The organism is Klebsiella electrica (genome assembly GCF_006711645.1).
GTDB lineage: Bacteria > Pseudomonadota > Gammaproteobacteria > Enterobacterales > Enterobacteriaceae > Klebsiella > Klebsiella electrica.
Genome location: NZ_CP041248.1, coordinates 1 through 55,974, shown reverse-complemented (window position 1 = coordinate 55,974; position 55,974 = coordinate 1). Strand labels below are relative to the sequence as shown.

65 protein-coding genes and 5 pseudogenes (1 of these 70 only partly in view) are annotated in these 55,974 nt (G+C 45.3%); 43 read left to right on the top strand and 27 right to left on the bottom strand.

Annotation, left to right across the window (positions count from 1 at the left end):
• From Electrica_RS28510 to Electrica_RS25515, 3 genes are all read left to right on the top strand, one after another.
• On the top strand, positions 1-203 hold the 3' portion of the coding sequence (locus Electrica_RS28510; RefSeq protein ID WP_154050669.1) for a hypothetical protein. 151 nt of this gene lie to the left of the window's left edge; only the last 203 of its 354 coding nucleotides appear in the window; its start codon lies beyond the left edge, outside the window; it ends in the stop codon at positions 201-203.
• Positions 204-480: 277 nt separating this feature from the next.
• Positions 481-1,161, top strand: coding sequence for a hypothetical protein (locus Electrica_RS25520; protein ID WP_007372161.1), 681 nt, complete (start codon positions 481-483; stop codon positions 1,159-1,161).
• A 27-nt stretch (positions 1,162-1,188) separates the two neighbouring features.
• Complete coding sequence (locus tag Electrica_RS25515) at positions 1,189-1,503, top strand: hypothetical protein (protein ID WP_127649449.1); 315 nt, start codon at positions 1,189-1,191, stop codon at positions 1,501-1,503.
• Positions 1,504-1,520: 17 nt separating this feature from the next.
• On the opposite strand, the gene Electrica_RS25510 is transcribed toward Electrica_RS25515, so the two are convergent.
• Positions 1,521-1,868, bottom strand: coding sequence for a hypothetical protein (locus Electrica_RS25510; protein WP_127649446.1), 348 nt, complete (start codon positions 1,866-1,868; stop codon positions 1,521-1,523).
• A 133-nt stretch (positions 1,869-2,001) separates the two neighbouring features.
• Between Electrica_RS25510 and Electrica_RS25505 the strand changes: the two genes are divergently transcribed.
• From Electrica_RS25505 to Electrica_RS25410, 20 genes are all read left to right on the top strand, one after another.
• On the top strand, positions 2,002-2,415 hold the full coding sequence (locus Electrica_RS25505) for a hypothetical protein (protein ID WP_007372162.1): 414 nt from the start codon (positions 2,002-2,004) through the stop codon (positions 2,413-2,415).
• A 62-nt stretch (positions 2,416-2,477) separates the two neighbouring features.
• Entirely contained in the window at positions 2,478-2,804 is a 327-nt protein-coding gene (locus Electrica_RS29045) for a hypothetical protein (RefSeq protein WP_223227020.1), read from the top strand.
• A complete protein-coding gene (locus Electrica_RS25495) occupies positions 2,794-3,138 on the top strand; it encodes a hypothetical protein (RefSeq protein WP_032951317.1) in 345 nt (114 codons plus the stop codon). The genes Electrica_RS29045 and Electrica_RS25495 overlap by 11 nt, the downstream gene beginning before the upstream one ends.
• Before the next feature lie 13 nt (positions 3,139-3,151).
• Positions 3,152-3,451 (top strand): hypothetical protein, encoded by a 300-nt coding sequence (locus Electrica_RS25490; protein ID WP_009653866.1) that lies wholly within the window; start codon positions 3,152-3,154, stop codon positions 3,449-3,451.
• Between the two features lie 72 nt (positions 3,452-3,523).
• Positions 3,524-4,807 (top strand): DNA polymerase III subunit beta, encoded by a 1,284-nt coding sequence (gene dnaN / locus Electrica_RS25485; protein ID WP_223226826.1) that lies wholly within the window; start codon positions 3,524-3,526, stop codon positions 4,805-4,807.
• 150 nt (positions 4,808-4,957) lie between these two features.
• On the top strand, positions 4,958-5,779 hold the full coding sequence (locus Electrica_RS25480) for a DNA adenine methylase (protein WP_007372165.1): 822 nt from the start codon (positions 4,958-4,960) through the stop codon (positions 5,777-5,779).
• On the top strand, positions 5,776-6,006 hold the full coding sequence (locus Electrica_RS25475; protein ID WP_007372166.1) for a hypothetical protein: 231 nt from the start codon (positions 5,776-5,778) through the stop codon (positions 6,004-6,006). Before Electrica_RS25480 ends, Electrica_RS25475 begins: the two co-directional genes overlap by 4 nt.
• Positions 5,993-6,976, top strand: coding sequence for a recombination-associated protein RdgC (rdgC, locus tag Electrica_RS25470; protein WP_007372167.1), 984 nt, complete (start codon positions 5,993-5,995; stop codon positions 6,974-6,976). Before Electrica_RS25475 ends, rdgC begins: the two co-directional genes overlap by 14 nt.
• 11 nt (positions 6,977-6,987) lie before the next feature.
• Positions 6,988-7,866: a hypothetical protein gene (locus Electrica_RS25465; RefSeq protein WP_009654998.1), complete on the top strand. Its 879-nt coding sequence runs from the start codon at positions 6,988-6,990 to the stop codon at positions 7,864-7,866.
• Positions 7,863-8,465, top strand: coding sequence for a hypothetical protein (locus Electrica_RS25460; RefSeq protein WP_223226832.1), 603 nt, complete (start codon positions 7,863-7,865; stop codon positions 8,463-8,465). Before Electrica_RS25465 ends, Electrica_RS25460 begins: the two co-directional genes overlap by 4 nt.
• 18 nt (positions 8,466-8,483) lie before the next feature.
• Entirely contained in the window at positions 8,484-8,912 is a 429-nt protein-coding gene (locus Electrica_RS25455) for an HNH endonuclease (protein ID WP_032951321.1), read from the top strand.
• 97 nt (positions 8,913-9,009) lie between these two features.
• Complete coding sequence (locus Electrica_RS25450) at positions 9,010-9,492, top strand: hypothetical protein (protein WP_032951323.1); 483 nt, start codon at positions 9,010-9,012, stop codon at positions 9,490-9,492.
• On the top strand, positions 9,482-9,922 hold the full coding sequence (locus Electrica_RS25445; protein ID WP_223226831.1) for a hypothetical protein: 441 nt from the start codon (positions 9,482-9,484) through the stop codon (positions 9,920-9,922). The genes Electrica_RS25450 and Electrica_RS25445 overlap by 11 nt, the downstream gene beginning before the upstream one ends.
• 51 nt (positions 9,923-9,973) lie before the next feature.
• Complete coding sequence (locus tag Electrica_RS25440; protein WP_032951326.1) at positions 9,974-10,558, top strand: hypothetical protein; 585 nt, start codon at positions 9,974-9,976, stop codon at positions 10,556-10,558.
• Positions 10,559-10,749: 191 nt separating this feature from the next.
• Entirely contained in the window at positions 10,750-12,459 is a 1,710-nt protein-coding gene (locus Electrica_RS25435; RefSeq protein ID WP_007372173.1) for a DUF4942 domain-containing protein, read from the top strand.
• 153 nt (positions 12,460-12,612) lie between these two features.
• Positions 12,613-13,368: a hypothetical protein gene (locus tag Electrica_RS25430; protein ID WP_009654999.1), complete on the top strand. Its 756-nt coding sequence runs from the start codon at positions 12,613-12,615 to the stop codon at positions 13,366-13,368.
• Positions 13,369-13,382: 14 nt separating this feature from the next.
• Positions 13,383-13,766 (top strand): hypothetical protein, encoded by a 384-nt coding sequence (locus tag Electrica_RS25425; RefSeq protein WP_142255941.1) that lies wholly within the window; start codon positions 13,383-13,385, stop codon positions 13,764-13,766.
• Positions 13,767-13,811: 45 nt separating this feature from the next.
• Positions 13,812-14,656, top strand: a protein-coding gene (locus Electrica_RS25420; RefSeq protein ID WP_141963343.1) for an IS5 family transposase whose coding sequence is annotated in 2 segments (ribosomal slippage) — positions 13,812-14,157 and positions 14,157-14,656 — 846 coding nt in all. Because the reading frame shifts where the segments join, the coding sequence is not laid out codon by codon here.
• A 77-nt stretch (positions 14,657-14,733) separates the two neighbouring features.
• On the top strand, positions 14,734-15,339 hold the full coding sequence (locus Electrica_RS25415) for a hypothetical protein (RefSeq protein ID WP_043016718.1): 606 nt from the start codon (positions 14,734-14,736) through the stop codon (positions 15,337-15,339).
• Positions 15,340-15,663: 324 nt separating this feature from the next.
• Positions 15,664-16,380, top strand: a complete 717-nt coding sequence (locus tag Electrica_RS25410) for a GntR family transcriptional regulator (RefSeq protein ID WP_080940394.1) — start codon at positions 15,664-15,666, stop codon at positions 16,378-16,380.
• A 26-nt stretch (positions 16,381-16,406) separates the two neighbouring features.
• On the opposite strand, the gene Electrica_RS25405 is transcribed toward Electrica_RS25410, so the two are convergent.
• The 11 genes from Electrica_RS25405 to Electrica_RS25350 all read right to left on the bottom strand — a co-directional run bounded on the left by Electrica_RS25405 (position 16,407) and on the right by Electrica_RS25350 (position 26,898).
• Positions 16,407-16,793, bottom strand: coding sequence for a plasmid partitioning/stability family protein (locus Electrica_RS25405; protein ID WP_009652914.1), 387 nt, complete (start codon positions 16,791-16,793; stop codon positions 16,407-16,409).
• Positions 16,794-16,806: 13 nt separating this feature from the next.
• A complete protein-coding gene (gene parM, locus Electrica_RS25400) occupies positions 16,807-17,769 on the bottom strand; it encodes a plasmid segregation protein ParM domain-containing protein (protein WP_007372199.1) in 963 nt (320 codons plus the stop codon).
• 935 nt (positions 17,770-18,704) lie between these two features.
• On the bottom strand, positions 18,705-19,637 hold the full coding sequence (locus Electrica_RS25390; RefSeq protein ID WP_045269653.1) for a hypothetical protein: 933 nt from the start codon (positions 19,635-19,637) through the stop codon (positions 18,705-18,707).
• A gap of 782 nt (positions 19,638-20,419) precedes the next feature.
• Positions 20,420-20,779, bottom strand: a complete 360-nt coding sequence (locus Electrica_RS25385) for a hypothetical protein (protein ID WP_045269654.1) — start codon at positions 20,777-20,779, stop codon at positions 20,420-20,422.
• A 16-nt stretch (positions 20,780-20,795) separates the two neighbouring features.
• The gene (locus Electrica_RS25380) at positions 20,796-21,131 is read right to left on the bottom strand and encodes a hypothetical protein (protein WP_045269657.1); all 336 of its coding nucleotides are present in this window, start codon (positions 21,129-21,131) and stop codon (positions 20,796-20,798) included.
• A complete protein-coding gene (locus tag Electrica_RS25375; RefSeq protein ID WP_045269655.1) occupies positions 21,128-21,532 on the bottom strand; it encodes a hypothetical protein in 405 nt (134 codons plus the stop codon). Before Electrica_RS25375 ends, Electrica_RS25380 begins: the two co-directional genes overlap by 4 nt.
• A gap of 365 nt (positions 21,533-21,897) precedes the next feature.
• Positions 21,898-22,704 carry a hypothetical protein gene (locus tag Electrica_RS25370; protein WP_016239971.1) on the bottom strand — a complete coding sequence of 269 codons (807 nt, stop codon included), beginning with the start codon at positions 22,702-22,704 and terminating at the stop codon, positions 21,898-21,900.
• 17 nt (positions 22,705-22,721) lie between these two features.
• The gene (locus tag Electrica_RS25365; RefSeq protein WP_016239970.1) at positions 22,722-23,162 is read right to left on the bottom strand and encodes a hypothetical protein; all 441 of its coding nucleotides are present in this window, start codon (positions 23,160-23,162) and stop codon (positions 22,722-22,724) included.
• Positions 23,163-23,314: 152 nt separating this feature from the next.
• The gene (locus Electrica_RS25360; protein WP_000482601.1) at positions 23,315-24,676 is read right to left on the bottom strand and encodes an FRG domain-containing protein; all 1,362 of its coding nucleotides are present in this window, start codon (positions 24,674-24,676) and stop codon (positions 23,315-23,317) included.
• A 13-nt stretch (positions 24,677-24,689) separates the two neighbouring features.
• Positions 24,690-25,493, bottom strand: coding sequence for a hypothetical protein (locus Electrica_RS25355; protein WP_000589340.1), 804 nt, complete (start codon positions 25,491-25,493; stop codon positions 24,690-24,692).
• Between the two features lie 58 nt (positions 25,494-25,551).
• Positions 25,552-26,898: an ISNCY-like element ISLad2 family transposase gene (locus tag Electrica_RS25350; protein ID WP_076611902.1), complete on the bottom strand. Its 1,347-nt coding sequence runs from the start codon at positions 26,896-26,898 to the stop codon at positions 25,552-25,554.
• Positions 26,899-27,125: 227 nt separating this feature from the next.
• Here Electrica_RS25350 and Electrica_RS25345 point away from each other — a divergent pair, with 227 nt between their 5' ends.
• Positions 27,126-27,758 carry a DUF6904 family protein gene (locus Electrica_RS25345; protein ID WP_001567369.1) on the top strand — a complete coding sequence of 211 codons (633 nt, stop codon included), beginning with the start codon at positions 27,126-27,128 and terminating at the stop codon, positions 27,756-27,758.
• Positions 27,759-27,786: 28 nt separating this feature from the next.
• Here the strand turns inward: Electrica_RS25345 and Electrica_RS25340 are convergent, their stop codons facing one another.
• Positions 27,787-29,190, bottom strand: coding sequence for an ISNCY-like element ISKpn21 family transposase (locus Electrica_RS25340; RefSeq protein WP_001567368.1), 1,404 nt, complete (start codon positions 29,188-29,190; stop codon positions 27,787-27,789).
• Positions 29,191-29,408: 218 nt separating this feature from the next.
• On the opposite strand from Electrica_RS25340, the gene Electrica_RS25335 reads away from it, so the two are divergent.
• The gene (locus Electrica_RS25335) at positions 29,409-30,041 is read left to right on the top strand and encodes a DUF6904 family protein (protein ID WP_001567369.1); all 633 of its coding nucleotides are present in this window, start codon (positions 29,409-29,411) and stop codon (positions 30,039-30,041) included.
• A 28-nt stretch (positions 30,042-30,069) separates the two neighbouring features.
• On the opposite strand, the gene Electrica_RS25330 is transcribed toward Electrica_RS25335, so the two are convergent.
• Positions 30,070-31,473: an ISNCY-like element ISKpn21 family transposase gene (locus Electrica_RS25330; RefSeq protein ID WP_001567368.1), complete on the bottom strand. Its 1,404-nt coding sequence runs from the start codon at positions 31,471-31,473 to the stop codon at positions 30,070-30,072.
• A 214-nt stretch (positions 31,474-31,687) separates the two neighbouring features.
• Between Electrica_RS25330 and Electrica_RS25325 the strand changes: the two genes are divergently transcribed.
• From Electrica_RS25325 to Electrica_RS25315, 3 genes are all read left to right on the top strand, one after another.
• Positions 31,688-32,002 (top strand): hypothetical protein, encoded by a 315-nt coding sequence (locus Electrica_RS25325; RefSeq protein WP_009652923.1) that lies wholly within the window; start codon positions 31,688-31,690, stop codon positions 32,000-32,002.
• 133 nt (positions 32,003-32,135) lie between these two features.
• On the top strand, positions 32,136-32,564 hold the full coding sequence (locus Electrica_RS29040) for a hypothetical protein (protein ID WP_032155219.1): 429 nt from the start codon (positions 32,136-32,138) through the stop codon (positions 32,562-32,564).
• A gap of 13 nt (positions 32,565-32,577) precedes the next feature.
• Positions 32,578-33,003 carry a hypothetical protein gene (locus tag Electrica_RS25315; RefSeq protein WP_016241518.1) on the top strand — a complete coding sequence of 142 codons (426 nt, stop codon included), beginning with the start codon at positions 32,578-32,580 and terminating at the stop codon, positions 33,001-33,003.
• A 152-nt stretch (positions 33,004-33,155) separates the two neighbouring features.
• Here Electrica_RS25315 and Electrica_RS25310 read toward each other — a convergent pair.
• The 4 genes and pseudogenes from Electrica_RS25310 to Electrica_RS25295 form a co-directional block, all read right to left on the bottom strand.
• Positions 33,156-34,049 (bottom strand): annotated as a pseudogene (locus Electrica_RS25310) (IS3 family transposase); the annotation flags it as partial.
• Positions 34,050-34,061: 12 nt separating this feature from the next.
• Complete coding sequence (locus Electrica_RS25305; RefSeq protein WP_001254932.1) at positions 34,062-35,213, bottom strand: IS30-like element IS30 family transposase; 1,152 nt, start codon at positions 35,211-35,213, stop codon at positions 34,062-34,064.
• A 64-nt stretch (positions 35,214-35,277) separates the two neighbouring features.
• Positions 35,278-35,526, bottom strand: a pseudogene (locus Electrica_RS25300) (transposase); the annotation flags it as partial.
• A 468-nt stretch (positions 35,527-35,994) separates the two neighbouring features.
• Positions 35,995-36,501 carry a hypothetical protein gene (locus Electrica_RS25295; RefSeq protein WP_007372203.1) on the bottom strand — a complete coding sequence of 169 codons (507 nt, stop codon included), beginning with the start codon at positions 36,499-36,501 and terminating at the stop codon, positions 35,995-35,997.
• Positions 36,502-36,661: 160 nt separating this feature from the next.
• On the opposite strand from Electrica_RS25295, the gene Electrica_RS25290 reads away from it, so the two are divergent.
• The 12 genes and pseudogenes from Electrica_RS25290 to Electrica_RS25235 form a co-directional block, all read left to right on the top strand.
• Complete coding sequence (locus tag Electrica_RS25290; RefSeq protein WP_016241897.1) at positions 36,662-37,060, top strand: hypothetical protein; 399 nt, start codon at positions 36,662-36,664, stop codon at positions 37,058-37,060.
• Positions 37,061-37,172: 112 nt separating this feature from the next.
• Positions 37,173-38,363 carry a hypothetical protein gene (locus Electrica_RS25285; RefSeq protein WP_009652915.1) on the top strand — a complete coding sequence of 397 codons (1,191 nt, stop codon included), beginning with the start codon at positions 37,173-37,175 and terminating at the stop codon, positions 38,361-38,363.
• 35 nt (positions 38,364-38,398) lie between these two features.
• Entirely contained in the window at positions 38,399-38,587 is a 189-nt protein-coding gene (locus Electrica_RS25280; RefSeq protein WP_007372207.1) for a hypothetical protein, read from the top strand.
• A gap of 151 nt (positions 38,588-38,738) precedes the next feature.
• A complete protein-coding gene (gene gmtY / locus Electrica_RS25275) occupies positions 38,739-40,196 on the top strand; it encodes a gamma-mobile-trio recombinase GmtY (RefSeq protein WP_016807536.1) in 1,458 nt (485 codons plus the stop codon).
• Positions 40,196-42,223, top strand: coding sequence for a gamma-mobile-trio integrase GmtZ (gmtZ, locus tag Electrica_RS25270; RefSeq protein ID WP_048242292.1), 2,028 nt, complete (start codon positions 40,196-40,198; stop codon positions 42,221-42,223). Before gmtY ends, gmtZ begins: the two co-directional genes overlap by 1 nt.
• Positions 42,224-42,302: 79 nt before the next feature.
• Positions 42,303-42,686 carry an IS66-like element accessory protein TnpA gene (gene tnpA / locus Electrica_RS25265; protein ID WP_001201739.1) on the top strand — a complete coding sequence of 128 codons (384 nt, stop codon included), beginning with the start codon at positions 42,303-42,305 and terminating at the stop codon, positions 42,684-42,686.
• Positions 42,683-43,030 carry an IS66 family insertion sequence element accessory protein TnpB gene (tnpB, locus tag Electrica_RS25260; RefSeq protein ID WP_000609174.1) on the top strand — a complete coding sequence of 116 codons (348 nt, stop codon included), beginning with the start codon at positions 42,683-42,685 and terminating at the stop codon, positions 43,028-43,030. Before tnpA ends, tnpB begins: the two co-directional genes overlap by 4 nt.
• Before the next feature lie 49 nt (positions 43,031-43,079).
• On the top strand, positions 43,080-44,615 hold the full coding sequence (gene tnpC / locus Electrica_RS25255) for an IS66 family transposase (RefSeq protein WP_001000409.1): 1,536 nt from the start codon (positions 43,080-43,082) through the stop codon (positions 44,613-44,615).
• 41 nt (positions 44,616-44,656) lie between these two features.
• A pseudogene (locus Electrica_RS25250) lies at positions 44,657-45,301 on the top strand (gamma-mobile-trio integrase GmtZ); the annotation flags it as partial.
• Positions 45,301-45,978 carry a gamma-mobile-trio protein GmtX gene (gene gmtX, locus Electrica_RS25245; protein ID WP_016807538.1) on the top strand — a complete coding sequence of 226 codons (678 nt, stop codon included), beginning with the start codon at positions 45,301-45,303 and terminating at the stop codon, positions 45,976-45,978. The pseudogene Electrica_RS25250 and the gene gmtX, both read left to right, overlap by 1 nt.
• Positions 45,978-46,415, top strand: a complete 438-nt coding sequence (locus Electrica_RS25240; protein WP_016807539.1) for a VPA1267 family protein — start codon at positions 45,978-45,980, stop codon at positions 46,413-46,415. The genes gmtX and Electrica_RS25240 overlap by 1 nt, the downstream gene beginning before the upstream one ends.
• Positions 46,412-46,801, top strand: a pseudogene (locus Electrica_RS25235) (AAA family ATPase); the annotation flags it as partial. The gene Electrica_RS25240 and the pseudogene Electrica_RS25235, both read left to right, overlap by 4 nt.
• 142 nt (positions 46,802-46,943) lie before the next feature.
• On the opposite strand, the gene Electrica_RS25230 reads toward Electrica_RS25235, so the two are convergent.
• The gene (locus Electrica_RS25230) at positions 46,944-47,924 is read right to left on the bottom strand and encodes an IS5-like element ISKpn26 family transposase (protein ID WP_009310076.1); all 981 of its coding nucleotides are present in this window, start codon (positions 47,922-47,924) and stop codon (positions 46,944-46,946) included.
• 68 nt (positions 47,925-47,992) lie between these two features.
• On the opposite strand from Electrica_RS25230, the pseudogene Electrica_RS25225 reads away from it, so the two are divergent.
• Positions 47,993-49,117: pseudogene (locus tag Electrica_RS25225) on the top strand (AAA family ATPase); the annotation flags it as partial.
• A gap of 11 nt (positions 49,118-49,128) precedes the next feature.
• Positions 49,129-49,833 carry an IS6-like element IS26 family transposase gene (locus tag Electrica_RS25220; protein WP_001067855.1) on the top strand — a complete coding sequence of 235 codons (705 nt, stop codon included), beginning with the start codon at positions 49,129-49,131 and terminating at the stop codon, positions 49,831-49,833.
• 546 nt (positions 49,834-50,379) lie between these two features.
• Here Electrica_RS25220 and Electrica_RS25210 read toward each other — a convergent pair.
• Positions 50,380-50,616, bottom strand: a complete 237-nt coding sequence (locus tag Electrica_RS25210; protein WP_071602877.1) for a hypothetical protein — start codon at positions 50,614-50,616, stop codon at positions 50,380-50,382.
• 260 nt (positions 50,617-50,876) lie between these two features.
• Complete coding sequence (locus Electrica_RS25205) at positions 50,877-51,095, bottom strand: hypothetical protein (RefSeq protein ID WP_007372345.1); 219 nt, start codon at positions 51,093-51,095, stop codon at positions 50,877-50,879.
• 282 nt (positions 51,096-51,377) lie between these two features.
• Between Electrica_RS25205 and Electrica_RS25200 the strand changes: the two genes are divergently transcribed.
• Positions 51,378-51,701, top strand: a complete 324-nt coding sequence (locus tag Electrica_RS25200; RefSeq protein ID WP_007372343.1) for a hypothetical protein — start codon at positions 51,378-51,380, stop codon at positions 51,699-51,701.
• A gap of 35 nt (positions 51,702-51,736) precedes the next feature.
• On the opposite strand, the gene Electrica_RS25195 is transcribed toward Electrica_RS25200, so the two are convergent.
• The 6 genes from Electrica_RS25195 to Electrica_RS28675 all read right to left on the bottom strand — a co-directional run bounded on the left by Electrica_RS25195 (position 51,737) and on the right by Electrica_RS28675 (position 55,974).
• Positions 51,737-52,660: a hypothetical protein gene (locus tag Electrica_RS25195; protein WP_007372342.1), complete on the bottom strand. Its 924-nt coding sequence runs from the start codon at positions 52,658-52,660 to the stop codon at positions 51,737-51,739.
• A 180-nt stretch (positions 52,661-52,840) separates the two neighbouring features.
• Positions 52,841-53,215 (bottom strand): hypothetical protein, encoded by a 375-nt coding sequence (locus tag Electrica_RS29035; protein ID WP_223226822.1) that lies wholly within the window; start codon positions 53,213-53,215, stop codon positions 52,841-52,843.
• Positions 53,216-53,386: 171 nt separating this feature from the next.
• Entirely contained in the window at positions 53,387-53,785 is a 399-nt protein-coding gene (locus tag Electrica_RS25185) for a hypothetical protein (RefSeq protein WP_016241545.1), read from the bottom strand.
• A 21-nt stretch (positions 53,786-53,806) separates the two neighbouring features.
• A complete protein-coding gene (locus tag Electrica_RS25180; RefSeq protein WP_009651680.1) occupies positions 53,807-54,124 on the bottom strand; it encodes a hypothetical protein in 318 nt (105 codons plus the stop codon).
• Positions 54,125-54,211: 87 nt separating this feature from the next.
• On the bottom strand, positions 54,212-54,697 hold the full coding sequence (locus Electrica_RS25175; RefSeq protein WP_007372340.1) for a hypothetical protein: 486 nt from the start codon (positions 54,695-54,697) through the stop codon (positions 54,212-54,214).
• A 410-nt stretch (positions 54,698-55,107) separates the two neighbouring features.
• Entirely contained in the window at positions 55,108-55,974 is an 867-nt protein-coding gene (locus tag Electrica_RS28675) for a RepB family plasmid replication initiator protein (protein ID WP_008786567.1), read from the bottom strand.

Genomic DNA, 55,974 nt, shown 5'->3' with positions numbered 1-55,974 from the left:
TCTCAGGCTTTTATCTGTTCAGTCTCAACACTCCAGACAGTACACTGGCGTATACTGCTGCTGCCTCAGACCGTCTCATCGAGCAGGTTAAAGCTGTCGGTGGATGCGCCACTAGACACATTGAGGATGCGCAAACTCTGGGTATCATCATAAAAAATGGCGATGTTATCGAGATAGCAAAGCAGTGCGGTATTATAAAATAATAACCGTAGCATATTATGATTGATGAATGCCTGAATGGTAATCTGCTCGCGGATTACCATTATTTTTTGAGATGTCTTATAGAACTTATCTAAAATTACATACGACTGTCATGACAGTATAAGGTCTTTATGAAAAACGTCGTCAAAACTTTACTACCCTCAGTGAACACTGGTGATCAAGACGAAAGCGTAAAATCGGATACGCTGACTGGCACTACTAAACCCTGCGACCACGGACTGGTTCATAATCATCTTTTAGGGCAGGAGGCCTGTTACTATGCCAAACACTAACGACTCGCTGACAGGACTCAACGTCGAGCTCGTTGGTGCATCGAAACAAGAGTTTACTCTCCTCACTGAAAACCATCTGATGCGCCGCATCATAGTGGCTTTATCTGAGTTAATGCGTAACGCGGAAGGCGTGATGATTGATTCTCATGTTTACCCGTGGGATCAAGTTCTCCCTGCTGCGATGGACATTCCATCATCCAACGCTTCTGATGAAGAGATACAGAACTGGATGATCAGTGCCTGTAAGGAGTGGCAGTGCGAATACAATCGCCGGGTTCAGTCGTTTACCGCATCAGAAGTAAAAAGCAAAAGCGACACCGAGAACGATAACCTATTCCTGCTGAATATCACCAACCTAGCCCATATGCTGATTGACCGGTTACTGCCGTTTGTCAGTATCGAGGAGATTAATCATGAGGATCCAGATTTACTCCCCCAAGTTATTGATATCGTGAATTATATGGTTGGTGTTATAAATGGTACAACCAGCACACAACAAGTCAGACAAGAATTGTTTACTGCCGGTGCTGATGACGCAGTATTTGCACTCAAACTAAAGCACAAAGAGCTAACCAGCCGGGGTGAAGATGCTGGATGGCTTGAAGAGGCAATGAAGATAATCGAAGAAAACAAACGCCAATCCATCGACTTTATGCAGCGCAGCTAATCGTTCCCATAATAAAAGGGTAATGCTATGAGTAAACATCTGTACTGTATTAAGGGTGTTTTAAAACCCAGGAAATTTTCTGTAAGTCTGATAAGAAATAAACTTAGCTCATTTGGTTTAAGGGGAAGTACTCTTCGTAGCGAAACCGCTCGCATTCTTGCCGGGCCAATAGATGGTATTAAGGGTACGTATCCCTTCGGCTGGTCAGAAGAACATTTTGACCGCAGGATGAAACGCATATTCATTCGCGCCGGTAATGCTTCCAGACTTTCTGATAATCGTCCATTTGCATTAAAACGACGCAGCGCTTTAACTATCAGTAAAAAGTATCTTTCTGTGTAACCACCAGCAGACGAGTTTTACTCGTCTGCCTGGCCCCATGCCTCTAATCTTCGCACCCGAAATGAAGTTGCCTGGAGTTCTCCTGATGAAGTTAACTCAAATGAAACTGTAAGATCGTTTTTGTTCCGGTACTTCCATACATAGCCATTTTGCTGCAATGTTTTGAGTGACTTACGTAGGTTGGGCTCAGCTACATCCTGGCTGTCTGGAACAGAGTTAATAAACCCCAGCAACCTGGTGAATGGCACTATCGCAGTGCCTTTTTCTTTGCACAAAAGAAGAAGTACCAACGCATCCTTCTGAATACGGGAAAAGCGCTCCAGGCGATGTTCAGTACCATCTCCCTGCATATTGGCATTGTTCATAATCAACCTAATCATATGGGATATGATTAAGGTTAAAAAACACCCCCCGTTTTGTCACCCTTTTTTTTTCTTACTCACCACTTAAAGCAGTAAGCTCAGTTCGATAAATCTGAATTAAATAAGGCGAGGTTATATGAAAACGAAATTATTGCTGGCGCTAATTGCGGGATCGACTTTCTGCATCAATATTGCTGAAGCCAATATTCCTCTTAGAGCAGATGGAAGTCCAGCAGCGGGGCAGACACCAACTCAGTTCATTCAGCTTAAAAATGAATGTCCTGAATGCGTCATGGTCGCAACTGATGTAGTAAAGATGCGTAGCGATAGCTGTAAACAGCAGGCATCCATCGATTCTACAATCCTACAGGATCCTGTTTACGCATATCTCAACAGTATCCGTCTGGTAGTTGCCGGGAATGGTGGTTATGCAAGTCCAATCTATACATCCGCCCGTCAGGTCGTAGCGTCAAACATCAATTGCAGTGATGCAAACGACTGGGTAGCGAGAAGTAAAACGGTAATGGATAACACCTTCAAAACGCCGTAAACAATCCCTGAATATTTCGTTGCAGTAATGCTATCCCGTAGTATGACGTTAAAGGCGGAGCTTTGAATCGGGAAAAAATAACTACTGCACTTAGAGGTATTTATATGGGTCGTCACTTTACTGGTCTGATTGATAGTTCGCAGCAAAATTTTACAATGCCAATCCGTCCGTATGGACGGAGCCGCATGGCTGCAAAATTAAAAGGAATCTCCCGATTGAAAAAATCTGAAAAGCATGACGATGAATATCCTGATGAACTCTGGAAATTTATGAGTCCTTCAGAGAAAGCTAAATTTCTGGTCGCGGATGTATTTTCACGCAGTAGTAAAGACTCTTCCGCCATTCAACCGGGAGAACATAAGCAAAAGGAGCATGATAATGAGCACTGATAATTTACTAGCAGAACTCACTTCAAAAACAGGCCTGACAGAAACGGAACTTAATCGGCAGGCATTGATTATCGGTTTGATGGCATTGTGCCACCCGGATGCTATTGCCGGTGATTTGGTGAGCGCGGCACTTACGGGGTCATACTCAGATAGTACTGATAAACTACTTACCCGTGGTGATAACGCATCAGACAGTGTGTTGATGTCCATGCGTATCTTACTTCACCGGTTGAGTAAGTATGAAGGGTCTGATGGCAAAGTAGGTCAGATCAATAAAATGATGCACCGACTCGGCTACTTTAAGGCATCCGATGTGTTACGCGAGGCTCAATAAAGAGGCTCAATTTATGTTCACCATGACGAATTTCGCGTCCAATATTCTTGACATGGTTTTTCTATCAGAAATGGAAGGGGAACTCATTTATATAAAAGCGCTTAGCGGCGTTACTGGTTACGTTCCTCAGATCCATCTTTTCCGCCTCCAGCTTATCGCATTTGATATAGGTTGGTACTACGAGTACAGATTGAATTCAGGCAACCTCATTATAAAGGAAATTGTTGAGGCCATCACATCTCTTGGATGTGCTTTAAATGAATACCAATGGCAGTTCGCGTTTGAATTAGGTTATCGCCGTCACCACAAATAAACTTCATTTTTTCATAATTTGCTATTCGTCACTTGATTGACCGGGGGTACGATTAATTTAACACGGATAATTATGGGAGACAGTAAAATGACAGACGCATCTACAATAGACGCAGTTCAACCAAAGGCAAGACGCTTATCATTTAAAGAGCTTCCAGGGTTTGATATTTCTGCTGAAGCACTTCTCAAAATTATCGAAATGCCGTGTATGGTTATTCGCCGGTCTCCTGCAATGAAAGTACTGGAGATGATCACGCTGCGGTTACGTGGGGATTGTCTTTCTGCCCTTGGCATTGACTTAAACTCTGCCCAAATTACCAGTAAAGGGACGGTATCGGGGGGCAATGGTGATATGGACGTATCAGTACCTGCAACACAACTCTTTTCTTTAATCCGCAACATGCGCGGCGAAGATGAAATTAACGTCCGCTTCCATGCGGCAAAAAACCATCTTGTCATTCGCACCGACAAAAACTCCTATAACATCCCGGTTTGCTTAGACCATATACCCGAAATTCAGGCTGAGACGCTGGAACATAATTACAGCGTTTACTTTCCAACGCAGATGCTGAGTCAGATTATCAAGCGTGTCAGCCACGCTGCGGCTCAGAACGATGTCCGCTTTTATATGAATGGGGTCTACCTCGGTATCGATAATGGCCAATTTATTGCTGTAGCCACTGATGGACATCGTATGGCCGTCAGTTCTCATGATATCGACTTCAGCGATGACGTGGGCGATGAGATTCAATCTCCGACAGCTCCTACCTCTATCAGTAACACGAATGCAGGTGTGATTTTACCCAACGGGGTTTTCCCCGTGCTCCATAAAATCCTGAGCGGTAGCCAGGGTCAATTCAAAATTGACTACAGCAACCGTAACCTGACATTTACGCTCGGAAGCCATACAGTCATTTCAAATCTTGTCGATGGCCGTTACCCGGACTGGAAGCGCGTGGCCAGCACGGTAGCCAAAAATACTGAACTGTTTAAGGTTGATCCTTCTGAACTCACCACCGCACTAAAACGCGCAACCCCATTGCTTAAAGAGGGCTCGCCAAACAACACCAGTGTTTGTGTGATGTCATTCAAAGACAACGCCCTACAGCTTAAGTCGCCCGGCTCAAATGCAATCAGTTGCAAAGAGGTGATGGACATTGCGAAAGAGGCAGGCGAGCCCGAAACAATTGTTGATATCGGTATGAATGCCGATTACCTCCTGGAATCACTGGCAAGCCTGGGGGCGTGTTCGGAAGAAGGAGAAGCCGCACAGATTGCTTTGCGTGATACAACGACCGGCATATTGATTTCAGTAAACAAAAACAATTACGACATCATCATGCCTGTCCGTGTCTGACAAAACGCTCTCGTTTTGTCGGCCTTTTCGAAATAGCCAATTTCATGGGCGTGATAACGTTAAAACAAGCTTCCTGACGGGATGGCTATATGCCATCTCGCTCCCATTGGTCGCGATCACTGCGTCCTAATATTCTGGAGCCAGAATGAAATGAAAAGCGTTCTGAAGTGGGTAGGAGCCAAACACAACATTATGGCAAGTCTTAAGCATGTACTACCGAAAGGTGGTCGGCTTATTGAGCCCTTTGGCGGTTCAGGCGCTGTAATGATGAATACGAATTACCCAGAATACATTTTGGCCGATATTAATAGCGACCTGATCGATACATACCAGAGTATTTTTAAGTCGCCTGAAAAGGTACTTTCTGAGCTTAAACGCCTTTACTGTCTCGGGCGTTCTGAGGACGCCTATTATGAGCTGCGAAGCCAGTTCAATAATCATGATAGTGCAAGTGACACTCAAGCTGCTCTGTTTATCTATCTGAATAGGTTTGGCCATCGCGGACTATGCCGATACAACCGGAAAGGCATCTTTAACGTCCCCTGGGGTTATTACGCCAACCCCTATCTCCCAGAGACAGAGTTATACGCAATGGCTGAGAAAATGTCCTCAGCAACTTTACTTTGCGCCAGCTTCCAGACCACGCTATCAATGGCCCGCCCGGGTGATGTGGTGTATTGCGACCCACCATATGTTAATCCCGGCAGATTCACGGCTTACCATGCCAGCGGTTTTACACCCGCTATGCAGATTGAGCTTACCAAACTGCTCCAGTTGCTGCCTGAACGCGGGGTTCATGTCATCGCATCATGCCACGATGCGCCTGATATTCGTGAGCTTTATCAAGCCTTCGCTATTCATGGTGTGACTGCCCGGAGAAGCATATTTAAAGGCAGCGGGGATGGGAAAAAAGCTTCAGAAATCTTCGCGGTCAAATTAGCGGATAACTCGAAAAAGGGAGCTGCGGCATGAAACGCTTCCATTGTTCTGAAAAGCTGCATAACCCAGAGACTGAGAAATTTTGTCAGGATATCGCCGAACAATATCGGACAGCACCTGATATTGCCGTGGCGCAGTTTAAACAAGTGCTGAGCTCTAAGCCTCTAACTTACTGGGAGTGTGTCGTGATCCGCGAGCGTGTCTCTGACCTTATTAAAATTAATCAAGCAACAGCTGAGGGCCACGATGAGCCAATTTAAACCCAAAAGCCTTGTAGTCTACCGCATCCAAAAAGCTCTGGAATTAGACAAGCTGGATGAACAGTTAAGTGAGTTGAAATACACTCCCTGCGGGCCTAATGATATGGCACGGTCAGGATGGATCCCGCCATTGGGTGAAGATGTCGAGCTGTTAAAGCATGAGTCGAATAATCTCATTCTTCTGACTGTTAAGCACGAATCGAAAATACTTCCTCCCGCGACCATCAAAGAAATTGTGCGAACCCGGGTTCAGAAACTGGAGAAAGAGCAAAACCGCAGGCTAAAGAAAATGGAGATCCAGGCCGTCAACGATGCCGTGCTCGCTGAGCTCATACCAAAGGCTTTCAGCAAATACAGCACTACAAACATTTGGGTGGATACTAAATCACGTCTACTGCTTGTTGAGACCACCAGCCATAAAAAAGCAGATGATGTAACAGCTTTGCTACGTAAAACTATTGGCTCACTTCCAATTATCCCATTCACGCTGGAAACGCCGGTAGAACTGACGTTAACAGAGTGGGTCAAAACAGGAAGTCTGCCGCCTGGCCTAGCTTTATGCGACGAAGCCACGCTCAAAGATGTGCTCGAAAACGGGGGGGTCGTTACAACAAAACGCCAGGATTTGATATGTGATGAGATCGCTCATCACATCGAGGCCGGAAAGCTTGTGACAAAGGTTGCACTGGGCTGGATGAACCAGATGTTTTTCATCCTGAATGACAATTTCATCTTTTCACGACTGACCTTTACGGAAGAACTTATTGAACAGAACGATGACATTTCGCCAGAAGATCACGCCCAAAGATTTGATGCCGATTTCGTTTTGTTTACCTCTGTTGTTATGGAGGTTCTGGACACAATGATAAAAGCCCTCGGGGGTGAAAGCCCAGGACTCATCACAACGCCGTCAGACGAACAACAAGGTGTCGCGGCAGAAGCCAAACAACCAGAAAAAACCTTCCATTAAAGGGCTGAGAGATGATTACAGCTACAGAACTCCAAGAGTTATCACGCCAGGTTGAAAATGCTAACATTGCCCGAGCCCTGGCAGTTAAAGAGTTGGTTAAAGAGACAAGAGATCGTCAGTTTTCATTGTGGGCGCTATTTATTGGTCTCTTCAGAGAGACACCGGCGCGAAAAAAGCTGAACGAATGTGAATTGCATCTTAACCTGCTGCTGCCAAAATGCAGGAGCATCTTTCTTCAATACGTAGTTATGTCCTCGTTGGAAGAAATTTCGAAATCACCAGATTGTGAGATTTATCAGCATCTAGTCAACTGCTGGAAAGAAGCTCAGATAAAATATAACGAGTCAGGCAGACGACTCAAACTTGCAGAAAATGCCCGTGAACTATTAAAAACAGCAAAGGATGAATGTAATAGTGCTTCCACAACTGAATTTCTGGATATGGTTACTACCAGTAAAGCAATATCCATACTTTCAGCAATAGACACATCCTCTGCGAGTAGTTCGTTAAAGAGAGCTATGGGTGCGCTTAAGCGATTAGCAGATGAAATGCCTGCCCGGCAATCACCTATTGATTCAAATTTACCAGATGACACGCTTGATCTGTTTGTCGATCTGACTATAAATCCTGTTATCGATATTCTCTCCTGGTTAAATATTGAAAAGCTGGATAATGCCGAAGTGCAGTGCAGCAAAGCCTTAAAGAAACTTCAGACGTTATTAGGACAACTGGGTGCTGAGCATGATTTGAGAACTAAGGATTATCAATCTCAATTAGATACGCTTAAGAGAATTGAACAACCATACATCAAAAAGGTGATGCGGCATATACCCGAAAATATGAAGTTCAAGGAGCCTGAGTATCTCCAGACTATAGGAATGAACCCATGACTCTAAAATATATAATCGCTCTCGCAATATTTCTGACATTTGTGTGCTTTGCAGCTTTCATACTTATCTACGCGAGTCGAACAAAACGAGAACAACAACAAACTCAGCAACCTTTGGACGAGCATGATCAGCAGGCAGATATTAATGCCGATGCCGACGAGAACGCCGCACTTGATGGGTTGAGCGAGTACTTCATCAAAAAAAATTCGATATTGCCAAAAGTCCTGATGGATCTTTATGTGCGCTTGAGTGCGGTGTTCAATGGTCAGTACATTATCGCACCCCAGGTGCTTGCCCGGGACTTAGTAGAGCTGGAGCTCGAAGATGAACCGGTTGCCCCGGTTGACGTACTTCAGGCGCAACAGTACGCAGATGAATTCGTGTTCGATTTTGTTCTCTCCGATGCGCATACCGGGGAACTAGTGCTAGCAATGATCAATGAAGATGCTATCAGCGCTCAGCCTGAAGGAGAGTTCATTATTGCCCTTTTTAAAAGAACTCACATTCCTGTCTTTCGCTATGAAACGTTGTCAGGCTTGGACGATAACGCCCTGGCAGTCAACATCGCTGAATCAATAGACGATGGCCGATTCTCTTAGTTCCACAAGGAATTTATTATGTCTCTGTCAAAAAAACAAAGAATAGTACTGAGGGCTAAATTTGGTGGTCGATGTGCATATTGTGGCGAGGTACTGAAAGAAAAAGGTTGGCACGCTGATCACGTAGAACCTGTGCTAAGGAAATCCGTCCAGGATATGCAAGCTGCGGCCAGAGGGAAATTTAAGCTTAAGGCTACCGGTGAAGTGTTTAATGAAAGTGCCAACTGCTTAGAAAATCTTTTCCCAGCCTGTGCGCCCTGCAATCTGCTCAAAACAACATATTCACTGGAAATGTTCCGCAAACAAATAAGTTTACAGGTTGAAAGGGCACGGAAGAGTAGTATGAATTTCAGAACGGCAGAAAGATTCGGCCAGATAAGCATTGTAGAGAAACCCATTGTTTTCTGGTTTGAACAGTATTCAGAGAAAAATGGTGCTATCAAATAAACGACTAATTTAACATTATCATGGCGCGTATCGCGCACTGCTTCGTCAAATATTCAGCCGTGATAATATTGTTTAGTAGGCCCATTACGGAGCGTATATGACTAATCATACAAACTGGACTGGAGACCTGACCGAAGGCGCAACTATATTTGTAGCCACACCAGATGGCCAGCTCAGCAAATGTAGAGTCGAGTCCGTTCGAGACCGACATTTCTCGGTCGAGGGTATTGAACGTGAATTCGATAAGTTGAATGCCTGCTCAGTTGATGGGTTACTACACTCTTACCCCGACGATTTCGAGTCGAGGGAGTTATTTGGTCTGTGCCAGCAAAAAAACAGGCTCAAGTCTCTGCAAATTGATTCATTATCGTTACAGCAAGTCCAGTACATGCTGGCTGGCCTGGAACTTGCCAGGAAGAGATATGGATACCAGTACCGAGGCAGCAAAGCCGTAGATACCAATCAGAAGGGTAGACTGGCCATGAGCATTGATGATTCGCTTCACCCAATTCAGATCGCTTATATACTGGCAGGTTTAAAATTATCTCTCCTTCAAACAGAGGTGAACCATGACTGCTAACCAACGTAAACGTCCTTCGCGTAACAATCGAGCTGTCCAGTTAACGTCCGAGCAGCTGGTAGAAGCGAAGACGCTTGACCTGAAAGCCCACCATTCGTTTAAAAACCTTATGGGTCTTGCTGCAATCAGTGTCGTGGTGTTTGTCTGTCTTGGCTCCTTGATCCATAAACAACGCTCAGTAATGAACGAATGGGACCTGGGTGAAGTGATCAGAGGCGTTGATTTGAAAGCCGGAACCCTCGCAAAAAACAACTTTTTCATCACCAACAAAGGGCAGTTTGAAGCAAGTGGCGTTACAGTGTCACTTACGGGTACAAAACTGAAATTACAGCAGCATCAGGACGGAAAATATTACGTTTGTAATTCTGCAACAGGTGATTGTGTTCTGGTATCCGATGTACAAGCTGAAAAAATTCGTGACCAGCTGTAGCGAGGGGAAAATATCGGTTACTGTCACCGGTAACCGAAGGAACCTTCGTATATGTCACGACAAGAAGCCGCAACGCAGTTATTTATGTCTGCACCACCAGCAAGTATTGATGTCGTTATTGAGCAGCTGGAAAGGGACGCTCAAGCAGCCGGTATCGATATCCATACAATCTCTGTAATGGCCAGCCTGTTACGTGATCGAATAGAAGCATACAGTGACGTGCTTAAAATCGAGCCTGAGCGGGTGATACACGCACTTGAGGTACTGCGAGGTACGGAAGTGCCGTGGGCTTTTTACACTCCGTCCAGGCTACCTGAGCTTGAAGATGTTCATTGCTGGGAAACTCCTCACGATTTTGACCAAGACCTAGGTGAACACCAGCTGCGGCGCTATATTTGCCCTAAATGCGAGCATGAATCAACCGACCCAATGCGCTGCACGGCTGGCCATGCTCCTGGAGTTAACCAGTATCCTGAAAGCTGTGATGCCACTATCTGGAATTCGCCCGATTCTTGGGATAGTATTAACCCTATAATAAAATTAATTATCAAATCTACGTTCCTGGCTGACCTGACTGTTCATACAATCTTCTATCCGAAAGGGTTGAAGCTTCCTGAAATTCAGGACGTTGAGTAGTCTGCTTCGGGCTCTGTGATCTGATAGTTATATATACCTCATTTAAGACCCCTTACTGGGGTCTCTTTTTTTGGACTTCCGCCGTGCTATGTACTTCACGGTATCCCCAAATATCCCGGCTTATGTAGTTCGTCGATTTGCTTCGTCACCTGCCATACCTGTCTCATAATTTCTCTATTTGGAGAAATCTGATGAACCTACCGACAGCTGTATTAGCGAATAACGATGAAAATGAATCAGACGTCCTCAGCCTTTATGCTAATCCCGTAGACAGTCAAAGTGGCCTCATTGAACATGACGGCTTTCAAAAACTAAATGCCATGCGCGATCTGCTGGTGGAATACAACACAACACTGAAGCACATGCAGGCCATGTATGATGCAGTGATGCGGAACCGGCATGATGAAGCATGGCGCATGTTCTGTGATTCTTGTGACAATTCCATCAAATATACGCTGGCTGTAGAAAATTTGTTCTGTATAGAACGGGCCCGCTGTGCTCTCGATGAAAAGTACTGGCAAAAGCTGCTCGATCTGACCGGCGTAAAACCATTTATGCCCACCGAAAGATACGATGACTGGAACGAAGGATTAAGGGCATGGCGAAAATCATCAGAATCAAATTTTGAGAAGCTTAAGCCTGTACCCTTCAACGAAGAAAGTATCTTTTCTACCGCATTCGCATTGAATGAAGAGAAAAAAGACTACTTCGCCCAGATGGTTCATGGTGTGTTTGAAAAGCTCTCCGCTCTGCATAAGACTAACCGTGCCCAGGGCTTCAGCAACAAACTCATCATAGCCAGCTGCTTACCAAGTAGAGATAACCGCAGATCCTATGACTATCTCAACTATTTTAATGACCTTCGTAAGGTTATTGGACTGATGTATGGACGAAGCGGTGCTGAGGATGTGAATTCGGCTGCGGTCAAAGAGTACATGATGAGTAACCCTGGCGAATGGGTAAGTATTGATAACGATAGTCTTAAAGTGAAGGGGTTTATTAACGGCAATGTGCATATCCTGATTGAGGAGGAAACTTGTGACAATCTCAATCTGGTACTATCCCATTTAATGCCAGGCTGCATTCCTCTCGATCGCCGATACACCACCGGCCATAACTCCGCAAGAACTGTAAAAACCAATGAATATCGGTCGCAGTTGATATCATTCTCTGCTGTTAACTCCTTAATATCATATGCCACTGACCATTTGAACGCGGGCAAACACCTGTCACCGGGGCCGCACACTTTTATCCTGCGGGACAACCAGTCTGTTAGTGAGAAAAAAGAACTGGTGAACATATGGGAGTCATTGGGTGCTGTCAGAAGATATAGAGAAGTATATGACTTTGACTTTAGCCCCGTTGAAGCATTCAAACTTCTGGCATTACATGGTTCTATACCTGACCGCTATACGCACCAGTTCTATGCAACGGTCGGAGAACTCCAGAAACGAGCAATTGATGAATGTATGGTGGCTTCAGGTATGCGTTTGCTGGAACCGAATATCGGTCTTGGTGCGCTACTGAAAGGGTTACCAGAGGGGGTGGATGTTACTGGTTTTGATATACACCCCGCAGCTGTTGCAATTACTGGCCTGCGCTGGAACGTCACCCTTAATGATTTTCTATTGGTCAAGCCTGAAAATACCGGCTTGTTTGAAAGAATTCTGATGAATCCTCCATTTAGTGACTCACGCTGGATTGCACATTTTCAACATGCGATGAGATTCCTGAAACCGGGAGGACGCTTGATAGCAATACTGCCAGGGAGCGCAAAGGAGCATCTTTTAACCCGAGAAGCTGGGCCCGGTTACGACATCAATATTCTGGGTTGCTATGACAACGCCTTTGAAGGAACCGCAGAATCCATAAAACTTTTCTCCGTTGATGCCCATGAATAGTGGGGAAAGGAAGAGCTGGTCGAGTTAATTTCGTCACCCGTAACTGAACAGAAAAAATGAGATAGAGAAAAAGCCGTCAGTTTGTCGATGTTAAATGCTATTCAAATTTTTCAACATGCGACAATTGAGCCAACTACATGAAGAGGAAACACAATGTCAGCATTTCTCATCAATAAATTATCTTTCGAAGATACCAAACAAATAATGTTGTCCTCCATGAAAACAATGGCATCTCTTCATGGTATTTTGGCAATATTCTTGCCGATAATTGCTGGTGGTGGACTCCTGACACTCATCATGAAAAATGTGACAATGGAGGGGCTTGCATTTTTTATCTTACAGCCAGTTGTACTCACCCTCTACCTTACGGCTATCTTATGCCGATATCAAAGCTCAGAGCTAAGATTGAATATCTGGGAAGAACTACGCAACTTTATCGTTGTGTTAGTTTATGCATTATTCCTGACCGTACTAATGATCGTAATATTGTGGTTGGTCAAATTTATGATTGCTTCAGCGGTTGCGGGTGAAACCAACCATGTTGAATATAAACAACCAACATTAACAAGCATTAGTCTGGCTTACTCCAACCTAATAGTGTATTTCAATATGTACGCCCTTGCCACTTTGAGCGTATTTATCGCTACGCCAATGCTCGTTTTATTCATACCAACAGTTACGCGGTGTAAAGGTTCTCTGCTGAAAAGTATACCAGTCATTTGTAAAAGTACTTTTATGAATATTGGGCCGTTGTTCGCATTTTCAGCTATCTCTGGTGTTGTTTTACTTTCGTGGTCATACTTTTCGCTCAGGTATGAATGGTTAATCCCGGCAGCAACTATACCTCTGGCCTACTTATCAATATTGAATTACCAGCTGTCTGAAGCAGCATTGCCTCGTAACCAATAAAAAGGAAACCTGTGATGAGAAAAATAATATTAAATGCGGTTGTTTGTTTATTTGCAATTAATGCATCAAGTTTCGCAATATCAGCGGAAAGCTCTCCATCTCGTGACGAACTGAATGACGTGATGAAAGTTCATGCTTCCGAGATTGCTGCTGTTATCGCATGTAAAGACTACCTCGAAAATGGCGAGGAACGTTTGACTGAAGCGAAATCAAAAGCTGGCCGTGTACTGGGTAAGATGGTAGGCAATCAAGCCAAGGGTAGCGAGTATGCTAGTCGGATTCTGGTAACTGTTAACGAAGCTAAGCCAGATGAGCAACTGAAGGCTGAATTCGACAAGGTCAACCTTGACCACTCAGTCCGCGTTGCAAAATGCGCTCAGCTAGGCTGTGTCCCTTAATCGTCTGAGCTATAGTAACCATCTGTTTCTACAACATATTGAACTATGGCCCGCTACGACCTTCCCGATGAAGCATGGGATATCATCCAGCCTTTACTGCCCGCTCAACCTGCAACACCACGGGCCGGACGCCCATGGGCGGAGCATCGTATGATCATCAATGGCATGTTCTGGGTGTTGTGCTCTGGTGCCCCATGGCGTGATTTACCTGAACGATACGGCCCATGGAAAACCGTATATAACCGCTTTAACCGGTGGTCTAAGTCGGGTGTGATTAATATTATTTTCAACAGGTTGCTTTCTTCTCTTGATGCTCACGGCCTCGTTGACTGGTCAGCTACTGCGCTGGATGGCAGCAATATCCGGGCACTCAGGTGCGCCGCCGGCGCGCAAAAAAACATCCCGATATCGCCGGAGATCATGGGCTGGGTCGCTCTCGCGGTGGTTTTGGCACCAAAATCCATATGGCGACGGATGCAGGCGGTCTCCCGTTAAATATCGTGCTGAGTCCCGGACAGGCTCACGAAAGCCAGTTCGCATTACGCCTTCTGGACGGAATTGGTGTTCAGCGCCAGAACGGCAGCATGAAACGTCGTGGTTATGCGGTGCTGGCTGACAAAGCCTACTCAGGACATGCGCTTCGCAATGAGCTGAAACGAAAAGGGATAAAAGTGGTTATCCCGCGGAAATCTAATGAAAAAATGGCAGCAGATGGTCGTTCACAGCTTGATCGTGATGCTTATCGTAATCGCAACGTTGTTGAGCGGTGTTTTGGCTGTCTGAAAGAATACCGTCGCATTGCCACGCGTTACGACAAAACGGCGAGGAATTATCTGGCGATGGTGAAACTGGGTTGCATTAGACTGTTTTACAAAAAATTATGCAATTAAAGGACACAGCCTAGTAGCTGGTAATGCCGCACGTGCGGACGATGCTGATATCAATTATCTGAATTAAGAGGCTAGCAATGGCGAAGATCAGGATCACTCATCGTTATGACATCAATAAAGACATGTTCTATGGCGTAGAAACTAACCAGCCATATGAAAAGGTTGTTCAGAGGTTAGCTTATCTCCAATTGATTCATTCCACGTTGCCTGATTTTCCCTACATGGCTAATTGCCTGGAACAGGCCGATGCAGTAGAACTCTATTGTCGAATCTTTGGTGGTATTCCTTTAAACACAAATCAACATTATACCGCAGAGATTGATTTATATAGGAACTGGGAAATAGATACACGCGAACTCGTTAATGACATTAATTGCCAAAATTCAATTGCCATTTCCGGCTGCGTAGAAAAAATATTTAAATACATTGTTGAAAACTCTGTTCAGATCTATCAGCTCACAAAAGAAGCTTATAAATTAGGGCAGGGCATGACTAATAATGAAAAAGAAGAAATGGCTCTTTTACTGATTTATATGGATTGGCAACTTCAAAGGATGGATCGTGTTTTAATGGGAGAAAAAATTCAAAAGGAATGGGATTGGCACGATTTTGAGGGAAGGTTGATTTCAGACATTTCGTATACACACACCGGACAACCTGACCTATACATCCACAAAGATTAATGTCATTGACGCACAAGCTGAATATATTTCGACCTTGCACAAATAGCAAACAAACACATTAGAAAGAATTAACCATGCATCTATAATGGATTCTGTTAAGCATAAAATATGGGTAGTAATAGATCCGTTATTGAAAATGTAAGACATGCTGGTAGAGTAAAACGAATGATAACCGTTTACCTTCTCTGTTCTGGCGGATGCCAGTTTATGGATGTGCATACTGGAACTATTTGAAATATGTAGGTAGAGGGATCTACTTACTATGTAGTGTGATTAAAAATATTCTGTTTTCTATGTGGTCAAAAAGTTCAGTATGAGTGATATATGATTGATGATTACAAAAGCTTCCTCAAAAACCCCGGGAATTTACCGGAACTAATTAGTTACTCTCCGTCAGGCAGACCTAGCTTAACGAGACGAGTTGAAGATCGCCTTAAATGCGCCCTTATCCTCGGCTACCTCAAGCCCGGTGATAAGTTGGTAACAAAAAACATCGCCGATGCTATGAAAATGAGCGTCACGCCCGTCCGTGAAAGCCTGATACGTCTGTCTGCCAGTAGTGCTCTTGCTTTGACTCCATCACATGCCTTTTTTGTTCCCATCATCACCAGTGAGCAGTTCAACGAGTACATGAGAATGAGGCGATTGATTGAGCCAGAACTGGCAGAAAAGGCCGTACTGAAAATGGATGCCAATGGCTTTGAAGAATGCCTGTCTTTGTGCCAAAAGCTGCGTTCCGCATATGAACGTAGGGATGTTTATCTGGCGCACCAGCTAAACCTCACTCTGCGGCTGAAGCTTTACATATACGCCGGTCTGCCTGAGTTTTTCAAAATTGTAACCCAACTGTGGATTAACCTGTGGCCAACTCTGAGTTACACGTTCGAATCTGACTCGGAGGATAAATGGCCAATATTTTTCTCGTCGCTTGAACTCGCTCTTTCAAACAGGGATGCAGGGGCAGCAGCAGATGCCATTAGAGAGTCACTGGATAAGGGGTTGCGGATCTATCTCAGCTTGTTAACCGAGCAAGGTGAGTAAACCGGCTACTAGTAGCCGGTTCGGATTCAACGTTTGAGGGTTTGCATCATCAGGGAGGGTTTAGGAATTGGTTCTTTCTGCTCAGCAGGCTTATCCGAATCAATGATGGTTGTTGCTCGGATACCTGTGGCCTGGGTTTCCACTGGTGAAGAATTCCGTTCAACGGCAATGCCCAGCGTTTGCGACAGAATGTTGCTCAGCGTTTCGGCATTAAACGATGTCGTGGTTTGTGCGGCCAGCAAATTTATTAACCGAGGGTCGAGCTCATGCAAGGCAGACGCAATTACCAGTGCCTTACGGTAAAATTCCCCCCGGGATCGGCGGGGTAAGCGCTCCATAATATCAAGAGCTTTACCGTCTTCTGGATTATTGCCGGGGCGGAGCCAGACGAGTAAACGTTTATCTTCTTCCATCACATAACCTCGTTTAGACGCTTGCCATTGCTTTGACGAGCGCGAGCTGCGCGTCAGGCGCTTTGATGACATCCAGCTTAGGGAATAGTTCGACAATATGAGAATGGATGAGCTCAGCACCGCCCCCGGCCAGTATGATTTTGTGGACGCTGTTCTGACGACGTATATCAGCTGCAACAGCTTCGGCCAGATTTTTCGACTCAGAATCGATAACGTCAATGATGGCATCAATTTTAGAGTGATCATTGACCGCAGAAGCAATCAACGCTCTATCATGACGGTTTTTAATGATGATATCCGCAATGGCATAACTACTTGGAGACTGGGCATCCTGGAGCGCAGCCATAACAGCTTTTGTCACTCGTGAAACGCCAACATCGCTGTTGCCAAAGATATCAGATATGCCCTCCATTGCCCCCTGAATGATGGCCAGGTCTAGGGTTGTTCCCCCCAGATCGACAACCAGGGTTCGTGTAAGCTGCGTGGTTGTTTTAGGATCAATCAGATATTCAGCCGCAGGTACTGATTCAGGCATTACGTTAACTTTTACAACATGAAAAGTTTCGCCATTATTCAGGGTTATTGGGCCCATAACGTTGGCCTTTTTCTTTTCAATATTAGCTTCGTTCAACTGCGCATCGCTCGTGAAGAACATGGCCACCGGCAGTGTCACTGTAAGTTCAACATCCTGTGGCTCAAGACCGGAAGTCAAAAGGGCATGATGAATTGCTACGCGACTTACAGCGTCGAACTGGAAAGAGGTATGCGTTGTTGTAATTGCAGATGTTGAACCAATGTCGTGAGTAAATTTCCGCCCATCAATGAGATAGTTGTAGATAGTTTTACCACCAAATGCGAGTGGAGTAGCCCAGCCTTCGCGGAAGGCGTTCTGCGAAACATGAGTTTTGATTTCACCATTCTCAATCCAGGCAAGTTTTACGTTCGTTGAGCCGTCATCACAAGCGATGTTCATCATGGTATATACCTCATTAAAATGTTCAAAAGTATCAAAAATCTCTGCCATTTTAGATAGTAAGCCATCCTGAAGCAAGGAATGCGCACCTGTAGCGCACGTTTAATGTCCACAAAATGACTATGAAAAGTGAATTACGAGTGAGTAAAACAGGAACGATTCTATCGGATTGAAATCTGGCGGGGTAAACGAGAAAGAGGGATGTATACGTACATGCAGAGGTCGGTAGCCCTGGAACACCAACGGAAAAAGTAACAAACCACCCGAAAAATGAACCAGTGCCACCAGACTAAATTGTGACAATCGATAGCCAATACTGCAAGAGAACCTAAGAATAAAAGGTATCGCTATATGACAGCTCAGTCGGTAAAATCGAGGAAACCATGTCGGATCACCATTGTAGTTTCTGGTTAGTTCAATAATGAGGTATCCCCAATGACATCCATTCTGCTTACTTCTGATTCTGTTGATGGGTACACTTTTTGTATTTCTACTGATGGTAATGGATGTAAGCTGTCAGTCAGGCCAGAATACCGGCGCAATGGCACACAAACTTATGATGGCTGGTTTCCCAGATACTACTCAAAGCCTCAGTATGCTAAAGCAGCGTTAACAAGGTTCCTTGGAGAATCTGTTAACTGGTCACCACGGACGGGGCTCAGTTAGTCACAGGATACGTAACAGCCTGAGTCCGAGGATACCAACAAGTCAAGAGAACCCCCTGATAAACCCTTAACAATCAACACCTTACCTTGGTGCGCTTAATGTATTGAACATGTTAAATGGCTGCATGAAGTGCAGACATTTAGCCTTCAGCGATGAACTTTCAGACAGTTAATATCGTCTCTGATGCAGCAACATCACTGAAACTCAGATTTTACAGATTGCCCTGATGTTTATTTGTTAAGTATATAGTGCAGCTATTTATAGCATTATCATCATTTTACAGCAATGCAGTTAATGAAGGGATTCCTGATTTCCCACTGAAGCCTGAGCCAGTTCAGGTAGGATACATAAATCTGTGTATCACCCTCCGTCATGTAACTGTTTCGCTGAATCTTTCTGGTCAGGGGATAGAATGCCACCGTACCATAGGGTGTTTCTGAGATAATGATTTTAGTATTCCCGTTATATGCAATTTCATAAACAATATTGTTTTTCTTAAGTTCATCCTCCGTATCCATAACTATTTCATTTCGTATTTTATTCACTTCGTGATAATGCTGGCTCAGTATCTTCATTGCTGAGCGTCGTAATGCTGCTTCCTTTGCATTCTCCATTGTACTGATGAAAGAAACTGTGTCCGGGGAATAGAAACGACGATGTGAAAAATCTTTATCCAACTCATATTCTCCGGGGTTATTTTTCCAGCGGGCATAGCCATTAAGTTTTGGAAGGTCATCGCAGAAATGCTGGAAGTTATGCCATCTTTCGCAAACCGTCACTCCCTTATATCCTTTAAAATATTGTTTCCCTTTAACTGTCATGTAGCACCTTGCCAACATATTATGCCAGAGAATGAACGCTCTTGTTCTCTGATGGCTTCGGGTGTTTTCAATTGTGGAATGCTTTCCATTTCCAATATATCCCACATCATAATAACGGGGCTTCATCAACAGTGTTATTCGTTCATCTTCTGAGGACGGGAACGCGTCACCTGAGACTGCACCTGATTTAATATGCGTACCGTAGGCCTCTTTGATTATGCCGCTGTCTTTAAATTGCACAACATAATATCCGCGTCTTGATTTATCTTCGGAGCGACCAAGAACAGAGCATTCACCATTATGCTTCGTGGTAAATACAGCACCGGGAAATAACGTGTTATGGTTGTAGTTCTGGTGGTATCTCTTGTTTCGAAAAAGCGTCATTTAATATTTCCTGAGTAAAGAATTGGAGGGAGAAAAAGAATCGGGTCGGGTCCTGTTTTTCCCCTTTAACTTCTGTCAGGCCAGCACTCCGGGTGGAGGTCAGGAATTAAATTTAAGAATCCATTCAAAAAAATAAAATTTAAAATAATACAGACAATGCAATGTGACAGGTATCGTGTCGTTCTGTCAGCAGTAATCTGAGGTTGTCACAAAGCAGGCTCAGCACCCTGCCTTATCATGCACTGGTGCGCTCAGAATGCGCTACAGGCACTGTAAATACGGGTCAGGGCAGGGTGTGCAGAGTCTGTCTGATGGCAGGATTCCGGCATATGCACCACTGTTCATTTATACAGTTAAATGAAATTAGTGCAGATTGTGACCGGAGGTTGCACTGGCGTGATTGTGGGCTGTTTCAGGGCTGAAGTATGGCTTTGCACCGACTGCATTCCCCTGATGGCCTGTAGCGCGTTATATGCTTCTGGTTATGCTGATGTGCTGTGCCGGAATCACCCGATAGGGTGGTAAAATAAAAATAAATATAATCAATTTACAGATTCAAATATCCATGCTACCATCGCCAAATCGCCAACCGGGGTTAAACCCTTATTATGATATATTTATTCTTAATCGGTTTTCTGTACTTACTCTGAACCTCTCAATATTATCCCAATATTAAGCCCTCCGCAGGAGAGCCATACGGCTTGAGTTAACAAAGAATCAGAATAAAAAAATAAGAATCTCCACCAAAATGAAGACCCTTACATGTCAGCATCAGAGAAATATCAGCAATCTACTTTATCAAAGTCTATCCTGAAATCATCTTTCATGGCATCGGCATTATTCATTTGCTTTCCATTTCTTAATAACTGAAGCTCTTTGAGTATTTCCTTCTGAATGTCCGCCTGAGTAAACAGAACTGTTTTTAGCTCATAGGATGTAATGCTTTTGATTATCCATGCAGCACAGACAACGGTGATAATGATTTTTGCCGTATCAAAGCTGATGAAAGCATACCCCTGAAGTATCGAATACCATGACGGGTTGTCAGTTCCAATAAAATAGAGCCAAATCAGTATGGTTATTGTAAGATTGATAGCGAGCGTTAATTTTGAAAGATGTTTTGTCAAAAATGAACTGTTCATTTTTTTGTATTCCTTTTTAGTTTTGTTTTCCAGTGTTGCATCCGGCGCGATATGCCTGAGTAACTTCAATATGCTCGGCTCGTTCCATTCCTCGTAAGTTTTCCGTCTGTTTATTAAATTTCTTTATTTTCTTCTCACAGACGGAATTGCGATGCTGTATTGCGTCCCTGGCTCCGGTTATACATGCGCCATAAATAACATCCGGGTTGGCAATTCTGGAAAAATTTGCGTAAGAATCACATGTAGCAGTCACTCTCATCTGCATCTGTGATTGCGTAATCGCCAGTGACTGATTTGCAAATAACAAACCGGCGATTGATATCAATAAGGGAAGGGTGGTTGAATTTTTCATTCAGCACCTCCCTGTAAAATACAATCAATTCCCATTGCATCAGTACCCCAAAGCTTGATATCCGGTTCACCACCTGATGCACCCTGAGTGCTCATATCCAGAGCAAGGATATAGAAACTGTTTTCATCAACATCAAACTCGTAGTTAACAAGTGGAGCGCCACTGGTCTGATACACCGATTGCTGAATATCCTGAATACGTTTTTGTGAGATGAGCTTGCCGTGATGCAGTAACTTTATGACGCCAGCGTCTTTCATGTAGCTCATGAATCCACTACTGGCACTACCGGTAACGTGTCGCTCAATGCTCCAGCCATCATGACAAACAATATTGTCTGCCATTGCAGTAACCGGAATGGTCATACTGGCGGCAAAGGTAAGGATTGGTATCAATCGTTTCATTCGAATCAGGTCCTAAGAAAATTATCAGGACGCCCGGTAATCTCAGTGAAGGCCGCAAGACATTTCAATCGTTATGCGCAACAGAGAGTACGGGCAACACAGCCAGCACAAGGATGACCATAAAACATCAGATTCAGCCTTTATCTACGTTTGTCAAAGCAAGTTTAAAATGTCACCTCTTTGTGCAAGATAGAAAGGGCACTTTCAGCCTATGTAATCATATTAATGTGACTGCTGCGTTATCCCACTCAACCAATTAATAAAGCAAAAGTTAAATATGAAAGACTGGAATAAAAATATAACGAAAACATCTTAATATGGAAATATCTGTGTCAACGGGATCTTTAGTTATTGAATATCTGGTTCTAAATAGGTTCTACATTCAACGGGAAGGGAAACCAAATATCTATATGTTTTTTATAAATACCATTACGTGGCAAACAACAATCTGCATATTTTTTTAAAGAATCTCCACATGGACAAATATTTTCTGGCGATAATACTCCATCATGTTCTTTCGCCTTAAATCTCCAGGTCGTAATATTGAAAATTTGATGTGGGGATTGTATGTATTTGACAACACTAATTAAAGTTGAATAGTTATAATGATCACCATCATTGGAGAAAAAAACACTACATTTGTTAACGGGATTACTAACTATGTCATAAGTAATTAATTCAAAATCGATCACTTCATCAAAGCAAAGAACTCCATTATAAAGTTTATTTTTAACATGACCACAATCATTAATAAAACTACGGGTTGTATTACATACTGAACATTTCACTTCTTTTATTATTTCACGAGAACTACCGAAGATTTTATATGGGAATAACGCCTGCCAATTACATACCATTCTCGCTAAGAAGTTAACACCATAGAAATTAACCTCAGGCAGAAACTCATTATTTTCTTTAATATGTATTAAATCTATTTCTATCCTTTCAAGTTCTACCCATGCTTCATAAAAATCACCTCTTGTAAGTAAATTAATGACTTGAATATATTTTAAATGGGCTAGTAAAATTGTTTTGTATAAAAACAATCTGTTTGATTCATTATTCAAGCTCAAGGATTGAGCTTTTTTTAACTCAGCATTAAGATAATCAAGAATAGCACTATCTTCTTGAGTAATACACATCCAACGCTTTAACTTTTCGTGAATATTCATAATATCTATATAGATTTTTATTTGATTTTGTTAATTACTTTTAAAACATCGTCTACTTTTCCAGAAACAGTGTATTTCACATGTTTTCCTGATTTATTTTTTTTAATTATAGAGACTTTAACGTCTATATCTCTAGTTCCAAAGTTATCAATTTTTTTCTGAATATAATTTGAAACAAGATTTACTAAAAAAGGTATCATTACTGATGTGGCAAAGAAAGTGCCTAACGCTAACGTTATACTGTTTAATTGCAGGTACGAAACACCATTAGAATCTCCGTACACTTTAACATTAGAATGTGATTGCTTGGTGAACTGGAAAAAATCCAGTGCATTACCTCCAGTAATTTTTGAACTATCAAAAACGATCGCAATCTCATCATCTTGAGGTTCATATGAAGAAATGATTTTTACCTCTTCATCTTCATCACTCATTTCACTCAAAGTAATGGGGTTCATTCTCAACTCCTTGTTTTATATTTTTACATTCAAATTTTACTATACGACTGGTTAATTGCTCCTGTCCAACACACACCAGAGTTCATATGCTTAGCATACAAGGGACCAATGCCAGTAGCGACAGGCTAGTGTGTCAAAAAACCACATGAAGATCAATCTCCTGCGGAAAATTTGGCCGCAATTAGTTTCATTGTCCTTTCCATGCCTTGATAAACTGTCGCATCTGTAATGTTTAACCTTGCGAGTTCCTTAAGTATTCTAGCTTTGTTTCTGATCACTATTTTTTCTACTTTAAACTCTTGCATAGCATCATCAGGGTTTGAAACTAAATCGGGATAAACAGCATTATTCCCAAATAATAAGAATGCACCTGACTGTGATGACATCCTTTCATTATTATTTCTTCCTTTAACGAAAATTAACCTTTCCAAATCTGATGGTATAATTACATCTTTAAAATAAGGTTTTTCATCTTTAATGTAATGTATGAGTTTTTGACAAGCTTCAGTTTTATTGAAAGCCTCCTTGTCCATTTTACAATCCAGCTGATCTTTCAGTGTTTGACTTAGCATTGATATATTTGATATGCAACTTACTGTATCAGAGTCAAAGAATTTTATACGATCCCTTTTTGTTTTGAAAATAATAACATGTCCATCAACCTCATTTGTATTTTCATTATTACTAATGTCGCAACAAGCGAAATACAGAGCGATTAGTGGATTTGATGTTATATCCAACAAACGAGTTGGTAGTCCGTAGTGTTGCATCCTTACTAACTTGTCTAGCATTGTTTTATCATCAACAAACTCAGTTGGCCTTGCTGTTAGGGCTTCACGGACTAAATTTGATTCACTGTGCAAATGCTTGAAGTTACCTTTTTTGTTTTTCCTGAAAACTGATGGAGCCAACTCGTAAGATACATCAGAATGTCCACGATAAAATATTTCTGCATCTTCTTCATGATCTTGTTCTAAAACACGCGCCATGAAACTTTGAACATTATCTATTATTGGGTAGTTATCAACTTCATCAGGAAGTGCTTCAGTAGGAGGAAGTGGTGTACTTCTTGTCGTTATATTTAGAAGTGCTAATGTTTGATTTAAATCACGTGCTTTTATTCCCCAGTGAGTCCGTTTCAGCCCATATGCACCTAATTCTAAAGCTGTTTGATATAACTCTTTGTTTATCACTACGACATCATCTTGTGAGTGAGTGATTCTGAAATCAAACTCAACATTTTTGTTAACTGTTCGTAGATTTGAAATTACACCAAGTCGCAAAGTAATGTATTCAACATTGTCTCGGGAATAAAGTTCTGACATAAAAAGCGTAGGTAATTTCTCAATATAAGATAATGCTTTATCATTCAAAGGCGTTAACTTCAACCGGATGTCATCAGAGGTGCCTTCTAACATACGTGATATAGGAAAATCACAACTCCCACTAACCCGTTCATACATGGGCCAATGTTCAAAATAGTCAGGTTCTCCGCCCATAATTAGATTAAACATTAAAACTAAATCCTTATATTTTACTTAATGAATTATTTACAATCCAATCAATTGCGCCAGAGGTGCGAATCCAAGGCTTTATATTATGATTCACATAATAAATGGCTTCATCCATTCCACCTAACGTGATATATCCACTGTTAGACTTGATCTGTAATCTGCACTTCGATAACAAGCCGGGGATGTGTCTATTAGAATCAATCGCAGCTTTAGCGATATCATCGGCATCCGGGGATGACTGTCGGTAGGCGAGTAGGGCGCGTGTATACTGAAAAAACGAACGCATATCCCCAGGATAATCGTCCAGTAGCAAGGCCAGATCATCCACCATTTCAAGCTCAAGGTAATAGTTCGCTAATAAATGACGAATCCCCTGGTTATCGTTCGGGTTGAGCTTCAGCATTTCGCGGCTATGAGCCATAGCCGGATAAAAATTACCAGACTCCCATAAGGCCTCAGCCAAAGCTGCTTTTGCTCTCATATATGGACGTGTTTCGACAAATCCCCAGAAACGTCCTGCGAACTCCTGAAAATCCTCGCCAAGTGCAATGCTGGCTGCGTACAAAGCAGTCTCCAGCTTCCCGATTTTTGACTCAGGAGGTTCTTGAGATATCTCGCAGTAGAATGAGTATGCGTCAGCACAGAGCGGGGATTTCTTGATAGCTTTTCTGATGAGTTTCAGCACAACTTCCAGGTCATCATTTTCCCAGGCATCGAACATGAACTCCTGAGCCGCAACCAGATCTAGATGTAATTGCTCAGAGCTGACAGCAGTTTTATACAAATCAACGCGCTTTGTAGTCGGGAATTTAATCATCTCAAGTATCCTTTTGGGGACTCACTGTTCCGGTACTTTGCAGCACTGATGGTCGATTCTATCGCTTTGAACTTGCCACAAACAAGCTCGGGTCTGCCAGAACGGGATTGATAGCCCGGAGCTGTTCCTGGATGCGCACCTGAGCCTTACGGCTGGGCGATTTTTTGCTTCGTTCCCGTTTGCCTTCGCTTTCCCGCTCATCCTGTTTTACCTGAGCCAGTCGGAGTACAGTCCCGAGACGTTTGTTATCAACAATCTGCCCCTGGTCGACACAGGCCAGCTTATCAAATGCCTGGCACTTAAGGCTCCGGTGCCCATAGAGGAAGGCGAGGGTGCCATCGGGATAATCCAGTACTTTAATTTTTTCACCGGCAAGACGGCTATTTTCTTCTGTGGTGTCCATGAGATAAAGGATCTTATCGTACTGGAAGGTCAGTGATTTCGACACGGTACGAACATCATGCCAGGCAAAGATGTCTCTTAATTCATCGGGGCTTTCCTGCACCGGACGATGCAAATCTTTGGGGAACTTAGCCGGTCGTGAAAACCGGCTGTTAAAGTCAGCGATGAAAGTGGCAAGCCAGGCATTTGCGGCCTCAATGCCGGTTATACCTTCCAGACGCATTTCTTTGATCAGCCGATCCTGAAGTGTCTGATTCGCACGTTCCACGCGGCCTTTAGCTTCAGAGCTGTTGGCACAAATAAGCTCGATTGCCAGGTCATAAAGCACACGTCCGAACTGGGTAACGGTGGTATTGCGTTTCTCCGGACCACTGACGCGAAATATTGCGTGTTTGTCACTGTACAGCGATACCGGCTTCCCATGCTGCTCGATGTATTCCCGGGTTGCCAGCATGTAGTCAAAGGCTGTTTCTGACTCGCTGAACCGCAAATGCATCAGACGCCCGGTGGCATCATCGATAAAGACCAGCAGGCAGCATTTTGGCGCACGGCCTTCAAACCAGTCATGGTGGGAGCCGTCGATCTGGATAAGTTCACCCAGACAATCACGCCGATGTCGGGGTTGATAAACCCGTGACTTACGGCGAGCATGCGGGACCCAGAGTCCGTCAGACGTCATCCAGTTGCGGACGGTCTCGATTGAAAGCCGGATATTATGGCGCTCTCTGAGTTTTTCTGCGGCCAGTGTGGGCCCAAAGTCACTGTAGTTTTCACGTATCAGCGTGAGTACTCGTAGTTTGAGAGATTCGGTCAACCGGCGGTTGCTGGGCTGGCCGCGTTTGCGGCTGACAAGTCCTTCAGCACCAGAAACTCGGTAACGATTGATAAGTCGTTGCGCCTGACGTTCTGAAATGCCAAGCTGTGATGCTGCATCACGACGGCGTAGACGCTTTTCACAAACTGCCTGTATCACCGGTAGGCGGTGGATCTCTTTATCTGACATGGTCACCAACATGCGTTGAGCCCCTTAGAATTGCATTCAGTTTAGCTTACTCTAAGGTGACGTTTCTATCTGGATAAAAAGTGACATTACTAAATGGTTCTAACAATCTAATGTCAAGGCTCAATTGAAATGTCCGTTATCCAGCTCAATTAAAATGACCACTTTGATCTCTCATTCTCTTTACTGATAGACTTTCCTCCGACTGAAACAACAGGATGATTGAGCCCATGCTTCGATACGAGTTAACGCCGAACAATGCAGGTTTTATACTGTGGGGAGATTCAGAAGCCCTGAATGAATTACATGAACTCATTCATTACATCGTGGATGAAAGCCCACTGATTAAAGTTAAAGACGGATTTATGTTATCCCTTGCCTATGATATTCGTAAAGCACGGGAAGGTAATCGTCGTGTTGAGCAACATCAGTATGATCAACATGATACATATAAGCTTTATGGTGTTGAGCTTTTATGGCCTCTGGTCCTGGTACAGTCCTCAATACTCAGAAACTCAATGGGTTATATTCAGACAGACAAAAACCAGCTGTCTGTCATGTATGCCTTTGAATACCTGATAGAATCAGCATTAACAGAGTCTGAGAGAACAACGTCGAATGATATTATGCTAACAGTAAAATATGCATCAGACTCTGATTTTAATTTCATTGAGGATAATATTGACAGCAGGTGCTGCTATTTTATCAGCCTATCTCCGGAGCAAAGAAAAAAGCAGTTAATCAGTATTGTTCGTTCTTTTCATTCATTATGGGGTAAGTATGCCCGTGAAAAGCAGGACATAAAGATGCTGAACGAAATGAATAATACATCATGGGTCTGGCCGGACAATATCAACTGGTGAGCAACCACTGTCCGGCCAGTGAGTACCATCAGCGGGCTCTTTTACCAAAAATGTCCTCTGAACGTGACTGAAGCTGTTTGAGTGCTTCGAGCATGTCATCATTATCCAGTGAGCGCTGGGATTTCTTCCCTTCCTGCTTTGGCCGTCGTCGGGAAGGGCCATCTCCAGCGGGAATTGACTGAGAGCGCGTGTTATCCCGCTTGCTCTGCACCAGACTGATAAACTCCAGGGTTCGGCCAAGACGCTTGTTATCGACAATCGCGCCCTGGTCGATTTCTGACAGTCGGTCGTAGGTAGAGTAGGGAAGTAGCGTACCGTTCAGGCGCAGCTCTTTTCTGCCATCAGGATAGTGATACACATCGATATATTTACCTATTGCACGGCGACTCAGTTCGCTGTCTTCAATCAGGTACAACATTTTATCATATTGTATCGTCAACGATTTTGAGACTTTACGTTTTTCACGAACAGTGAAAATAAGCCCCAGGTCCTCATCATGTTCTACAGCACGGTGTACGTCAAAATCATGTCGCGGTACTTTGCCAAAACGGCGGTTATAGTCAGCCATATAGGCCTCAGCGAAGTCATTTGCAGCCTCCATTGAACAAATGCCCTGTAACCGCAGCTCTTTGACCAGACGATCCTGTAAAGTGAGGTGAGCTCGTTCTACACGCCCTTTGGCGGGACTGGTTTCTGCACAGATAGTCTGGATGTTCAGTTCATGCATGGCTCGCCCAAACTGAGTATGCCCGTCTCCGCCTGTGGCGTGTTTATTGTTAACACGAAAAACACCGGCTTTATCGCTGTACAGTGCCAGCGGTTTACCATGCTTATCGATATAGCGCCGCGTGGCTTCGAAGTAAGAAAACGTGGACTCCGATTTAACAAACAACAGTTCCATCAGTTTGCTGGTTGCATCATCAACATAGACCAGCGCGGTGCAGGCCGGGCCACGGCCTTCAAACCAGTCGTGATCACAGCCATCTATTTGTATCAGCTCACCAGTACACGGACGCCGGTACCGTGGTTGAGGGATCCTTGCGGCACGTTGTTTACGGGGAACCCATAAGCCAGCCCGCACCATGATGCGCCGGACAGTTTCTTTGCCAAGAAACAGTCCGTGGAGTTCTTCGAGCTTTTCACGCGCCAGAGTCGGACCGAAATCAGCATAACGCGTCTTGATCAGTTCCAGAGCCTGATCTGCGAGCCCGGGTGGCAACTGGCGGTTACCACGCATGCCACATCGTCTGCTGGCCATACCAAGCGGTCCGCCTTCACGGTAACGGGCAAGAAGTCTGCGGCATTGCCTGTCGCTGATACCGAGGTGCTCGGCCGCACGGCGCGTTGTGATGCGACGTTCAATGACGTCCTGTATAATCTTGATCCGGTTGATCTCTTTCAAAGTAAACACTCCTGAGCTTTCTGCGCTCATGATATGCCTCCCGGTAGTTTAAACGGACCAGTGAAGCTTACCATAGCGCGGACATCTGAATTGAGCCACAGGCGGACATTACTATTGAGCCATTACAATCTATGTCAAGGCTCAATTGAAATGTCCGTTATCCAGCTCAATTAAAATGACCACTTTGATCTCTCATTCTCTTTACTGATAGACTTTCCTCCGACTGAAACAACAGGATGATTGAGCCCATGCTTCGATACGAGTTAACGCCGAACAATGCAGGTTTTATACTGTGGGGAGATTCAGAAGCCCTGAATGAATTACATGAACTCATTCATTACATCGTGGATGAAAGCCCACTGATTAAAGTTAAAGACGGATTTATGTTATCCCTTGCCTATGATATTCGTAAAGCACGGGAAGGTAATCGTCGTGTTGAGCAACATCAGTATGATCAACATGATACATATAAGCTTTATGGTGTTGAGCTTTTATGGCCTCTGGTCCTGGTACAGTCCTCAATACTCAGAAACTCAATGGGTTATATTCAGACAGACAAAAACCAGCTGTCTGTCATGTATGCCTTTGAATACCTGATAGAATCAGCATTAACAGAGTCTGAGAGAACAACGTCGAATGATATTATGCTAACAGTAAAATATGCATCAGACTCTGATTTTAATTTCATTGAGGATAATATTGACAGCAGGTGCTGCTATTTTATCAGCCTATCTCCGGAGCAAAGAAAAAAGCAGTTAATCAGTATTGTTCGTTCTTTTCATTCATTATGGGGTAAGTATGCCCGTGAAAAGCAGGACATAAAGATGCTGAACGAAATGAATAATACATCATGGGTCTGGCCGGACAATATCAACTGGTGAGCAACCACTGTCCGGCCAGTGAGTACCATCAGCGGGCTCTTTTACCAAAAATGTCCTCTGAACGTGACTGAAGCTGTTTGAGTGCTTCGAGCATGTCATCATTATCCAGTGAGCGCTGGGATTTCTTCCCTTCCTGCTTTGGCCGTCGTCGGGAAGGGCCATCTCCAGCGGGAATTGACTGAGAGCGCGTGTTATCCCGCTTGCTCTGCACCAGACTGATAAACTCCAGGGTTCGGCCAAGACGCTTGTTATCGACAATCGCGCCCTGGTCGATTTCTGACAGTCGGTCGTAGGTAGAGTAGGGAAGTAGCGTACCGTTCAGGCGCAGCTCTTTTCTGCCATCAGGATAGTGATACACATCGATATATTTACCTATTGCACGGCGACTCAGTTCGCTGTCTTCAATCAGGTACAACATTTTATCATATTGTATCGTCAACGATTTTGAGACTTTACGTTTTTCACGAACAGTGAAAATAAGCCCCAGGTCCTCATCATGTTCTACAGCACGGTGTACGTCAAAATCATGTCGCGGTACTTTGCCAAAACGGCGGTTATAGTCAGCCATATAGGCCTCAGCGAAGTCATTTGCAGCCTCCATTGAACAAATGCCCTGTAACCGCAGCTCTTTGACCAGACGATCCTGTAAAGTGAGGTGAGCTCGTTCTACACGCCCTTTGGCGGGACTGGTTTCTGCACAGATAGTCTGGATGTTCAGTTCATGCATGGCTCGCCCAAACTGAGTATGCCCGTCTCCGCCTGTGGCGTGTTTATTGTTAACACGAAAAACACCGGCTTTATCGCTGTACAGTGCCAGCGGTTTACCATGCTTATCGATATAGCGCCGCGTGGCTTCGAAGTAAGAAAACGTGGACTCCGATTTAACAAACAACAGTTCCATCAGTTTGCTGGTTGCATCATCAACATAGACCAGCGCGGTGCAGGCCGGGCCACGGCCTTCAAACCAGTCGTGATCACAGCCATCTATTTGTATCAGCTCACCAGTACACGGACGCCGGTACCGTGGTTGAGGGATCCTTGCGGCACGTTGTTTACGGGGAACCCATAAGCCAGCCCGCACCATGATGCGCCGGACAGTTTCTTTGCCAAGAAACAGTCCGTGGAGTTCTTCGAGCTTTTCACGCGCCAGAGTCGGACCGAAATCAGCATAACGCGTCTTGATCAGTTCCAGAGCCTGATCTGCGAGCCCGGGTGGCAACTGGCGGTTACCACGCATGCCACATCGTCTGCTGGCCATACCAAGCGGTCCGCCTTCACGGTAACGGGCAAGAAGTCTGCGGCATTGCCTGTCGCTGATACCGAGGTGCTCGGCCGCACGGCGCGTTGTGATGCGACGTTCAATGACGTCCTGTATAATCTTGATCCGGTTGATCTCTTTCAAAGTAAACACTCCTGAGCTTTCTGCGCTCATGATATGCCTCCCGGTAGTTTAAACGGACCAGTGAAGCTTACCATAGCGCGGACATCTGAATTGAGCCACAGGCGGACATTACTATTGAGCCATTACAATCTAAGTGCGCATAATGAACCTTATGTTGAATTATGGTTAAGTAGTCGATTTTATGGTTGGAAGTGCCTGTTTGCAGTAAAATGCAGTTCATTACCTTTAACCACTGGAACTAGACATGGCTAATGAAGATCTCCCCTCTGGGTGCAAACGCTGTAAAGGATGCAATCAGGTTAAACCCTTCGAAGAATTCGGTAAGGAACTTAAGGGTAAGTTTGGCCTTAAAAGTAAATGCAAGTTGTGCATTAGCGATAAAAACAGAAATTATGCTGCCGGTTCCGGTGCAGGTGTAAAACTCCAAAACAATAAAAAATACCAGACCGAGCATAAGAGTGAACTGGCAGAAAAGATGAGAGTAAGACGGGCAAAGAAAAAATTTGGAGATAACTATGAAGCATATCTAGCATCTTTAGAAAGGATTAAAAACCTCTGATAATTACATAACAACCTTAGTCAATAAGACACAAAGATTATGTATTGTTGCTTTTATTTCAAAGCATCAACTTTATTGAAAAGTTACGCTATACACTGTGCAATTTATTATGCTGATTTAATTTGGTGATTATATGAGTTGTCATGACAGAGACATCAATAAGATCCTTCAATCATTCACTCACTTAATGGTTGAAGCAAAAAAAAGCATCTTTCATTCAAAATCAATGAAGGTTCAAGGTCTTCAGTTAGTAGATGAGTTATACATCCGTGCCCGGACGGGAAAAATGTCATACCTCGGTTCGTCGGTACTGGTAGTCGCAACCATTTCAGTGAAGACCCCAGGCAAAGGATTTTTCAGACAGTTACTCTCGAAATTAAAAGAAGCAGCTGAGACAAATAACTACATCTTAAAGGTTGAGAATGTCATCAGCACCGAACTTAGGGAGTTTCTTATCAGAGAGGGTTTTTCATTTCCTGGTGAACGGTGGATGTGCGGTTCCGGCTACTGGGCTCCATCATCACTTAGGCTTAATGACCAATTAAGCACCCTCCCCGTCTAATATGAGGCCGTAAATGTTCATAACCCCTGAAGTTGCTTATGTCTGCGAGCTGTTACATAAATATGATGTACTTCCACTCGAATGTGATGGTCATACTATGGTTGTAAGTTGCCTGCTAGATAGATTCTGTATACCGCACCAGCGCATCGTTGGAGAAGTAACGTTGGCTGGAACTGGCCAGATAATTCGACCTCATCTGTGGATAGAGTATGACGAATACATAATAGATTACCGCCTCCGCATGTGGGCAAGGAAAACCGAAGATAATGTTAGTCTAGTGCCTCATGGCATCTTTATCGAAGATAAAAGTCAGGCAATTTACACTGCTCAAAGAATTGCAAATAAAGCCATGATATCAGACTCGATAATTGATTTTATGACAGATGGGTTATGGACTAAGATTCTCCTAGAAATCCCTGGTAAAAAAAGAATTACATAAAGCAGGAGGATTAAGTTTGTTCATAAAGTTTTTCTTCACTGACACTCAAAGCAAAGATGTCTTTTTCCAAGCACCAATCTTAGAAAATATTTGCTTTTCTACTGACTCAAGTTGGTTCATTAAAAGATGATAGTTGAATCGCCACGGATAATCTAGACACTTCCGAGCCGTTGATAATACTGGTTTTCATATTCTGTCGGTGAAATCTGATCGCTAGAACCATGCCGACGCTTACTGTTATAAAACATTTCGATGTAATCAAAAATATCGCTGCGGGCTTCTTCCCGCGTTCCGTAGATCTTTTTCTTTATCCGTTCGCGTTTCAACAATTGGAAAAAGCTTTCTGCAACCGCATTATCATGGCAGTTACCGCGACGGCTCATGCTGCCCTCCAGGCCGTGTGATTTCAGGAACGACTGCCACTCATGGCTTGTGTACTGACTGCCCTGATCCGAATGAACCAGCACCTGTTTTTGGGGATTACGCCGCCATACAGCCATCAGCAGTGCGTTCAGGACAATGTCCTTTGCCATCCGGGATTGCATGGACCAGCCGATAATTTTGCGTGAGAACAGATCAACAACCACGGCAAGATACAGCCAGCCTTCGTGGGTTCTGATGTAGGTTATATCCGTTACCCAACGCTCATTCGGAGCATCCGGATTGAACTGTCGCTGGAGCCTGTTGGGCGACACGATACTGGCCTCGCCTTTACGTGCCCGCGGGCTCCGGTATCCGACCTGAGCCTTTATCCCGACACGTTTCATCAGTCGCCAGACTCTGTTCACTCCGCACTGTTGCCCGCTGTCCCGCAGATCCAGATGGATTTTACGATAACCATAGACGCATCCCGATTCCAGCCAGAACTGTTTAATCTGTCCTGTCAGTCTCAGGTCTGCCTGATGGCGTTGTGAATGCGGCTGCTGAAGCCAGGCGTAAAAACCACTGGGATGAACATCCAGCACCCGACAGAGCAGGCGAACAGGCCAGCAACAGGTGTTGTCACGGATAAAGGCGTACCTCAGTCGGACAGCTTTGCGAAGTACGCCGCTGTAGATTCAATCTGTCAATGCAACACCCCTTTCAATTATCTCTTTCGGTGTTTTGAACTTCAGTGTCTTTCTCGGTCTGTTGTTTAGCTGAGCAGCAACCAGATCTAGTTCATGTTGAGTATATTGGGCAAGACATGTCTTTTTAGGAAAGTACTGCCGAATTAGCCCATTTGTGTTCTCATTTGTTCCCCGCTGCCAAGGACTCTGAGGATCGCAGAAGTAAACTTTAACGCCGGTGCTGACAGTAAATTCTAGATGTCTGGCCAGTTCCATTCCTCTGTCCCATGTCAGTGATTTTCTGAGTTCTGACGGTAAACTCAGGAATTTGTCGGTAAGAGCCTGATTTACTGAGACAGAATCTTTGCCCCTGAGTCTAAGGATGATCGTATAACGTGATTTTCGGTCTACAAGTGTGGCTATATGAGAGTTTTTTGTACCTGAGACTAAATCGCCCTCCCAATGCCCCAGAGAGCGTCTGTTATCGATATTTCGGGAACGTTCGTGAATTGGTGTTCCGTTCACTATGTTAATCGTACCTCTTTCGCCTTTGCGGGTATGACGCCTGCCATGGCGAAGGCTATGCGACCGTCGCAGATGCTGTATATTCAGGTGGTGTAGCGCTTCACGGCTACGAAAGTACAGCGTTTTATAAATTGTCTCAGGTGATATTCGCAGCGTTTTTTGACGTGGTTTTGTTCGCCTTAACCATCCTGATATTTGCTCTGGAGACCATTTCATCTCCAGCTTTTCCAGAACAAGCTTTCGCAATGGTAAATTTTGATCCAGTAAGCACGGTTTTGGCCTTTTCGCCATTCTGTTGGCTCGGTTATTAGCATCAACAGCTTTGTAATAGCGTCTGCCCCGATTACGCTGAACTTCACGTGAGATCGTCGAAGGACTGCGATTCAGCGCAGTAGCTATCGCACGAATGCTCATTTTGGCTGACAAACCAGCTCGTATCTCCTCGCGCTCAGACAGTGTCAGGTGAGCTACAGCCCGCTTACGCTCATGGGGTTTTATGCCGCCAGTATCCCTTAACATAGTGAAGATCGTTCCGGGTTTTGAACCCAGGATATTCGCTATTTCACTGAAGCCTGTTCCGTTCTTCCATAGTTCAAAAACAGAGGCTTTTTCCTCTGCTGTAAATGTTCGTCTCATTCAAAAAACCTCCGCAACCCCATGTTTTCACATAACTGTTGCGTTGACCAATTGAATCTACAGCGGCTTTTTTTAATATGTCCCGTTCGTCGGTAACCCGTTTCAGCTCTTTCTGGAGACGGCGGATCTCGGCCTGAACATCTGACTGTTCTTTATTAGTGGAAGAATCCGGACCGTACTTCTTTATCCAGGCGTAAAGGCTGTGGGTGGTGATATCGAGACGTGTTGCAACGCTGGCAACAGAATAACCGCGATCAACAACCTGTTTGACTGCTTCAATTTTAAACTCTTCGGGATAACGCTTACTGCTCATGGGCACCTCTCTTTAAGCCATCTTAAATGACTCTGAGGTGTCTGTTAAACCCGTGGCGATTCAAGTCAGGAGTCTCAGCTCCAATGTTCCCTTCCCACTTTAGAATCAATTCACTTACCTTCCCTTTTAATGTTGCAAGGAGAACAAGCTGTTTCTTCGCGAATACAATCTCTTCCTGATGTATGTTTTTCTTTGCCATTGTAGTGTAGGTTCCATATCCATGTTGATTTATGTTAAGGATTACATTTTATTAACAATATTTTTATTGATTGTAAACACAAATCTCAATGGAATAGCATGAATTAAAGTCATCACGACCATTTTACCTAGTAGTATCAGCATGATAGTAAGTGAAATCAGATTATAAAAAGCAGATAGTCATATCGAACAAAAAGATAATTGAAATAAAACAAAAAACCATCACTGTTAAGTGATGGTTAATGATTTCAATATGGAATTATTTAGTAATCAAACAAAATAACCAGGATTATTAATCAGATCACTTTGTTGAGTACTATGTGCCATTTCAACAAATTCAGACACGCTTGTAATTTCATTGAGTGTGGTGATTGCGAATAATCGAAAAGAAAACTCTTTATTACCTTTTCTTGGGTAGATGTTCAGGAAAAAATTCAACTTTTGACCAACCGGACACATACTTGAAACCGCAGCATAAGATTGTGTCTGTCTGAGGTACTGAGTGAGGAATTGAGCAAGATCAACACCCTCATCAGACGTTAACGACCTGGATGTCTGAACCTTTAATAACCTTACAAGGTTATCTATGGCGGTCTGAATAGGAAGAAGTTCTATCTGAGGAACCTTCAAAAAATCAGCTATGATAATACCAAGTAACTGGCTCTGATCGTTCATGAAATTATGGATATAAAGAAAGTGTGAGTCACCGAATCTTTCAGCAGAATCATACTTAAAATTCCATTCATTCAATACTGCACTGTACTTCATTTTATTCATGGTTAGCTCCTCTTTATATAAAAAAAGATTAACGCAACATTCATCGGTGACGAAATTCTAAGACCCGTTAATTTCGCCCCCTATTGGGGTCATAAAAAATTGTCACGCTACGGCCTGTCTGGCAGAATCCCCTGAAACCGATTTGCGATAAGTAACCCTGATGAAAAACCTCATTAATGATGTTGCGACTGAAGCACGGGCATTACTGAACGGTATCCTCGCTGACTGTGATACCGATGACACAACGGGCACATGCCTATTTGCCAGTCTGCTATTAGCTCGTCTGGCACATAGCAAAGGGTTATCAGCTGTGATTAGAGGTGGCGATGGGAAATCTGACGGCGGGTTATTCACTATGTATGGCGGGTTCGGTCATTACTGGTGTGAGATCTCCAACAACGATGAATTCCATATTGTTGATATATCGGCAGATCAATTTGGCTTCGAAGGAGTTATCGTTAAGAACATCAAAGAGGTAGAAGGCTGGCCACGTTACATCCCTGGAAACCAGGATGTCGTAAATGCTGGAGTTGAGGAGCTCTTCAACCACGGATACTAAATGGTCGAGTCTAAGTGCGATTTATACACCTCAAAACGCCCCCATTCTCGATTCAAGAATTATTGATTTACAAGTAATATCAGAAATATTTAGTTCACTCTAAGGCAAGTGAATGAAGAAGAAATTACCGTCATGGTCACCAGCTGAAGATCTGAAGCTTATAAAAGGGCTTAAGGATGGTTACTCATTTGCAGCGCTTACGTCCATTCTTGGATACAATGAAAGGATAATCCAGTTAAGATGTATCGAGTTGGATTTATACCTTCTCATAAGAGAAAATCTCTCCGAGCCTAACGAAATTACCCTCAAGCCTAACTCTTCAATCAGAGTGCCACCGGCTGAACCAGCTTCAGGTATAACTCTTAAAACCCTGCTAGATAATGGATGGGTAGCACACTGCATAAATGGTGAAAATGTTCTGTACTCTCCAGAATGGTGGCGAACAAGAAACACAAGCCTGTTAGTACCCGAAGATGAGGATACTGATCAGCTACATAAGAAAACATCTTCACACCTCATTACCGGTAAACCGTGGACTCCTGACGATACTCGGGTCTTACTTAAGGCGATACAACATGGTATCAGTAAAACGGCACTTGCCGAGCTTACCTTAAGAAGCCATCAATCCACTCTTCAGCAACTTATAGAGCTTGGAATGATTACCGTGGGCGCTGAAGACGATTCATCTAGTACGGTTATATGGTTAAATAAAAAAATAAGTTCTGCGAAATTATCAAAAAAACGTTTTCTTGATGTCCTGCCACTAATCGAATTCGGCTGGCACATTGATGGATTCGACCTTACCGCCCCAGATTGGTGGAGCAAGCATATAGTGCTTAATGAAATTATCTATGAAACCGTACCAGATAAAACCATTTCAAATTACCCGGCCAGAACTGACATTGATTGTGATAGTGAAAAACCACAACAAATTAAGGAAAGATCAGTGCCTGAACGGAACCAAAGAGAACCACAAAAACCAGCCAAATGGGTATGTGGAAACTATAAGTTTTTAATTACACTTCTATCTGAGCATCGTTCAATAGAAGTGATTGCCAAGAAAATGAATAGGACAGATGGCGCGATTAGGTCACGTCTACAGCATATCGGTATAACGCGTTACGAGAAACCAACAAAACCTGGTGAAAAAGGAAGTGTCATTAAAGCTACATCAATTTCTACAGATATCTTCAGAAACCAGCCATTTTTTGTGAAGAGATTACTCATAGATGCCGGATGGTCTGAAAAAAACAATGAATTGCATTGCCCGGTCTGGTGGAGCAATTATCCACACAACGTTTAACGGGCTTAGTCACGAACTCTACCCTGGAGAACTATATGTTTGATTATTTTAACAGACCATTTGACACTTTCGACTGGGCGCTGATTATAGGATGCGGAATCCTTTTTGTCGGGCACTTTATCTGGAAAATCTTCTTCAGCGATGAAGGCCGTAGGAAAATTGATAATGAAGCGCCGCCTCCAATCATGACTCAGAAAGTAGATGATGAAACGGATGGTAAATAAGCACACAAAAATAAAACGCCCTTAAGTTATATATAGTACCTTGAACTATGTATATTGTGTATTAAGGCAGAGAAATCTGCCTTTTTATTTGACAATAAACTCTTTAGAATTATAGTGTATTGTATGTTTAACGTGTATAAAGGAATGAACCTTGTCATCGGTTAAAGTCAAAGCAACTATCGTAGAAGATAATACTGGCATTAAAAGTCAGCTCCCCATCTTGATCACCGAACAAGGTGAAGTTGGTTCAGTTACCGATTACTTGCTAAAGATGGAAGCTGATGGTGCTAGTAATGCTTTAATGAATGGTTTTATACAAGCCACTTCTTTGCTCTTGGATTACATGGAAGCCAACAAAGGATTATTTGAAGATCCTAAAATGCTATTCCAAACCTTTGCTAAGCGTCTTTACACAGGCACCATCGGTGAAGATGGTTTAGATCCCTCTGGCTTGTACTGGGTGCCAAGCTCAACTGATAACGTCAATAAACATATTCATCGATTAACGGCATTTACTGATTGGCTGGCTAACAAGCATGGCGCAGAGCCAATGAACCCTTTGCGAGATGCCACACCTCATGAGCAACGCCTTAATTACGCTGCTTGGTATCGAAAAAACCAAAATGACTTCCTTGGACATATTGAAGATAAAACCGTTAACAAAACCATCCGTAAAGCTCGCACAATGAAAGGACGTACTCCATTGACGAAAGCCGAAGACGATGCTTTAGCATTCCCAGATAAGCATTGGGAATCATTCTATAAAGATGGTATTGGCGGAGCAAAAGATCCACGAGTTGCGTTGAGAGATAAGCTTATGCTGCTCTTGATGCACGGTGGCGGTTTGCGTGAAAGCGAAGCTATTATGCTGTGGGTGACTGATGTACTTGAAGATCCGTATGACCCTGAAAAAGCGATAGTTCGAATTTACAACGAAGTCGATGGTAAAGCACCCGAAGGTTGGCGTAGTCGCTCAGGGACAAAAACCAGAGAAGCCTATTTACAAGAAAAATACGCTCGTATACCACGCAAACGAATGAAAGGCACGGCATACGTTGGCTGGAAAACAAGAGTTGTAGACCATCGAGATAACTACATACAAGTTCAGTGGTTTCCAACGGATTATGGCAAGGTTTTTATGTCACTGTGGAAGAGATACCAAAAATATCGAGCCAGTATTGACTGCCATCACACCTATGCGTTCATTTCATTCCATCACAGCGCCCTTGGAAACCCATACACTTTGAATGCGTTTCACCAAAGCTATGCGGCGGGATTAAGGCGCATTGGCTTAGAGCCAAACAAATCGGAAGGGTTCGACCCGCACGGTCATCGTCATAGTTATGGCAGACGCTTAGAGCGTTCAGGACTTAACCCGTTGGTGATACGACGATGTATGCACCATAAATCACTGGAGTCTCAAGTTCCCTACACAGGTAAAGGGCAGCAGGAAATTTCCGATGAACTCAACAAGGCCACGCTACAACTGGCAAATCCTGAGTCCAAAGTAAAATCGCTAGATTGGAAAGAGTTGGTCGAGCACGGTTTTGACGATATTGACCCGCAAGGCTATTTCACAGGCAAGCATCCGAAATTACGAGGTAAATAATGGCAAAAAAAGTCAAGAAACATGACGGGCGTACATCGGACTTAACGTTTAAATGGATGCTCACCACCCTTGGCCCTGAGTGGGAGCAATGGCAGGAATTAGCCGCTGAGTGGATGGCGACACAGCATGTGGGGGTTGACCACAAGCTTTCCGCGTTGAGCCGTTTTTTTGAGTCCTACCTGTTGGAGTGCGCTCCCTATGCAACTGATATTGGTCTGTTTTTCAAGGGCTACAATGGCCATATCTGCTCCACTGAAGAGCTAGAAGCTACTGTGAGAAAAACTATTAACGACCCCGTCAAAGTATCAAAATCTATCAACCACCTCGGTGACTTCATTAATTACGTCATTGAGCATCATCTATCTGAAGAAGATGATAGCGGCAACTTAATGCCACTGGTTCGCAATCCGCTGAGCAAAATTAAGAGGCAACAATCACACACTGAAACCGTGCGTAACCCACTTCCGTATCGTTACATCCAAGACCTGCGCCAAATTCTGTGTCCATTGCCAGATAAAGCGGAACTGACGGTGATTGAGCAAAACCTACCACAAGGCGAGTCGTTACTGCCTAGCTATCACTACCGACATTTCAAGCATTGGACATGGGCACAAGAGCAGGCAGGGCAAAGGAAATCAGGTGGCGATTGGTTTGAAGTTGAGCCTGACTTGATTGACAAATCTGACCCCGATTGTGTGTGGCGTACCAAAGAGGTGACTAGAGATAATAAAAGAATCACCCTCCACCAAATCTGGTCACCTGTCAAAGCGATGGTTATATTTATGAAGCTGCATCTGCCACTGCGCACCTATCAAGTGCGTATGTTAGACAGTGGTGAAGCGGATACGTGGCGTTATGAAAGCGGTCGTTGGAAGCTCAATGACAAGCATGACTTTGCGCTCGGTAGCGAAAAACGCCCTTTTGGTAAAGGCATCATTCGCCGTATCCATGACACCATGACAGGCCAGTATTCCACAGGTTTATATATCAACACCAACAAAACCGCTGACCAAAATAAAGACGAACTTGAGCGGGGCTACATCATCCCTTGGCAGAATGAGGAAGTATTATATTGGCTGGAAAAACTGCGTAACTGGCAGGAAAAATACAACCCTATAGTGAAACCGACAGACTGCACCACGCTGTTAACTAAACATATTGGCAAACATAAGTCACAAACCCAGTTAGAAAGCATGGGTGAAATCGCCTTTCTGTTTCGGGATGCGTCAGCGAAAGGAGAAGATAAATACAAACCAATTTGTGGGGCTGCGAATATAGCACCTTTCTGGTATCAATTGTTACTGGAATTGGAAAACCAGCTCGCTGAGCAAGGTAATACGCTTGATAATGGAGAGCGACTTAAACTGGTTGTGGATTACCCAGAAGACACTCCAGAAAACGCTAAGGTTGCCACAAATTTCCCCCTGCACAGCTTGCGTGTATCGCTGATAACTGCCTACACGATGGATACCCAATTGCCACTACCGGTCATATCCAAACTACTGGCAGGGCACTCACGTATCCTAATGACCATCTACTACAACAAAATTACCCCGTCCGTGATGGCGGAAAAAATGAGTGAAGCCGAGGGGGAGCTTGAGGGTAAAGCCAAGCAATCAGTGCGCAACTTCCTCAAAGATGCCTCACTAGCGCAAATTCAATGCAAAATGGTCTATCACAAAGAAGATAGCATTCAGGCGGCATTAGTTAACCGTAATCCCATCGGCTGGGAGGAGCGTTCAGCTGGCTTATGTTTGGTCGGAGGCAACACCGTAAAATCCGATGAAGTCAGTACGCTGGGCGGGTGCTGGAACGGTGGTGAGTTGATTAGAGATGCAAGTGCTGCCGTTAATCGCATCTATGGCAGCGTACCGCATGGCCCTGAAAACTGCATTCGTTGCCGTTGGTTTATTACTGAGGCGCGATACCTGCCAGCGCTTAACGCTCAGTTTAATCAACTTAGTTACAAGGCGCACCAAGCGGCTAACCTATCGGTTGAAATCGAGGGTGAGCTAGAAGCACTGTAAGCGTCGTCTGAGTACCGTCTGGTCCCGAATCCAGGATCCTGTAACTTAAGCACCCACTTATTTTGCAGGTGGACACCTCATGCGCGCTAAAGAAAGACTTCCCCGGAAACACTATTCCCCTGAATTCAAAATGGAACTGGTCAGGCTGGCTCTTGAAGAAGAAGGCAGTATTGCCGCACTGGCCCGGAAACATGACGTCAATGATAACCTGCTCTTTAAATGGATAAGGCTCTGGCAGCGTGAAGGGCGGGTCTGTCGGCCCCGAAAAAACTCATCGTCGCTTCCTGCCCTGATACCCGTGCAGCTTCAGGCGGGCTCTTCTCTCCCAACCTTCGAACTACCATCCTGCTCTCCTCCCGCTACCTGCCACATAAAATGTCGGGGAGGAGAAATAACACTGACTCATCCCTCTGCTGAACTCATGAGCACTGTCCTGCGCGAACTGATGCGGGGGCCGGTATGATAAATCTTCCCGCAGGCACAAAAATCTGGCTGGTTGCCGGTATCACCGATATGCGCAACGGCTTCAATGGCCTCGCCGCAAAGGTGCAGACCGCGCTGAAAGATGACCCGATGTCCGGCCACGTCTTCATCTTCCGGGGACGCAGCGGCAGTCAGGTAAAACTGCTCTGGTCCACCGGCGATGGTCTGTGCCTGCTGACAAAGCGACTGGAACGTGGTCGCTTCGCCTGGCCCTCAGCCCGCGATGGCAAAGTGTTCCTGACGCCGGCGCAACTGGCGATGCTGATGGAAGGTATCGACTGGCGACAGCCAAAGCGGTTACTGACATCCCTGACCATGTTGTAGCGCTCTTTATCCTGGTTGTCGCAGAATAAGCCTGGTAAAATACAGGCTTATGAACGATACCTCTTCTGACGACATCCTTCTGCTGAAACAGCGCCTGGCCGAACAGGAAGCGTTGATCCACGCCCTGCAGGAAAAGCTGAGCAACCGGGAACGCGAAATAGACCATCTGCAGGCGCAACTGGATAAGCTGCGCCGGATGAACTTCGGCAGTCGTTCCGAAAAGGTATCCCGCCGTATCGCGCAAATGGAAGCTGACCTGAACCTGCTGCAGCAGGAAAGCGATACGCTGACCGGCCGGGTGGATGACCCGGCAGTGCAGCGCCCGCTGCGTCAGACCCGCACCCGCAAACCGTTCCCTGAGTCACTCCCACGGGATGAGAAGCGGCTGCTGCCGACTGAGCCGTGTTGCCCGGAGTGCGGTGGTTCGCTGAGTTACCTGGGTGAGGATGCCGCCGAACAGCTGGAGCTGATGCGCAGCGCCTTCCGGGTTATCCGGACAGTCCGTGAAAAGCATGCCTGCCGTCGGTGCGATCGCATCGTTCAGGCCCCGGCTCCTTCGCGCCCCATCGAACGGGGGATCGCCGGACCGGGGCTGCTGGCCCGAGTGCTGACCTCAAAGTATGCAGAGCACACACCGCTGTATCGCCAGTCGGAGATCTATGCCCGCCAGGGTGTAGTGTTGAGTCGTTCTGTACTGTCGGGCTGGGTGGATGCGTGTTGTCGTCTGCTGGCACCGCTGGATGAAGCCCTTCAGCACTATGTCCTGACCGACGGCAAACTCCATGCTGACGATACGCCTGTCCCGGTGCTGTTGCCGGGCAATAAGAAGACGAAGACCGGGCGCTTATGGACGTACGTTCGAGACGACCGCAACGCCGGATCAGCGCTGGCCCCCGCAGTGTGGTTCGCTTACAGCCCGGACAGAAAAGGTATCCACCCTCAGACCCATCTTGCAGGCTTCAGTGGCGTACTGCAGGCTGATGCCTACGCCGGGTTCAACGAGCTCTACCGCGACGGCCATATAAAGGAAGCCGCGTGCTGGGCCCATGCCCGCCGAAAAATCCACGATGTTCACGTCCGTACCCCGTCAGTCCTGACGGAGGAGGCGCTGAAACGGATCGGCGAGCTGTATGCCATCGAGTCGGAGATCAGAGGTAAAAGAGCAGAGGAACGGCAGGCAGTCCGGCACCAAAAAGTGCTGCCGCTGCTGGCGTCACTGGAGGGGTGGCTGCGGGAGAAACAGAAAACCCTCTCAAGGCACTCAGAACTGGCGAAGGCGTTCGGGTATGCGCTGAACCAGTGGCCGGCGCTGATCCGCTATGCAGAAGATGGCTGGGTGGAGGTGGATAATAACATTGCCGAAAACGCCCTACGACGGGTCAGTCTGGGGAGAAAAAACTGGCTGTTCTTCGGCTCGGATCATGGTGGTGAGCGCGGTGCGTCACTGTACAGTCTTATCGGGACGTGCAAATTAAACGGCGTGGATCCGGAACGCTATCTGCATTATGTACTTGATGTCATCGCCGACTGGCCTGTGAACCGGGTGGGTGCTCTGCTCCCGTGGCGGGTTACTCTGCCTGCCTGACCAGCTTCACTTCGTCAATACGGTTCTCACTGCACGCTTACGAAGCACTCAAAGACGAGCAGTTCTTCTGTGAAGAGCAAGGTGCGCCTTTTACCAAACATAATGACATGCAGGTTCTACAGCGCCGCTATGAAAAGCAACAAGTAGAAGCCGATGAATACACCAAAGACTGGATAGCGTGCTTCGAGCTAATCAGCAAAATCATTCACGTCGAGGAAGCCCGAAACGATGACGACACCAAAGATAAATTGATTGCAGTAGGGAATGAACAAGATATTAGCCATGCCTTGAAATTCGTTGAAACAGAGTCTGAGTTACTGCACTTATCCCTTCTATGTGACGATGCCGAATTCTTCCCTGACTTGCAGGATGAATTGCGTAAGACGCCTGCTATTGAAAAGCGCTCCCGCCAACTTAGTCGTGCTCTGATGAAGAAAGGCTTTGAGCCTATCTTTATGGAAATGGATGAAAAACAGCAGCTAATCGCTGGTAATGCCATGCTACGCCAAATGGCAAAGATAGCCGACCCTGACGATAAAATGGAAGGCTACCGTAAAGTGGCTAATTACATCGAAGCGGGTGAATACCTGTCTAATCACAAGCTATTTAACGCTGGCATGAATGCACTGTCGGATAAAGCCTTACGCTTAGAAAATCTCACCCAACCTGCGCTATTGGAGGGTTAATGGACATTAATATTGATATCATCTTGGCTGACTTAAAAGACGACAAAGTGCCAAGAACCCAAAAAAACCTAGATAAGCTTAACGACATCCTGAAAGCCTATGCAGGATCGGGGCAGCGTGATTTCTCCATTGCACAAATGGGGCGAGTATCAGCAGCAGAGGGTGGCCCAGGTTACGAAGCGTTACGAGCAACCAAAAACAAGCACTACCGCACCTTGATTGAAGCATGGGCAGCAAAGTGCAAAACAACCACCAAAAAGCCGTTATCGCCAACCTCACGCTCTAAGTCTGTTCCACAGGATAACAAGCTACTTGAGCGTATTCCAGACCCTGCGGTACGGGCTTTGTTTGGTCAGATTATTGCCGAGCGCAACCGTTATCGCAAAGAGGTTAATCTGCTAAAACAGCACGCGAATATTACCATTGATAAGCGTCCTGTACGTCAGTTTGATGCAAGCGCAGAGCCGAGTGTTGAAGTCTTGCCTTCACTATCTGGCATCTTGACCGAATCTGAGAAGAACGCCTTAGCCTACGCTATCTCTGACGAATGTATGGAAAAACATAACTGGCAAACCACACAAGCAGGCCAAGTAAAAGACATGGAATACAACACAGAAATATTCCCTAGAGGCTTTGCGACAGGTCTACGCAAGTTGTTAGGTGAGGTAGATGATTAATGGCGAACGGTCAGCAAAGAGCGCAGCAAAACCTCGAAGCATTTGAAGTATGGCAAGCCACTCAAACTGATGATGACTTTAAGCAAATCGCCTTTAAAGGCAAGCTCAACCGCATCGAAGTAGCAAAAGGGGTTGGTTGCGGTAAGTCTGCCCTTAACCAAAATCCTACGCTTAGAAAAGCGCTCAAGGCATTAGAAGACAAACTGCGTGATAAAGGTATACTCCCGCCACTGACCGAATCTGCAAGGAACAATACCGACAAACCAAAGCAATACGACAACACGGCTAATCGCAAGCTGCTCGACTCAAAACGAGTATCGACCTTAGAAGCTGAAAACATTGAGCTAAAAGCCAAAGTTAAAGAGCTGGAAGGTAAACTGGAGCGGTTTGGCGAACTGAATGAAACCTTGTCAGAAATGGGGTTTATGCCACGATGAAATTTACACTCCATCAAGACCAAATGCGTGTCACGAGCATTCCGTACAGCTCTACCAAAATGGTGATATTCAGTGGCGTGCCACTGAAAAAAAACTCACACAAAACCAATAGCGGCAAGTATTACGTCACCATCAAAGCTGATCCAGATGCCATCCCCGTTCAACCAGCCCTCGGCCAGCACTGGTCAGTGAAGGGAACTCGTTTGGTAGAGGAAGTAGAAACAGGTGATTTCGTGATGCAGCAGCATACCTATGAATCACCAGAGCACATCGAATGCAGCCTGCCAGAAACGGGTGAACAGCTTATTCGCTTTATTGCCAGAGAAAGTGATTTCAAAGGTATCGGTGAAAGTAAAGCTAGAGCACTTTGGGAACTGTTAGGGAAGGTGCGAATAAGCAGGTCATTTCTTCCCAAGCTGACTCGCTGATTAAAATTTCGCGGATCTGGGCCGATTTTTTTCCCGCAAACACATCGAATCAGCCTATTTAGGCTATTTTTTCCACCATTTCTGGCGTTATTTCCGGTTTTTACTGAGATCTCTCCCACTGACGTATCATTTGGTCCACCCGAAACAGGTTGGCCAGGGTGAATAACATCGCCAGTTGGTTATCGTTTTTCAGCAGCCCCCTGTATCTGGCTTTCACGAAGCCGAACTGCCGCTTGATGATGCGAAACGGGTGCTCCACCTTGGCACGGATGCTGGCTTTCATGTATTCGATGTTGATGGCCGTTTTGTTCTTGCGCGGATGCTGCTTCAAGGTTTTTACCCTGCCGGGACGCTCGGCGATCAGCCAGTCCACATCCACCTCGGCCAGCTCCTCGCGCTGTGGCGCTCCTTGGTAGCCGGCATCGGCTGAGACAAATTGCTCCTCTCCATGAAGCAGATTACCCAGCTGATTGAGGTCATGCTCGTTGGCCGCGGTGGTGACTAGGCTGTGGGTCAGGCCACTCTTGGCATCGACACCAATGTGGGCCTTCATGCCAAAGTGCCACTGATTGCCTTTCTTGGTCTGATGCATCTCCGGATCGCGTTGCTGCTCTTTGTTCTTGGTAGAGCTGGGTGCCTCAATGATGGTGGCATCCACCAAAGTGCCTTGGGTCATCATGACGCCTGCTTCGGCCAGCCAGCGATTGATGGTCTTGAACAATTGACGGGCCAGTTGATGCTGCTCGAGCAGGTGGCGGAAATTCATGATGGTGGTGCGATCCGGCAGGGCGCTATCCAGGGATAATCGGGCAAACAGGCGCATGGAGGCGATTTCGTACAGGGCATCTTCCATGGCACCGTCGCTCAGGTTGTACCAATGCTGCATGCAGTGAATACGCAGCATGGTCTCCAGCGGATAGGGCCGTCGGCCATTGCCCGCCTTGGGATAAAACGGCTCGATGACAGCGGTCATATTCTGCCATGGCAGAATCTGCTCCATGCGGGAGAGGAAAATCTCTTTTCGGGTCTGACGGCGCTTAGTGCTGAATTCACTATCGGCGAAGGTGAGTTGATGGCTCATGATGTCCCTCTGGGATGCGCTCCGGATGAATATGATGATCTCATATCAGGAACTTGTTCGCACCTTCCTTAGGAAAGGATTTTCACCCAACGGTTAGAAAAGACACTCATGAATCAAGAGAGCGCCTTAGAAGTGTCCTGAGTGAAGATTCTATCAATGCGTTATTTGAGGGTTACGCCAAATATAAGAATCTGGCCTACTGCAACTGGATGACCGAACACAAGATACCAGCAAGTATTCAGCAGCGCTTATTGAAGCATCATGGAGAAGAGTCCATTGAGGCTATTAAACAAAATCCGTATGTCCTTATTGGGTTTGGAATGTCGTTTACGGATGTCGATAAACTGGTTAATTTTGACCAGTTTAAGATCACAGTTTGTGATCACCGCAGACTAAGTGCCGCACTTGAAACCGCGATTCGAAAAGAGATTGAGAAAGGCCACACCTATACAACTCAAGCGTGTTTACGCCCATACCTAACCAAATTGCTCAAAGATAAGGAACTGGTGACGGAAGCGTTTAAAGCAGGTCACAACAAAGCGCAATACATCCTAAACCCTGACACTGGCTCTTATCATCCAACCGCCCAGTTGTTGATGGAAAATGTCGTTGCCAAACGACTTAAAGCACTAGCTAATCAAAACAACCTTTATGACGAAGTTGCAAATTCTGCATATTGCTCTTCGGTTGATGAATTACCATACGAGCTAACCAAGAAACAGATTGAAGCAGTGACAACGTGTTTGGATAACGCCGTGAGCTGTATTACGGGCGGAGCTGGCACAGGTAAAACCACAGTCCTTAGAACCGCACTTCGAGCCTACCATCAAATGGGATTTGAAATACATGCAGTAGCACTGAGTGGCCGAGCTGCTATGCGCTTGCATGAGTCAATTGGCTTTATCACCTCAACTATCGCTAAGTTATTACGTAGAGAACCTATTGAGCCAAGTTCAGACCAGCCAAAGCATTTACTGGTAATAGATGAAGCCAGTATGATTGACTTGCCAACCATGTATCGCCTGGTCAACCATATTCACCCATCGGTTCGTATTATCTTTACTGGCGACCCTGACCAGTTACCACCTATAGGGTGCGGCAAGGTTTTGGCTGATATCGTTCTATCAAAAGCCATTGCTAAGGCACTGTTGCAAATAGTCGGTGGTGATAAACTTATCATCCCCTTTTGCTGATGGAGCTGCACATGAACCCATTCAAAGGCCGGCATTTTCAGCGTGACATCATTCTGTGGGCCGTACGCTGGTACTGCAAATACGGCATCAGTTACCGTGAGCTGCAGGAGATGCTGGCTGAACGCGGAGTGAATGTCGATCACTCCACGATTTACCGCTGGGTTCAGCGTTATGCGCCTGAAATGGAAAAACGGCTGCGCTGGTACTGGCGTAACCCTTCCGATCTTTGCCCGTGGCACATGGATGAAACCTACGTGAAGGTCAATGGCCGCTGGGCGTATCTGTACCGGGCCGTCGACAGCCGGGGCCGCACTGTCGATTTTTATCTCTCCTCCCGTCGTAACAGCAAAGCTGCATACCGGTTTCTGGGTAAAATCCTCAACAACGTGAAGAAGTGGCAGATCCCGCGATTCATCAACACGGATAAAGCGCCCGCCTATGGTCGCGCGCTTGCTCTGCTCAAACGCGAAGGCCGGTGCCCGTCTGACGTTGAACACCGACAGATTAAGTACCGGAACAACGTGATTGAATGCGATCATGGCAAACTGAAACGGATAATCGGCGCCACGCTGGGATTTAAATCCATGAAGACGGCTTACGCCACCATCAAAGGTATTGAGGTGATGCGTGCACTACGCAAAGGCCAGGCCTCAGCATTTTATTATGGTGATCCCCTGGGCGAAATGCGCCTGGTAAGCAGAGTTTTTGAAATGTAAGGCCTTTGAATAAGACAAAAGGCTGCCTCATCGCTAACTTTGCAACAGTGCCTCCCCCGCCGCTGGCCGCACATTTGATGGCGAGAGTATACCTGCTCTGTCGGCAGCGCGTCTTTTCTTGTCTTCATATATGCAAAATTAGTCCAACATACAAATGCGATCAGGGTCAACACCCCCGCGTCCACCCTGCAAAGCGCCCTTGACCTTTATACCCACTGAAACCCTCGCGCCCCCGGCCCCTCTTTTTTTTCTCTTTTTTTCTCTCTTTTTCTCATATTTTCTCGCATGGCTCATCCAGCGACCGGAGTCCCTATGTGGGGTTTGCAGGAACCGGACGGAAAGACCGGCACGGCCCGGTTGCCGCAGGCGGGGGAAATGGCCAGACCGGGCACGGCGGTTTCTTTTTAAAATGGTGGGCCCGGGCAGAATGGTTACCCCGGGCACGGGCCCGATCCTGAAAACGACACGGAGGTTTCAGGTACGGCTCCCCTTTCTGCCCCAAGCGAAGCGCAGGGGCAGAAAGGGGAAGTTTATTTGTATGTTGGACTAATAGAGGGTGATGTACGTGAATTCTGCCCGGGTTTTCCCGGCGATTATCCCGGAATCCATCACCGATATTCTTCCCTTTATCCTAATACCGGTGATGGCCACCGGCACAAAATGCAGGGTGTTCCGGCCCGGCGAAGATGCGGCCGCAAACCAGCACGAAAGTGTCGGTCGGAAAAAGGTGAAGCCAATGCTGGTGGCCGCACGGAATTCAGGCGGGCACTCGACGTTACTCACCCACGACTCCGGGTTAACGGTTCGACTCCGGGTAGCCTGGCCCGGGTGAAGCCCGGGGCAGGCTACCCTGTTTTTGTATGTTGGACTATTTTGACGGGTACTGGAGCAAACCACTCTGCCACACGATATGGCATTTAGTTACCGCTCTTGCGGTTCATGGATGAAATAGTCGGTTCTGTCAGGAGGGAGTCAGGGAAATGTGAAGAACCGAAATGGCCACGCTGAAAGATCATGTAGCCAGTTCAGATAAGCAAATTGAGTTAACGCCCTCGCTCATACCGCACCAGCTCTTCAGGTTTAGACAACCACTCTGTAATCTGGTGATCATGCATTGACGTATCGTATTCAAAGTCTGGCGGATAATACATATCGCCAACAAACCACTCTTCCTGCTTTAATTCATCCTCATCTATATCACAACCGCTATCAAGCCAGTCCCATCGGCCTCTTTTGTTAAAAATCACTCTCCCATTCGGCATAAAAGCTCCTTATTCAGTCAGATGGTTACGGTCTCGATATCTCGATGCCAGGTTAACATCGTTCACCAGTTTTACCACGGCTGGACGTTCGGCTTCAGTCCAGGAATCAGGCTGATAGTACACCCGCAGCGATTATCATCAAACTACTTCGCCTCTCAATCCCGCGCTCTCAAATTTCTGTTATGCATCATGCCAGAGTACAATATGAGGACACTATCGCCGGAATATTACCGACCGCCCCGACGATTAACGTTACCGGCCTAAGCTGAGGAAAATGGTTCTATGAAGTCATTTCTGATCAAAATGTCAAACGCGCATAACGAACACATCCGGGAAGTCGCTTCCGTGGATGAAGCTATTCGTATCGCATCCGAAAGAGCAAATGAAGGTTTCTGGCTTCCACCCAGCCGGGTCTGCGAAATGAGCAAGGAACATGAAGGCCGGTATACAGTCGGTGATGATGGCTGGTTCCGCCCCATCGAGCTGGCGGTTCCAGTCGAAATAGAAGAAGTGAAGTCGTCCTACGGGAACGGTGGTTACGACATGATTTCCGTAGGCAAATGGATCCAGACTCAATCAGGCTGGCAACCGTCACCGGCTGTCTGACTCTCCTTTTGTTTCGGTGGGGCTAGAGTGCCCCACTATTCTTCCGCTTTACGCTCGCGTTTTTCTTTGTCGCACTTCACTTTTTCATAAGCCTTGCCAAACCACTTAGGCTCTTTTCCCATCCCCGAATAAGATAGTCCTTCCGGCAGACTCTTCCAGAACACCGTTATCGCCTCGGCAAATTCTCTAAACTGTTCCTCGGAAACTTCAAGTTCTTCGTGGCGAGCTGGTCTCTCTTGCGGATAACCTTCGCATTGCCATACTGAGTAGTACTCCGGGTGAGCATTAACCAGTTTCTGGTGGGCATCACCATCTCCATGTTTATAAACGTTGACAACCTGATGACATGCACTGATTAACGGGAAACATGGCATGTTTCGTACTTCAATACCCAGCCATTCCATCAAATCCATAAGCCTCGGAAAACTGAGGTTCCAGATCAAATCTGATATCACAACCATGTCGAGCCACCGCCAGCTTCTGGCCTCCCGGATAAGCAGATCTCGTAATGCCTTGTCAAACTGGTGGTACATCCCAGCGGTCAGGGAAAGCGTGACCGTGACCTTCATTTCCCGCAACGCAACCCAGTGGCAAGCTTCAATCTGTTCAATATTCTCGTATACGTCACTTTCGTCGTGGTAATCAGGATTGAACCAGTCTCCAGCTGACTCTATAAATGACTCGCCTTTCTTTGTCGCTTCACTCCTGATCTCCACATCACTGAACTGCGACAGCAAACGTTCCTGCGCTTGTTCAGCGTAAAAAAGATGCGGGTTAAGCACCCACGGTCGGTCAATTGCCGCAAAGAAAAAGATGTTCCATCTCGGGTCGATAATTTCTTTTTCAGCATCAACAGCTGGCGCTGATACACTGCGGTTTGATTGTTTTTTTCTACCCATACCACTATCCAAATTAAAAACAGACGAAAAAAAACCGTCCAGCTGGACGGTTAATATCAAAATATCCTTCAGAAGTCTGACACGGGTCAGGCGCTAACCCGGGCAGTCGCTACTCACTAATTAAACCCCGCATAGGGGAAAACAATATTTTGATACTCCGACAACGCACCCCGCGATGGGGGAAGGTATGTCAGGCCAGTCTAACAAACCCAAAGCTCGTTGCAACCGCCAATCAGTGACTTAATCCTGGCAATCCTGATCATCAGTTTCAGTTCCGCAACTTAAGTAATCCATATTTAAAAACATTTTGTTCCCCGAGCCTGCCAATGCAGACAGACCTGAGATTTTACAGATCACGACAATCGACGGTACGCGTTTATAAATCTCGATTTCGCTTTCCCAACTTGACGCAAGATACCTTTCAAGCTGAAGTTCAGGGGTTACATCAACAGGTTGAATTCTGACCACAAAACCGTCTTTTCGCCCCTCATTGCGAAGAGATGTTAGCTGTTTTATCTCTGCATCGTTGAGTGTGGAAAATTTACGGCCATTAAGAATATGAGAGCAAAAATTGAAGCCAGTGATATGAGATGAGCCACCAGTTATCGATTCCAAAATGCTTGCATATTAGCTATCTGGGGGTTAGGCTCGCCTGTTTGCGGAGTGGATTCACATAATTCAAGGAGTCTTTCCAATTCCGATTTGGAATCACCCATACCCAATTCATTGCAAGGAAAAACATTGTGATTATTATTCATGAAAACTCCGTAGCATTAGATTTGAAGGCTAGTTTTCAACACTATGGGATCCCGAAATAAGTTCTCCCCCCCGCTCCCGGTAAGCTTTCGTTAATACCGCATAACTTTCTGAATTAACATGCTCATCAACCCCCGAACAAATCAGCCGGTTCGTCGGTGCTTCAAAAGCGTGGCGTTCGTATTTTTCGACCACGCGACAATCTTCCGACCATCTCTTGCCGAGCAACAAATCATTTGTGGTAATTGATGGAAACATCATCAATGCAAAAATTCCCCCAAGACAGCCTATTGGCACGAGCCACATGCAAACGATCTTGTTTTCGGAGCGTACAAATTTCAACCCGATGGTAGCGCCTATGATAGTCACGACAAATACCACCAGCAGAATTTTTAAGGGTAAAATCAGATCTGCGGCATAAATTAGCATTAATCATATCTCCTTAACTTTTCAATATTTGGTTCCTTCAAAAAGCCATCCATACTTTCCTTCATCTGGATGATCTGTCTTGTAGTTTATCTGGCAAGTGGTGAACTGACGCATCCATTCTCGTGACCTAAAAAATTTCCCACGAGGAAGTTTATCGCCAGGTAAGCATTGTTCAGCCCATTCGACAAAAGCAGGACAAACCCCCTTAAAGTGAGGAATAACAACTTGCGTGGCTTCTTTACGCATTACTGCTGACTGAATGGTTTTGGGATCAATCGTCATGGCTTCACAGGCTAACCCGACTTCACAAACATTTCTATTCTGCTGATGTTCTGTCATAGCGCCTTCCAGTTGAAGTTAAGTAGGGTCAGTTTGGATTTGAAAATTGTTGTACGGTAAGCCTGTTCTTGAACCTGCTTCGTGATCTTATGCCCGTTTGATGGCCACGGACTGACGCAAAAGTGCAAGAACGTCACTGACACTCATATCCCACGCATCCGCCTGCCGTTTCAGAATAAATGCCCCTACTTCCATTCTTTGGGCATGGTTCAACATATGCGTCAGCATATCCCCACCATGAGAAAAGTTTATCCCGCAGCCGGATGCACCATTGTTGATGAGCGTAAAACCTTTGTTTTTATCGGTTCCGTGAAAGTTTGCCCTCATCTCCTTTTCCAGCCCGAACAATACCGCGCAACATTGAGTTAATTCATAGCGATTCAGCTGGATGACGCGCTTAAGCTCCCATTGGGCTTCTTTTGCGCCATCAGCAATCGGAGCCATAGTGATGTTCACCGTGGGAAACGCATCCTTACCAGGCGAAACCACATATTGAAAATCAAGAGCAGTACGTTTTGCGCCCGTTTGCCGGTCTGCATAAAGCTTCAGCTGCTTACCAAATGTCGAAGTCATAACTATCCTCCAGAACTTAATTTACCCTGGTCATTCCAGCCGACAAAAGATTGTCGGGTTGTTTTCTACAGGCCTTCCCTCTCAATCCCACCGGGTATATTTTCCCCTTCCCTCTCGTTCCCACCGGCGATAAAAACTGTGCAGATTAAAAAAGTATCTTTTTGGGATTAGGCGAACAGCAGTAATTATAAAGAGGAGTGTTATTTTCTTTATTTTTCATGGTAATACAAGTTGTATTCAATAGAGGCCTGACGCGCCCCATCAGCTTTTCAGATGTAAATGGGACTATTTATCCTTTAGCGACTACAAAATCACGGGTGGGTTTGAGAGGGAAACGTCAACTTAGTGTTTTTGACCGGTGGGAATGAGACAGCACATTCCCGGAACCGGGCAAAAAGACGTTTCAAACATCAGGAACCTGTTAGTTTGGGATTCCGATCCGTGATCTGAATGGTGGGTACGCTGGTGTCCACCAGGTAGTAAAATTTCAGGTAACCGATGCTGGCAAGCACATCGAGAGCAGTTCGCATTTTCCGGTTCTGTTCGGCAATGCGCCCATTGAGCAGTAAACGCTGTCGAAGTCTGTCAAAGGTGATCGGGGCTGGATGTTGAGGTAGCGCTTCAAAAAATGTATAGAGCGCCTGAGCCGTTTCATTCCTGGTAAGTAGCTCCAGGGGTTTCTTCCGCAACAGAGTAAGATGATCTGAACGGTACAAATCCCAGAGTCGTTCGTCGGCTTCCAGGATGATGTAATCACTTTCACCATCAAATTCCGCCTCTTTCAGCAACCCGGCTACTTTGAACTTGGTGATCCCCGGGTTCTTCTCAAACCGAATGCTTTTTGAGCGAATCTTCGTCAACGAATCGGCTATCTCATTGCGCAGTTTCGTGCTGTAGCGTTTTGATGGGTAGCCGCAGAGTTTGGCAAATTCACTAAAGGGCATTTTAATCCGGTTACCTTTCAGCGCATCAGGCGATACGCTGAAGGAATGGACGATTGCTGTCCAGCACCGGAAGTCCTGGAAATAATTCAGCATCGGGCCGGTGATCTTTATGTCCGTGTACCCTTCCTGTTTTGCAATTTCCAGACTGGATAGCGCTTCCGTCACGTTTAGCGTGACCGTTGCCTCTGTTCGGCAACTGGGAGTAAAAACGCCCAGGCGGAGCAGTGATACAGGTTGTACTGATGAATTTTTTGTCACCGTCAGCTTTCCAGTCGACGGCTGATTGAAGTCGGGAATAGCGTCCTTGAAAAGAAGAACTTCATTCGAGTTCAT

Coding starts and splice junctions, on each gene's coding strand:
- Electrica_RS25520 (WP_007372161.1), top strand. CDS start 481: ATGCCAAACACTAACGACTCGCTGACAGGACTCAACGTCGAGCTCGTT.
- Electrica_RS25515 (WP_127649449.1), top strand. CDS start 1,189: ATGAGTAAACATCTGTACTGTATTAAGGGTGTTTTAAAACCCAGGAAA.
- Electrica_RS25510 (WP_127649446.1), bottom strand. CDS start 1,868: ATGAACAATGCCAATATGCAGGGAGATGGTACTGAACATCGCCTGGAG.
- Electrica_RS25505 (WP_007372162.1), top strand. CDS start 2,002: ATGAAAACGAAATTATTGCTGGCGCTAATTGCGGGATCGACTTTCTGC.
- Electrica_RS25495 (WP_032951317.1), top strand. CDS start 2,794: ATGAGCACTGATAATTTACTAGCAGAACTCACTTCAAAAACAGGCCTG.
- Electrica_RS25490 (WP_009653866.1), top strand. CDS start 3,152: ATGTTCACCATGACGAATTTCGCGTCCAATATTCTTGACATGGTTTTT.
- dnaN (WP_223226826.1), top strand. CDS start 3,524: ATGGGAGACAGTAAAATGACAGACGCATCTACAATAGACGCAGTTCAA.
- Electrica_RS25480 (WP_007372165.1), top strand. CDS start 4,958: ATGAAAAGCGTTCTGAAGTGGGTAGGAGCCAAACACAACATTATGGCA.
- Electrica_RS25475 (WP_007372166.1), top strand. CDS start 5,776: ATGAAACGCTTCCATTGTTCTGAAAAGCTGCATAACCCAGAGACTGAG.
- rdgC (WP_007372167.1), top strand. CDS start 5,993: ATGAGCCAATTTAAACCCAAAAGCCTTGTAGTCTACCGCATCCAAAAA.
- Electrica_RS25465 (WP_009654998.1), top strand. CDS start 6,988: ATGATTACAGCTACAGAACTCCAAGAGTTATCACGCCAGGTTGAAAAT.
- Electrica_RS25460 (WP_223226832.1), top strand. CDS start 7,863: ATGACTCTAAAATATATAATCGCTCTCGCAATATTTCTGACATTTGTG.
- Electrica_RS25455 (WP_032951321.1), top strand. CDS start 8,484: ATGTCTCTGTCAAAAAAACAAAGAATAGTACTGAGGGCTAAATTTGGT.
- Electrica_RS25450 (WP_032951323.1), top strand. CDS start 9,010: ATGACTAATCATACAAACTGGACTGGAGACCTGACCGAAGGCGCAACT.
- Electrica_RS25445 (WP_223226831.1), top strand. CDS start 9,482: ATGACTGCTAACCAACGTAAACGTCCTTCGCGTAACAATCGAGCTGTC.
- Electrica_RS25440 (WP_032951326.1), top strand. CDS start 9,974: ATGTCACGACAAGAAGCCGCAACGCAGTTATTTATGTCTGCACCACCA.
- Electrica_RS25435 (WP_007372173.1), top strand. CDS start 10,750: ATGAACCTACCGACAGCTGTATTAGCGAATAACGATGAAAATGAATCA.
- Electrica_RS25430 (WP_009654999.1), top strand. CDS start 12,613: ATGTCAGCATTTCTCATCAATAAATTATCTTTCGAAGATACCAAACAA.
- Electrica_RS25425 (WP_142255941.1), top strand. CDS start 13,383: ATGAGAAAAATAATATTAAATGCGGTTGTTTGTTTATTTGCAATTAAT.
- Electrica_RS25415 (WP_043016718.1), top strand. CDS start 14,734: ATGGCGAAGATCAGGATCACTCATCGTTATGACATCAATAAAGACATG.
- Electrica_RS25410 (WP_080940394.1), top strand. CDS start 15,664: ATGATTGATGATTACAAAAGCTTCCTCAAAAACCCCGGGAATTTACCG.
- Electrica_RS25405 (WP_009652914.1), bottom strand. CDS start 16,793: ATGGAAGAAGATAAACGTTTACTCGTCTGGCTCCGCCCCGGCAATAAT.
- parM (WP_007372199.1), bottom strand. CDS start 17,769: ATGATGAACATCGCTTGTGATGACGGCTCAACGAACGTAAAACTTGCC.
- Electrica_RS25390 (WP_045269653.1), bottom strand. CDS start 19,637: ATGACGCTTTTTCGAAACAAGAGATACCACCAGAACTACAACCATAAC.
- Electrica_RS25385 (WP_045269654.1), bottom strand. CDS start 20,779: ATGAACAGTTCATTTTTGACAAAACATCTTTCAAAATTAACGCTCGCT.
- Electrica_RS25380 (WP_045269657.1), bottom strand. CDS start 21,131: ATGAAAAATTCAACCACCCTTCCCTTATTGATATCAATCGCCGGTTTG.
- Electrica_RS25375 (WP_045269655.1), bottom strand. CDS start 21,532: ATGAAACGATTGATACCAATCCTTACCTTTGCCGCCAGTATGACCATT.
- Electrica_RS25370 (WP_016239971.1), bottom strand. CDS start 22,704: ATGAATATTCACGAAAAGTTAAAGCGTTGGATGTGTATTACTCAAGAA.
- Electrica_RS25365 (WP_016239970.1), bottom strand. CDS start 23,162: ATGAACCCCATTACTTTGAGTGAAATGAGTGATGAAGATGAAGAGGTA.
- Electrica_RS25360 (WP_000482601.1), bottom strand. CDS start 24,676: ATGTTTAATCTAATTATGGGCGGAGAACCTGACTATTTTGAACATTGG.
- Electrica_RS25355 (WP_000589340.1), bottom strand. CDS start 25,493: ATGATTAAATTCCCGACTACAAAGCGCGTTGATTTGTATAAAACTGCT.
- Electrica_RS25350 (WP_076611902.1), bottom strand. CDS start 26,898: ATGTCAGATAAAGAGATCCACCGCCTACCGGTGATACAGGCAGTTTGT.
- Electrica_RS25345 (WP_001567369.1), top strand. CDS start 27,126: ATGCTTCGATACGAGTTAACGCCGAACAATGCAGGTTTTATACTGTGG.
- Electrica_RS25340 (WP_001567368.1), bottom strand. CDS start 29,190: ATGAGCGCAGAAAGCTCAGGAGTGTTTACTTTGAAAGAGATCAACCGG.
- Electrica_RS25335 (WP_001567369.1), top strand. CDS start 29,409: ATGCTTCGATACGAGTTAACGCCGAACAATGCAGGTTTTATACTGTGG.
- Electrica_RS25330 (WP_001567368.1), bottom strand. CDS start 31,473: ATGAGCGCAGAAAGCTCAGGAGTGTTTACTTTGAAAGAGATCAACCGG.
- Electrica_RS25325 (WP_009652923.1), top strand. CDS start 31,688: ATGGCTAATGAAGATCTCCCCTCTGGGTGCAAACGCTGTAAAGGATGC.
- Electrica_RS29040 (WP_032155219.1), top strand. CDS start 32,136: ATGAGTTGTCATGACAGAGACATCAATAAGATCCTTCAATCATTCACT.
- Electrica_RS25315 (WP_016241518.1), top strand. CDS start 32,578: ATGTTCATAACCCCTGAAGTTGCTTATGTCTGCGAGCTGTTACATAAA.
- Electrica_RS25305 (WP_001254932.1), bottom strand. CDS start 35,213: ATGAGACGAACATTTACAGCAGAGGAAAAAGCCTCTGTTTTTGAACTA.
- Electrica_RS25295 (WP_007372203.1), bottom strand. CDS start 36,501: ATGAATAAAATGAAGTACAGTGCAGTATTGAATGAATGGAATTTTAAG.
- Electrica_RS25290 (WP_016241897.1), top strand. CDS start 36,662: ATGAAAAACCTCATTAATGATGTTGCGACTGAAGCACGGGCATTACTG.
- Electrica_RS25285 (WP_009652915.1), top strand. CDS start 37,173: ATGAAGAAGAAATTACCGTCATGGTCACCAGCTGAAGATCTGAAGCTT.
- Electrica_RS25280 (WP_007372207.1), top strand. CDS start 38,399: ATGTTTGATTATTTTAACAGACCATTTGACACTTTCGACTGGGCGCTG.
- gmtZ (WP_048242292.1), top strand. CDS start 40,196: ATGGCAAAAAAAGTCAAGAAACATGACGGGCGTACATCGGACTTAACG.
- tnpA (WP_001201739.1), top strand. CDS start 42,303: ATGCGCGCTAAAGAAAGACTTCCCCGGAAACACTATTCCCCTGAATTC.
- tnpB (WP_000609174.1), top strand. CDS start 42,683: ATGATAAATCTTCCCGCAGGCACAAAAATCTGGCTGGTTGCCGGTATC.
- tnpC (WP_001000409.1), top strand. CDS start 43,080: ATGAACGATACCTCTTCTGACGACATCCTTCTGCTGAAACAGCGCCTG.
- gmtX (WP_016807538.1), top strand. CDS start 45,301: ATGGACATTAATATTGATATCATCTTGGCTGACTTAAAAGACGACAAA.
- Electrica_RS25240 (WP_016807539.1), top strand. CDS start 45,978: ATGGCGAACGGTCAGCAAAGAGCGCAGCAAAACCTCGAAGCATTTGAA.
- Electrica_RS25230 (WP_009310076.1), bottom strand. CDS start 47,924: ATGAGCCATCAACTCACCTTCGCCGATAGTGAATTCAGCACTAAGCGC.
- Electrica_RS25220 (WP_001067855.1), top strand. CDS start 49,129: ATGAACCCATTCAAAGGCCGGCATTTTCAGCGTGACATCATTCTGTGG.
- Electrica_RS25205 (WP_007372345.1), bottom strand. CDS start 51,095: ATGCCGAATGGGAGAGTGATTTTTAACAAAAGAGGCCGATGGGACTGG.
- Electrica_RS25200 (WP_007372343.1), top strand. CDS start 51,378: ATGAAGTCATTTCTGATCAAAATGTCAAACGCGCATAACGAACACATC.
- Electrica_RS25185 (WP_016241545.1), bottom strand. CDS start 53,785: ATGCTAATTTATGCCGCAGATCTGATTTTACCCTTAAAAATTCTGCTG.
- Electrica_RS25180 (WP_009651680.1), bottom strand. CDS start 54,124: ATGACAGAACATCAGCAGAATAGAAATGTTTGTGAAGTCGGGTTAGCC.
- Electrica_RS25175 (WP_007372340.1), bottom strand. CDS start 54,697: ATGACTTCGACATTTGGTAAGCAGCTGAAGCTTTATGCAGACCGGCAA.
- Electrica_RS28675 (WP_008786567.1), bottom strand. CDS start 55,974: ATGAACTCGAATGAAGTTCTTCTTTTCAAGGACGCTATTCCCGACTTC.